The organism is Bacillus sp. FSL M7-1020 (assembly GCF_038050415.1).
GTDB lineage: Bacteria > Bacillota > Bacilli > Bacillales > Bacillaceae_G > Bacillus_A > Bacillus_A toyonensis.
Window position 1 is genome coordinate 1 of record NZ_JBBOTW010000001.1, and the last position, 57,671, is coordinate 57,671.

Consider the following 57,671-nt stretch of genomic DNA (forward strand, 5'->3'; position numbering starts at 1 on the left):
TGGGCTATAGCCAAGCGGTAAGGCAACGGACTTTGACTCCGTCATGCGCTGGTTCGAATCCAGCTAGCCCAGCCATTTACGAGCCATTAGCTCAGTTGGTAGAGCATCTGACTTTTAATCAGAGGGTCGAAGGTTCGAATCCTTCATGGCTCACCATTTTCGCGGAAGTAGTTCAGTGGTAGAATACAACCTTGCCAAGGTTGGGGTCGCGGGTTCGAATCCCGTCTTCCGCTTTATTACTACGGGGCCTTAGCTCAGCTGGGAGAGCGCCTGCCTTGCACGCAGGAGGTCAGCGGTTCGATCCCGCTAGGCTCCATATAAATAGAGAAAGTGTACATCATATGATGTACGCTTTTTTTGTGTTTAAAAAGACAACTTTCATATTTGTCGTTTAAAATGAAGAAAACGTAAAAATAAAGGATGGGGGATAATTGTGAAAGTTGTCATTGCATCTGATTCATACAAAGAAAGTCTAAAGGCTATAGAAGTATGTGAAGCTATTGAAAGAGGTTTTGGAGCAATTTTTCCTAAAGCAGAGTATGTAAAAATACCAATTGGAGATGGTGGGGAAGGAACTGTTGATTCACTTGTTGATGCCACAGGAGGAAGCGTTGTATCACTTTATGTGACAGGACCGCTTAGAGAAGGCGTACAAGCTTTTTATGGCATTTCTACAGATAAAAAGACAGCGTTTATTGAAATGGCATCGGCATCTGGACTACAACACGTACCGGTTGAAAAGCGAAATCCATTCATTACAACGTCAAAAGGGACAGGAGAGCTTATATTACATGCGCTAGACCAAGGAGTTAAGTATATTATTTTGGGGCTTGGAGGAAGCGCTACAAATGATGGTGGAGCAGGTATGTTATCGGCTTTAGGAGTAAGGTTTATAGATGAAAAGGGTGAAGCGATAGATCCATCTGGAGGAACATTACATTCGATTGTCACGATTGATTTTTCACGAATGGATTCACGCCTAAAGGAGATAACGATAGAAGCGGCGTGTGATGTAAATAATCCATTAGTCGGAATGAGAGGGGCATCTTTCGTGTTTGGTGCTCAAAAGGGTGGGGATGTAGAGATGCTGAAAAGGCTAGATGAGAATTTAAAGCATTATGCGACTATTCTTAAACGATATGTATCTTTGGATGTATCTGAAATACCTGGTGCAGGAGCGGCAGGAGGTATGGGAGCAGCTGTTATTGCAGTGTTAAAGGGGAGCTTACGAAAGGGTATTGAAATTGTATTGGATCATACAAATTTTGATAAGCATATAGAAGATGCGGATTTAATTATAACTGGTGAAGGTAGAATAGATGAACAAACAGCATATGGAAAGGCTCCTGTTGGTGTCGCGGGGCGAGCGAAACGTCTTCATATTCCTGTGATTGCTATAGGAGGATCGGTATCTCCAAATTATCCAGTTGTTTACGAAAAGGGAATCGATGCAGTATTTAGTATTACGCCTTTTCCAATGGCACTAGACGAGGCATATAAGATGGCAAAAGAGAATATTGAAATGACAGCAAGAAATATTGCAGCAGTATGGAAAATTGCATCGAAAAAACACTTCTAAATGTAGAAGTGTTTTTTATTATTATCTAATAATAATGATAGCAGTTGTTTCATTAAGTTAACTTTATACATAAAATGGTCTTAAGATTTGGATTTCAACATAAATATAAGTGAATAAATTGTATATCCATACAGAAAAATGTCGAGTTGAGTCAGAGTATATAAAAGATTTAAAATATTTAGTGAAGGCATAAAAGGGGGATACTATCTATGAAAAAAGAAATCTCAGTTATTGGAGTTCCAATGGATTTAGGACAGATGCGTCGTGGAGTTGATATGGGCCCGAGCGCGATCCGTTATGCAGGGGTAATTGAAAGAATTGAAGAAATTGGATATAACGTTAAAGATATGGGAGATATATGTATAGAGAGAGAAAAAGAAGTTGATGAAAATACAAAATTAAGAAACCTTACACAAGTTGCGACTGTATGTAATGAATTGGCAAGTAAGGTGGATCATATTATAGAAGAAGGTCGTTTTCCACTTGTATTAGGTGGTGACCATAGTATCGCAATTGGTACACTAGCTGGTGTGGCAAAACATTATAAAAATTTAGGTGTTATTTGGTATGATGCACATGGAGATTTAAATACGGAGGAAACTTCACCATCTGGTAATATTCATGGAATGTCACTTGCAGCAAGTTTAGGCTATGGACATCCCACGCTTGTAGACTTATACGGGGCATATCCAAAGGTGAAAAAAGAGAACGTTGTAATTATCGGTGCACGTGCATTGGATGAAGGAGAAAAAGACTTTATTCGCAATGAAGGTATTAAAGTATTCTCAATGCATGAAATTGATCGTATGGGTATGACGGCTGTTATGGAAGAAACAATTGCTTATTTATCTCATACTGATGGTGTACATCTATCATTAGATTTAGATGGTCTTGATCCTCATGATGCACCGGGAGTTGGAACGCCTGTAATTGGTGGTCTATCGTATCGTGAAAGTCATTTAGCGATGGAAATGTTAGCGGAAGCTGATATTGTTACATCTGCTGAGTTTGTTGAAGTAAATACGATTTTAGATGAGAGAAATAGAACGGCAACAACCGCGGTTGCTTTAATGGGTTCTTTATTCGGTGAAAAACTAAAATAAATGTAAGAAAAGCAACTGAGAAGTTGCTTTTTTTATTTGAAAATAGACGTATAATAATGATTTATATTATACTGTACGATAAGATTGTTTGACATCTTACCAATTTGATCTAAAGGGGGTTGTTTGTAATTGTCGTTTGTTTCATGTATGGTATAATTAACTAGTTGTTGGAAATACATACAGAGAGAGCATAAAACAATATTTCAATATATGGATAGAATTGCTCGTAAGTAGGAGGAAGGGTTAGCATGCCTTTTGAAGATACGACCATTTTGAAATATCTTAGTACGGTATTAGATATTGCCGTTGTATGGTTTATTATATATAAGCTAATTCTTATAATCCGAGGGACAAAAGCTGTTCAACTTTTAAAGGGGATTACAGTTATTATTGTCGTTCGGATGATTAGTATTTTCCTTGAATTGCATACGCTTTATTGGCTAACGGAACAAGTATTAACGTGGGGATTTTTAGCTGTTATTATTATCTTCCAGCCAGAATTGCGAAGAGCACTTGAGCAGCTAGGACGCGGAAGTTTATTTTCGCGTGTTGGAACTCAGGAGGATGATGAACCTGAAATTGTTGCAACATCGATAGCAAAAGCAACGGAATATATGGGAAAACGTAGAATTGGTGCATTAATTACGTTGTCAAAAGAGACCGGAATGGGTGATTATGTGGAAACGGGTATTCCGTTAAATGCAAATGTATCATCGGAGTTACTCATTAATATTTTCATTCCAAATACGCCTCTTCACGACGGAGCCGTAATTATGCAAGGAAGTACAATTAAAGCAGCGGCTTGTTATCTTCCATTATCAGAAAGCCCCTTTATTTCTAAAGAGTTAGGAACAAGGCATCGTGCTGCAATGGGAGTTAGTGAAGTCACTGATAGTATTACAGTAGTTGTATCTGAAGAAACAGGCCAAATTTCTTTAACGAAAAATGGTAAGTTGCATCGTGATTTGAAGACAGAACAACTGAAGGATATGTTATTAGCAGAATTTAGTGGGAACGAAAAAACGACTTCTTCGTCTTTATGGAATTGGAGGAGAAAGCGTCATGGATAAGTTAATGGAGAATCATTGGTTTTTAAAAGGAATCTCATTACTATTGGCGTGTATGCTTTTTATGTCCGCAACTTTAACTGAAAAGAATACGACATCGGGTATATTACCTTTCGCAAATGATACGAAAGAAACATTAACTAATCATGCTATTAACCTTAAGTATGATGAAGATAAATATATTGTAAGTGGTATTCCGGCAGAGGGCGTTAAGGTGAAGTTAGAAGGCCCAAAAGCAGCAGTTGCTACAGCAAAAGCAAAAAAACAATTTGATATAACGGTTGATTTGCGAGATAGCCCAAAAGGGACTTATGAAGTTTCTTTGAAAACGAACGGGCTTCCAGATGATGTGAAGGGAACAGTTCAGCCATCAACAATTAAAGTTACTCTTCATGAAAAAGCGAGAAAATATGTTCATGTAGACTTAAAGTTATCAAATGAGGATCAGATGCCAGCGGGTGCTACTCTCGAAAAATCAAACATTAAACCTGATACTGTTGAGGTAGTTGGGACGAAAGAAGAAATCGAAAGTATTTCATCTGCTAAGGCGTATATTGATTTAAAAGGTGTTAATAAAACTGTTACAAAAACAGCTGAAGTTACATTATACAATAAAGAAGGAAAACGTTTAAATGTAAGAACAAGTCCATCTAAAATTAGTGTAACGTTGAATGTGGCGACGCAAGCTACGGCCAATAATACGGAAAAAACTGTTCCTGTAACGTATACGAAAAAGGGGAGTTTACCAGAAGGATTGGCCGTTACAAATATTAGCGTTGAACCGAGAGAAGTAACGATAGCGGGTCCAAAAGATATTTTGGATAATATACAATCGATAGAGGGGGTCGAAGTAGATCTTAGTCAATTGACTGAGTCTACAACATTCGATACCTCTGTTTTATTGCCAAAGGGTGTAACGAGTTCTAAACCAAATCAAGTGAAGGTTTCCGTAGGGGTACAAAAAGTAAAACAAACAAAAACTAGAACAATTGAAGGTGTCTCGATTCAAAAAAATGGAGTTTCTAAAGATGTCACTGCTCAGCTACTTTCGCCACAGGATGGAAAGATAAGCGTTGATATTTCAGGAGAAGCAAGTATAGTAGATAAAATAACAGCTGCTCAAATAACAGCGGTAATTAATTTGCAAAATGTATCGCCAGGGACGAAGGATGTTTCGATTCAAGTGAGCGGTCCTGGTAATATTTCAATAGAGCCAAAACAAAAAAGTGCTAAAGTTACTATTGTGAAGAAAGAAAAGCCAGATCAAGAAGTACAGGGTAATGGTGAACAACCAGATTCAAATAATAATCAAGATAATCAAACTGAAAAACCAAAAGATCCTGAAACTAATCCAGAAAAAGACCAGGACAAAGAAAAAGACAAAGATAAAGATAAAGAACTTAGTCAAGAACCAACGGTAGATAATCAAAAAGAGCAAGAAAAAGGAGCGAATCATAATGGGTAAATATTTTGGTACAGATGGAGTACGTGGAGTTGCGAATGAGGAATTAACACCTGAATTAGCTTTCAAAATTGGACGTTTTGGTGGTTATGTATTAACAAAAGATACAGATCGTCCAAAAGTAATTATCGGTCGTGATACACGTGTATCTGGTCATATGTTAGAAGGAGCTTTAGTAGCAGGTCTATTATCAACTGGAGCAGAAGTAATGCGCCTTGGTGTTATTTCTACACCGGGTGTTGCTTATTTAACAAAGGCGTTAGGTGCACAAGCGGGTGTGATGATTTCTGCATCTCATAATCCGGTACAAGATAACGGAATTAAATTCTTCGGTTCAGACGGTTTTAAATTAACAGATGAGCAAGAAGCAGAAATCGAAGCTTTATTAGACAAAGAAGTTGATGAATTGCCACGTCCAACAGGTACTAACCTTGGACAAGTGAGCGATTACTTTGAAGGTGGACAAAAGTATTTACAATACATTAAACAAACTGTAGAAGAAGATTTCTCTGGTTTACATATCGCTTTAGATTGTGCACATGGTGCAACGTCTTCTTTAGCGCCGTACTTATTTGCGGATTTAGAAGCTGATATTTCAACAATGGGAACTTCACCGAATGGTATGAATATTAATGCTGGAGTAGGTTCTACGCATCCTGAAGGCCTAGCAGAATTAGTGAAAGAAAAAGGTGCTGATATCGGTCTTGCTTTTGATGGTGATGGTGACCGTTTAATCGCTGTAGATGAAAAAGGAAACATCGTTGATGGCGATCAAATTATGTTTATTTGTGCGAAGTACATGAAAGAAACTGGCCAACTAAAGCACAATACAGTTGTTTCAACTGTTATGAGTAACTTAGGTTTCTACAAAGCACTTGAAGCAAACAATATTACAAGTGACAAAACTGCAGTTGGTGATCGCTACGTAATGGAAGAAATGAAACGCGGTGGTTACAACTTAGGCGGAGAACAATCAGGTCACATTATCTTACTTGATTACATTACAACTGGTGATGGAATGTTAAGTGCACTTCAACTTGTAAACATCATGAAAATGACGAAAAAGCCATTATCTGAGCTTGCAGGAGAAATGACGAAATTCCCACAATTACTAGTAAATGTTCGTGTAACAGATAAAAAATTAGCATTAGAAAATGAAAAAATTAAAGAAATTATTCGTGTTGTAGAAGAAGAAATGAACGGTGATGGCCGCATTCTTGTGCGTCCATCTGGAACAGAACCGCTTATTCGTGTAATGGCAGAAGCACCGACACAAGAAGTTTGTAATGCATATGTACATCGTATTGTAGAAGTTGTTAAAGCTGAAGTTGGCGCTTAATAATTTGTTGAATTTATTTTAAAAGGAGCACAAGAAGTGCTCCTTTTTCATATGTTTTAAAGACGATGAAAAAAATTTCATTGACGGTTTATAATGTTTGTTATAAGATTGTCTTGTTCTTTTTCTCAAAGTAAATGTTGTAAATTATAAAAGCGCCAGAACTACAAGTAGTGTAGTTGACGAGGTGGAGTTTTATCGAGATTTCGGCGGATGACTCCCGGTTGTTCATCATAACCGCAAGCTTTTACTTAAATCATTAAGGTGACTTAATGGACAAAGGTGAAAGTGTGATGAGAGAAAAGGAACGGATGAAAACTAGCTGTATAAGTATATACGGACTTAAACCCAATCGAGAGGAAGGTGAAAGCCGTTACAAGCTTACAGGGCTAGCAATATGTAATCCGTTTTTTAGTATAAATAAAAATGGTATCGGACTATGTCGTTACATGTTCGCAAAGCAGTGTAAGCATTTGTAACGGCGACTAAACATGTGTGGAATCGTAGGATTTATTGGAGAACAAGATGCAAAGGAAATTTTATTAAAAGGTTTAGAAAAACTAGAATATCGTGGATATGATTCAGCAGGTATTGCAGTACAAGCAGAGAACGGTGTTGTTGTGTACAAAGAAAAAGGCCGTATTGCAAAACTTCGCGAAATCGTAGATGAGAACGTAGCAGCAAGCGTAGGTATCGGACATACACGCTGGGCTACACACGGTGTTCCAAGTAAGGTAAACGCGCATCCGCATCAAAGTACATCAAAGCGCTTTACACTAGTTCATAACGGTGTAATTGAAAACTATGAATTAGTGAAAAAGGAATATTTACAAGATGTAACGTTCGTAAGTGAAACAGATACAGAAATTATCGTACAGCTTATGGAACAACAAGTGAGCACAGGATTAAGTGTAGAAGAAGCGTTCCGTAATACGCTATCTCTTTTACATGGCTCTTATGCAATCGGATTACTTGATGCTGAAAATCCAAACATGATTTATGTTGCTAAAAACAAAAGCCCGCTATTAGTAGGTGTTGGTGACAACTTTAATGTTGTGGCGAGCGACGCTATGGCGATGTTACAAGTTACAGATCAATTTATTGAGTTAATGGATAAAGAAATCGTAATCGTAACGAAAGAAAGCATTACAATTAAAAACTTACAAGGTGAAACGATTGAACGTGCACCGTTTACAGCGGAATTAGATGCAAGTGACATTGAAAAGGGAACATATCCTCATTTCATGCTTAAAGAAATTGATGAGCAACCACTTGTAATCCGTAATATTATTCAAAAGTATCAAGATGAAAATGGCGAAATTGAATTAGATCAAGATATCCGCAACGCGATTTTAGATAGCGATCGTATTTACATCATTGCATGTGGAACGAGTTATCATGCAGGTCTTGTTGGAAAACAATTTATCGAGAAGTTTGCAAAAACACCAGTTGAAGTACACGTAGCAAGTGAATTCTCTTACAACATGCCATTATTAACAGAAAGACCATTCTTCATTTACATTTCACAAAGTGGTGAAACAGCTGATAGCCGTGCAGTACTTGTGCAAACAAATGAAATGGGTCATAAAGCATTAACAATTACAAACGTACCTGGTTCTACGCTTTCTCGTGAAGCTGACTATACACTTCCACTATACGCTGGACCAGAAATTGCGGTTGCATCAACGAAAGCTTACACAGCACAACTTGCAGTACTTTCAATCTTAGCGGCTGACATTGCTAAAGCAAAAGGTGAAGTTCTTGATTTCGACTTAACACACGAACTAGGAATTGTAGCAAATGCAATGATAGAACTTTGTGATCAAAAAGAAGAAATGGACGCATTAGCAAAACAATTTTTAGCAACAACGCGTAACTGTTTCTTCATCGGACGTAGCGTAGACTTCTACGTAGGATTAGAAGGTGCGTTAAAACTAAAAGAAATCTCTTACATCCAAGCAGAAGGATTTGCTGGAGGAGAATTAAAACACGGTACAATCGCTTTAATCGAAAATGGTACACCAGTTATCGCACTTGCTACACAAGAGCACGTAAACCTTGGAATTCGTGGTAACGTGAAAGAAGTAGTAGCACGCGGAGCTAACCCATGTATCATCTCAATGAAAGGCTTAGAAATGGAAGGAGACAGCTTCGTATTACCAGCTGTACACGAAGCACTAGCACCGCTAGTAGCAGTTATTCCATTACAACTTATCTCATACTACGCAGCACTTCACCGCGAGTGTGACGTTGATAAGCCACGTAACTTAGCTAAATCTGTTACGGTTGAGTAGAAGGTTGGTAGATTTGAAATAAATTTGTGAAGCCTCACCCCTTTGGATATTTTTATCTAAAGGGGTGTTTTTGTGTCCAAAAGAAAGAGAACATTTAAAATCGATAAGTGGATTAAAGAGGAGCGAGGAACTAGCAGTGGGAATGGACAGAAGCCCTACTGATTAAAGGTTCACTTTATCGGATTTGGAACGAAATCACTTTTGTTTATCTGAATTTTCTAGTAATATTTTAAGTATTCATGAACAGTTTTCTTTATTACTACAAGAAAAGACGATTGTTATTGCTGAAGAGCTTGGAATGAAACACCTAGCTGATCCAATTGAACGGGAATCTTGGGAGTATAGATGCATTAATTGACTAGACATGACGAGGGGTGTTTATTAATGAAAGTGAAAGAAAAAACATATTTAAGTATAGAAGAGATTATTTCATTACCGGCCTTATCAAGTACAAATATAAGTGATGATGGCAAAAATGTAGCGTTTGTTAAAAAGACAGCTAACTGGAAAGACAATACATATAGAAACCATGTATGGATATATGAAAAGGAAAAGGGGAAGAGTTACCCATTAACAATTGGAGATATAGATAGTACACATCCATTATGGTCTCCAGATTCTAAGGGTATCGCATATCTTAGCCCTGTTGGAGATGGGAAAAATCAGATCTTTTTTAAGTCACTAGACGGCTATAGTGAGGTTCAAATTACTGATGAGAAAGAAGGAGTCAGTAATTTCAAATGGGAGCCTACTGGTAAAGGTTTTTATTATATTGCACAGTCAAAAGAATGTGAGGAGATAAAGAAACGTAAGGAACGATATGGAGATTTCCATCATGTAGGTAAGGAACATCAGAATAATTGTTTATACTACATTGAAATAGAAAAAGTGAAACAAAATGATAAACAGGAACGGAAGGTTAGCGGTGTTTATCAACTAACGGACGGTAAGGATTTTTATATACATAACTTTGATATTTCAAATAATGGGAAAAAGGTTGTATGTATGGCTACACCAAGCCTAAACGATTATATGAATGGTGATATATATATATTAGATGTTGAAGCTGGGGAACTACAAAAGATGAATATAGATACGTTGTTAGGAGCGAGCATCTGCTTTTCTCCTGAGGGCGATAAAATATGTTACTCAGCAAGCATAAGAGAGAAGGATTACTATAGAAATCATATACAAGATAATACATTAGAGATATATGATATGAATACTGGAGAGGTAATTCAGCCTCTAACAAATTTTGATAGTACGGTTACGCCATTACAGTGGACAGCTAAAGGAATTTTAATTAGATGGCAGGATAAAACGAATTATCGTATTGGATTACTAGCTGAAGATGGCACTGTGGAAGCATTAAGCGACAAGGTAGATGGCTTTATAATGGATGCCTCTATAACAAAGGATGGAAATCATATAACCTATAATAAGGCTATAACAAATGAAACCTTTGAAATCTATTTGGATGATAAAAGAATAACGGATGAAAATAGCTTTTTCGAAGACAAGCTTAAAAGTAATAGGGAAATCATCTCATGGAAAAGTAGAGATGGCCTTGAAATTGAGGGTGTGTTATCAACCCCAGCAGAGTTTGACTCAAATAAAAAATATCCTTTATTAGTAGTAATTCATGGTGGTCCGGCTTGGGCATCCTTTCCGATATTTTCAGACAGCTTCAATGAGAAATATCCGATTGAACAGTTTATCGAAAAAGGCTTTATCGTTTTAGAGCCAAACTACAGAGGAAGTTCAGGTTATGGTAATGAATTCTTAAAAGCAAACTACAGAAAACAGGGAATCGCTGACTATGATGATGTTATATCAGGGGTGGATAAACTAGTTGATCAAGGGATTGTAGATAAAGATACAGTAGGAGTTATGGGATGGAGTAACGGAGGATATATATCAGCTTTCTGTTCTACATTTAGTAGTAGATTTAAAGCTATTTCAGTTGGGGGCGGAATTACGAACTGGAGTACCCATTATGTAAATACAGATATCCCTTACTTTATTAGAATGTATTTAGGAAATACTCCATGGAATGATCCGGGGATCTATACGAAGACATCACCAATGACATATATTAAATCAGCTTGTACGCCTACCTTAATTCAACATGGGGAAAAGGATGCAAGAATTCCAACTACAAATGCATATGAGCTATATGAAGGATTAAGAGATATGGAAGTTGATACAGAATTAATTATATTTAAAGGAATGGCATATAGTTCTGATCAGCCAGGAATGAGAGTAGCTATTATGAAGCAGAACTTGATGTGGTTTTCACATTATATTCTTGGAGAAAGTATGGAGGGCTTTCGTACTATATAATGGATATTCGTACAGGGATTTTTCGTTGTACAATCGGGTCATATTGTTGAAAAAGAGATACAACAAATTATATAATTTGTTGTAAACTGCATGCAAACCATTATGATTATAAGGAAATGTAATTCGGAGGACTAATATGACAGAAAATAAAAATGTGTTACCAGTAGAACAGCGTGAAGAATTATTCAAAGTATTGAAAGCTCGTTTTGAGAAGAATATGAATCGTCATGAAGGTCTTGAATGGGCTAAAGTTGAAGCGAAGCTGGATGTTAATGCTGAGAAATTATGGTCACTTAATGAAATGGAAGTAACTGGCGGTGAGCCGGATGTTGTTGGTTATGATAAAGAGAAGGACGAGTATACTTTCTATGATTGTTCAAAGGAGAGTCCTAAAGGCCGCAGAAGTCTTTGTTATGATCTTGAAGCGTTAGAGTCAAGAAAAAAACATAAACCAGAAAATAATGTCATTGATGTGGCAACTGCTATGGGCATTGAATTATTAACTGAAGAACAATATCGAGATTTGCAACAAATTGGGGATTTCGATATGAAATCATCAAGCTGGGTACAAACGCCTTCAGATATTCGCGAACTCGGTGGCGCTCTATTTTGCGATTATCGCTTTGGACACGTTTTTGTGTACCACAATGGAGCAGATTCCTATTATGCTGCTAGAGGGTTTCGCGGTTCGTTAAGAGTTTAAATTTGGAGTAAGTAAGAAAAGAGCCTATACTTAGGCTCTTTTCTTACTTATATTTTAAAAGTAAACTGTTACTACGCAGTTTTACTTAATTTATATGTTTCGTGGTTGTTTTTCCGGAAAAGTTTAGGGAAAACATAACCGTCTAATCCAATACGTCCAGCATTATGACCTGCAATTAAAATGAACATAGTTAAAACAAGCATGTTTGGGTTTACACTAACAGTTCCACTTAATAAGAATGAAAGATTCATTATGATTCCAAAGAATGCAGCAGTTTTTGTTAATCCACCTAAAATTAAACCTAAACCTACTAAGATTTCCCCCCATTGTACGAAAAAGCTAAATAAGTCTGCGTGCGGAAGAACAAAGTTTTGAAGGAAATCCGCCCACCAGCCTTGTACTGCGGGGTGATCGCCTGATGCTTGGGCGATGGCGCCTTTGAGGAAACCGCTGGCATCAAAAGATTGTCCTAAAACTTTCCCTATTCCAGCAGTAATCCAAGAATATCCTATGTAAAGACGTAAAAGTAATAATATGAAAGTAGCACGTTTATCAGTTCTTAAAAAATTGATAACCATTGAAATCCCTCCAATATTGTATTTACATGTTTATTATATATCCATTGTGAATAAATTCACAATGGAGGAAATGTGAACGAATATATGTTGTGAGTAATTGTTTTATTTTTTGTAACATTTCATCTTTTTTGATAGACTAATAATAGAGATATATCAAAAGGAGGCAAAGACTAGATATGTGGATGAACTTGTAATGATTAGCAATTGGATAGATTATTTTTCTCTCATAAGTGAGGGTTTATTTAGCTATCTGTAAATCATTCAAGGACTGCATATTTGGCGTAGTCATTCCTTCGGTAAGGATAGGCCTATTATGTATCTATCTTTTTTGTGGGGAAATTTATATCTCTCATATAAAATATGCGTCCTTTAAAATTGGAGGAGTATATGATGAATCAATTAAAAAATAAAGTAGCAGTTGTTACAGGTGTAAGTCGTCTAGACGGTATAGGAGCAGCTATTTGCACAGAGTTAGCAGAGGCTGGATACGATATATTTTTTACGTATTGGACAGCTTACGATAAAGAGATGCCTTGGGGCGTTGAGCAAAATGAACAAATACAATTAAAAGAAGAGCTAATACAAAAAGGTGTTAAAGTATCGAGCATGGAGTTAGATTTAACTCAAAATGATGCACCGAAAGAGCTTATAAATAGGGTTACTGAACAACTAGGCTACCCTCATATATTAATTAATAATGCAGCATATTCTACGAATAATGATTTCTCTAATTTGTCTGCTGAAGAGCTGGATAAGCATTACATGGTAAATGTTCGTGCGACTACATTGTTAAGTAGTCAATTTGCCCGAGGATTTGATAAGAAATTTGGTGGTAGAATTGTGAATATGACTTCGGGGCAATTTCAAGGGCCTATGGCAGGAGAACTGGCGTATGCAACAACGAAAGGAGCTATTGATGCTCTTACCAGTACGTTGTCAGCAGAAGTAGCCCATTTAGGAATAACAGTGAATGCAATTAACCCAGGTCCAACTAGTACAGGATGGATGACTGAAGAGATAAAGCAAGGATTAAAGCCGATGTTTCCTCTGGGCAGAATTGGTGAGCCAAAGGATGCAGCTAGACTCATAAAGTTTTTAGTAAGTGAAGAAGCAGAGTGGATTACGGGACAAGTGATTCATTCGGAAGGTGGATTTAAAAGGTAAAAAGAAGGCATCTCCTTTCGGTGAGATGCCTTCTTTCTAATCTTTCTTCAATCTTCGTGCAACACCATTCCCTAAAGATTGTAATCCTTGAACGAGGATAATTAAAATAAAGACGGTTGCATACATTACTTCAGGTTCATAGCGTAAATGTCCGAAGCGATATGCCAAGTCCCCTAGCCCGCCAGCCCCTACAAGACCAGCCATCGCTGTTGCACCAATTAAGCCGATTGTTGCGATCGTTAATCCGAGCACAAGAGATGGGCGTGCTTCTTTAACCATGACGTGCCAAATGATTTTTATAGTAGAGACTCCCATTGCTTGGTAAGCTTCAATAACACCACGATCCACTTCTAGTAAAGCTGTCTCCATTAAGCGTGCAATATAAGGAGCTGTGAAGACGACAAGTGGTACGATAACACCTTGCACGCCAATGGATGTTCCCATTAGGAACTTCGTAAAAGGTAAAATGAAGAATAATAGAATGATAAATGGAAGAGAGCGAATGACATTAATAACTGTATTAAGAATAGGATAGATAAGTTTATTTTCTCGCTGTCCACCGGGTCTCGTCAAAACAAGTGTAACGCCGAGCGGTAATGCGATAAGGATAGAGATAAGTAATGAAATAGATGTCATTTGAAATGTTTGAATTGTTGCTTCCCATATGACTTCACCCCATTCATCCAAAAAGGACTTGTTTTCCATAGTCTGTTTTCCCTCCCTCTACGATGATACCTCTCTCTTGTAAGAATGCTAAAGCACGGTTTACTTCATTTTTTTCACCTTGCATATGAACGACAAGTTTCCCATATGCCTCATGTTTTAGCTGCGTAATATTACCGGATAAAATATTTGGATATACTTGGAAATGTTTTGTGGCGAAAGCTAGTGCTGGTTCTCCTGAAGAACTTCCTATAAAAGAAAGTGTTACAATTTCACCAGTAGTTTGTAGTTCTTTTTGTACTTCTTCTGGAATTTTAGCTGCAAATGCGCTATTTACAAACTTCTTCGTTGTTACATTTTGTGGATTTGTAAAAATGTCTTTCGCAGTCCCACTTTCGACTACAGATCCATGCTCCATAACGGCAACCTGGTCACAAATACGCTGGATGACATTCATTTCATGTGTAATGAGTAAAATCGTGATGCCAATTTCTTCATTAATTTTTAGTAATAAATCAAGAATAGAATCAGTTGTTTCTGGATCTAATGCGCTCGTTGCTTCATCACTTAATAAAACCTCTGGTTCATGTGATAGTGAACGAGCGATGGCAACACGTTGTTTCTGGCCGCCAGAAAGTTCGCTTGGATAAGCATCTTTACGGTTAAAAAGATCCACGATGCGTAAATATTTTTCTACTCTTTTTTCAATTTCCGCTTTTGGAATGCCAGCAAGGCGTAACGGCAATGCGATATTTTCATAAACGGTAACAGTTTTAAGTAAATTGAATCCTTGAAAAATCATTCCGATTTTTTGCCTCGCTTTTGCTAGTTCTTTTGTTGATAAAGTGGTTAAGTTTTGGTTGTTTACGATGATGTTTCCTGTCGTTGGTTTTTCTAATAAATTTACACAGCGAATTAATGTGCTTTTACCAGCGCCGCTATACCCAATGATTCCAAATACCTCGCCTTTTTCTACTTTAAGGGAAGTAGACTTAAGAGCCTCAACAGTCCCTTTTTTTGTTGTAAATACTTTGGAGACGTTTTTTAATTCAATCATTATCGTCAGCTCCTACCAAGATGGTAAAACTGAACCATCAAATTTTTTCTCGATAAATTCTTTTACTTCTTTAGATTGATAAGCTTTCTTTAATTTACTTACAACAGCATCATCTTTATTTTCAGTACGAACAACGACCCAGTTCACGTATGGTGAATCTTTTCCTTCGCGGAAAATGGAATCTTTCGCTGGATTTAGTTTTGCACCTAATGCAAAGTTTGTGTTAATTGCAGCTGCTTTCACTTCACTTAATTGCGTTGGTAATTGAGAAGCTTCTAATTCAACAATCTTTAAATTTTTCGGGTTTTCAATTACATCCTTTGCAGTCGCTTTTTCTGTAGCCTTTGGATCAACTTTTAAAACCCCTGCTTTTTCAAATAATTTTAAAGCTCGAAGTTCATTCGTTGGGTCATTTGGTACAGCGATTGCATCGCCCTCTTTTAATTCTTTTACATCTTTTAAGCTTTTAGAATATACGCCCATTGGGAATGTTACTGTTGAAAATACTTCAGTTAATTTCATATTGCGTTCGGCTTTAAATACATCTAAATATGATTTCGTTTGATAGCTATTTACATCAAGACTTTTTTCATCTAACGAAACGTTTGGTGCTACGTAATCATTAAATATTTTTATATCAATGTCGAGACCGTCTTTTGCCGCAACTTCTTTAATCTTCTCAAAAATTTGTTCATGTGGTCCACCTGTTACACCGACAGTAATCTTTTTCTCGTCTAATATTTTTACATCTTTATCTGAATTTGCGCCACATGCGCCTAATAATAGTACTGCTCCGCTTACAATGCTCAATAATACTTTCTTCATCTATAATTCCCCCTTAATATACGTTCCAAAATAAAAAGCACCTCTCAAAATAAGAGAGGTGCCGAATAGACGAAATAGGTTCCTCTCTTATCTTCCAAAACGAAAACTCGTTTTGCAGGAATTAGCACCTTAGCTTATACGTTATAAGCTCGGTTGCCGGGCATCATCGGGCCAGTCCCTCCGCCACTCTTGATAAGAGTATGTATATGTAGTTTTTAAATATGGTACTAATAGTAAATCTAACAAAAGGAATTGTCAACTTTATTTTCTGAATATATTTTATTTTAAGGTAATCGAAACGTTTCCTTTCTTATGGCCCATTTCTACATACGTATGGGCTTCTGCAACTTCTTCTAATCGGTAAGTTCTATCAATAACAGGTTTTAGCTTTTCTGTTTCAACTAGTTGTTTTAGTAGGTTCATATCTTCTTTACTGACCTTTGCCATCATTCCGTTAACAGATACATATTTTCCATTAGGCATTAATGCGTCTGTACAAAGAGACTTTTTATATTTTCCAACTGCATCAAATATAATATCGTAGTTCTCGCCCTGTTTAGTAAAATCTTCTTTCATATAATCAATTACTTTATCAGTCCCTAAAGATTGCACTAGTTCAAAATTTGAATTACTACAAACAGCTGTAACGGTCGCGCCGAAATATTTAGCAAGTTGTACAGCAGCTGTTCCTACTGATCCAGAGGCGCCGTATATGAGCACTTGTTGCCCTTTTTTTATACGGCCCTTCCTCAGAAAATGCAATGCTGAAGTTCCGCCAAAAGGAATAACGGCAGCTTCTTCATATGTCACATTGGTAGGTTTTAATGCTATTAATCCACTTTCATGCACGCATGTGTATTCGGCATAACCACCAAGGTTTAGTTCTGTTAATGCAAAAACTGGGTCTCCTTTTTTAAATTGAGTTACATCTGTTCCAATTTCTTCGATTTCACCGGATAACTCTACGCCGAGTATAGGTTTTCTCGGTTTTCTAAAACCTAATATGATCCGCATAGGAACCCAAAATAAGAGGGGACTATTAAAGCCACGTATTCTACAATCTCCAGTCGATACACTTGTTGCGCGAATTTTAACTAATACTTCGTTCTTTTTAGGTTTAGGTTTTTCTACATTTTGAAGCTGGAGAACGTTTGGTGGTCCATATTGTGTACAAATAATCGCCTTCATAATAACCTCCTGAAATGAGTTGTTATTATTTACATCATATTTAAGATCTTCATTAAACATGTCTCTATATAGAGAATATAGATTAAAAATTATATAGATTTCATAGGAAAAGAGGTGATATTATTTTGGGAAAGGGGGCGACATTATGAAAAAAATTATTTTTGTTTCAAGTTTAGTACTTGCAATCAGTCTAGGGGTAGGGTGTAGTAATGAGAAAACAGCAAAGACGGATGAGCCGAAAAAAGAATCAGTTCAAAAAGAAAAGGAATTAGCAGCGAAGGATGTTTTCAAGAAAACGAACGAAGCTTTTAAAAATGAAGAGCATGTAACGATGACATATGGTGTAGGCGTAAAAGCTGAGGGAACAGAGATGGACATATTAAAGGCTAAGATGCAATTAGAGCCAAAGACAAAGAATTCTCGTTCTGAAATGAATATTTCCGGTACAGATGTTGTAGTGTATACTGTGGATGGTAAAGTTGCTGGTGAGGTAAAAAACCCTAATACAGGAGAAGTTATAACCGTACCAGAGGAGCAATTAAACGCTGGTGGAATGAAAGCGACTCAAGATATTATAGATAAGTTAGAAGTACCGGAAGTAGTTTTAGATAAAATGAAGATGGAGAAAAGCGGAGATAAATATAAACTGAAATTTACATTAAAAGGGCAAGAAACAGAAAGTATGTTAACTAGCATGGATGAAACGCAGAAGAAAATGTTACAAGCACAAAATGCGAAGATAGAAGAAGTGGATGCAGAATATATCATTACAAAAGATTTTAAATATGAATCAGCAAAGATAGACATGATTATGAGTAGTAATGGCAAGGATAAAGCACACATTATTACGAACGCAAAATATACGTCGTACGAAAAGTTTGACCCAATAAAATTGCCAGCAGCAAAGTAACAGTTTTGATGAGGGGGACCTAAAATAAGGACCCTCTTTTTTGTATACTTTCTTCATAGGAAAATAGGTACAATATGAAGAGGAAAAGATGTAGAAGAGGAGAGTGTCATTTGAAAAAAAGAAAGATGATGGTGGTCATTGTAGCTTATACAGTGTTGCTTGCAACATCTGTAAATACATATAAAGAGCAACTAATTCATCCCATTATGAGCGATGTAGGAAAGTTACTTCCAACGAAAATTAAACGTGTTGAACATGCTGAGGATGAAAGTTCATTAAAACAGGTCGTGCAAGATGCAAATGTTTCTAGAGAGAAGATTTCTATTGCAGGTATGCAACATAGCCAAGGCGGACAGACGTACTATCCGAACGGTACGATGCTTGATATGAAAGAGTATAATAAAATATTAGCATTCGATCCAGAGAAGAAGCGGATTACAGTTCAAAGTGGTGTCACGTGGAATGATATCCAGAAGAAAATTAATCCATACGGTCTTGCAGTTCAAGTGATGCAATCTCAAAACATTTTTACTGTTGGTGGTTCATTAAGTGTAAATGTACATGGGCGTGATATTCGTCATGAAGCATTGATTGATACAGTAGAGTCATTTAGATTGTTAATGGCAGATGGCACGGTACGTAATATAAGTAGAGAAGAAAATGCAGAGTTATTTCCATATGTCATCGGTGGTTACGGGTTATTTGGTGTCATTTTAGATGTGACATTAAAGCTAACTGATGATGAATTATATGAAATGCATACGAGAATGATAGACTATAAAGAATACACGTCTTACTTCAAAGAGAAAGTGAAAAAAGAAGAAAATGTTCGTATGCACTTAGCACGTATTTCTGTTGCTCCAAACTCATTTTTAAAAGAGATGTATGTGACGGATTATGCATTGGCACAAAATCAAAATATGAGAGAAGAGTACAGTGAATTAAAAGAAGAAAATATTATAGCTGCACCGAAATTTTTGCTTGGATTATCACGTTATAGTGATTGGGGAAAGAATACATTTTGGGATATACAAAGAAGTTATTTTGAACGTACAGATGGACAGTTTGAGACGCGGAATAATGTTATGAGATCAGATAGTGCTTTTATGGAATATGAAAATCCGAACCTTACAGAAGTGCTACAAGAATACTTTGTGCCTATAGATTCCTTCACGGAATATATAGATGATTTACGTGCCGTATTAAGTGAAGAAGAACTGAACTTGCTCAATATTACGATTCGTTACGTGGAAAAGAATGAAAATGCAGTTTTATCCTATGCAAAAGATGATATGTTTGCACTGGTGCTTTTAATTAACCAAGGACGCTCCGAGAGTGAGGTGAAGAAAACAGAGGATGTCATTCGGAAGATGATTGATGTTACTTTAAAACATAACGGTAGTTATTATTTACCGTATTATTCTTATCCAACGAAAGAACAGCTAAAGAAAGCATATCCTCGTATAGAAGAATTTCTTCAGAAGAAGAAGGAAGTGGATCCAGAAGAGAGATTTGTGAATTTATTTTATAGGGAGTATACGAAATGACATATAGAAGATTTGTAGCCTCACAAAGCATCATTATGATGGCAGGAAGTATGGTATTTCCTTTTTACATTCTATTGCTTCGGAATGTTGGAAATAGCTTCTCACAGTTTGGGTGGGCTTATGGCTTATTTGCATTAACTTCAGCACTTGTATATCCGTTAGTAGGGAAGGCGTCTGATAGAGTAGGTGATCAAAAATTATTAATAATATACGCTTGGTCCATGGCGATATTAATGCTTTGTTTTCCAATTGCAACGGAAGTCTGGCATGTGTATATTCTTCAAGTTGTAATGGGAGTTTTAGGTGCTGTGCAGCGTAATACTGAGAAAACGTCGTTAGCACGAAAGGTTGTGCAGGAAAAGGCTGGTTATGAGATTGGAAAATACCATGTGTGGACATCAATTGGAGGCGCAGTAGCGATTATTGTAACGGGGTATTTAGTAGATTTCTTTACGATTGGTACGATTTTTTATATTGCATCTATCTTATATGTAGTAAGTGGAGTTGTATTAAGTAGTAAAAAAATATAACCATTCCTATTTTTACCTAAATACCCTTTGTTTGTTATACTAAAAGGGAAGACAAAAGAAAAGGGGACATTGCCTTTGATGAAATTTTTAGTTTTAGTTATTCTCACTTTGTTTTTGATTCCATGGACAAGAAGCGGTAGTAAACTTCGAGCAGTGGATAAGAAGGGGGATGAGAAGGTTGTAAAGGGTAAGAAATCATCCATTTTAGTTATTCCTGTTTTATTTTGGATAGGTATTGCAATCTATGAATATTTTTGGCTAATTGATGATCGAGCAGATTCGATTCTTACTCATTATTCTGTTGCAGTAGCAATTTTAATTGGGCTTGTTTTATTTTCACAAGATCAGATAGGGAAATTAGAAGGTACATTAAAAGGTCTTCTAATGTTTGTTTTACTTGCAAGTTACGGCTATTTTGGTTATTTGCACGATATAGTAATCACGCAAAAGAAATATGATTCTGTTGTTAAGGTAGAGAAAGATATTTCAGAGCCATTTACTGAAAATGATCAGCCGTTTACAGTGCCGCCAAAGACAGCGGAGAATAAGATGAAAAAAGTATTTGGGGATATTCCGAAAGTAGCTTATTTTGAGCTAGGAGAATTAACGCCACAAATGGTAAACGGTGAGGCTTTATATGTAGCGCCGATTGAAGTTTCAGGATTTTTTAAAGCACGTAAAGCTGAAACAATTCCAGGGTACGTAACGATGTCAGGTACGAACCCTGATGCCGAAGCGAAACTGCATCTCGGTTATAAGATGAAATACGTGCCAAGCATGTTTTTCGGGAATAATTTAGAGCGTGTCGTACGAAAATCCGAACCAAATTTAATCTTTAAAGGGAAACCTAAATTTGAAGTTGATGATAAAGGGAAACCGTATTATACAATGACATATGGTGAATTTATTTCAGGGAGATCTGGATTTGAGGTAGAGGGTGTTGTTGTAGTAGATGCACAAACAGGTGAAGTGAAAAGATATGATAAAGGAAAGGCACCTAAATTTGTTGATGGTGTATTGAATCATGAGACCGCATCTACATTAAATACGTATTTCGGTAAATATATTCACGGATTTTGGAATACAAAATTCTCGCAAACTGATATGAAGATTCCGACTGAGTGGGGGACGAAAGAAGGAGTGACACCAATCTTCGGTAAGGATGGAACGCTATATTACTTTACTGATTTCACCTCTCCAAAAGAAGGAGTAGATTCTGCGTTAGGTTATTCACTTATTGATGCACGTACAGGTAAGTTGTATTACTATAACGGAAAAGAAGTAAAGGGAATTATGGATGGTTCAGCTGCTTCAGAAGTGGTGGATAATTCCTTTAAAAGAGAGAAATGGCATGGAACGATGCCGGTTATTTATAACGTGTACGGTAAACCTTCTTGGATTGTACCTGTTATTGATGACGGGGGATTAGTACGTGCCCATACTGTCATCTATGCTTCTAATGCAAAAATATTTGCAACAGGTTCGACGCAAAAAGAAGCTCTTGAAAATTATAAAAATGCGCTAAGCGGGAGTGGAGATTCATTTAGACCAACTTCGAGTGGAAAAGAAGCGCAAAAAGAAGGTATTGTACAGCGAGTATATAAAGAAAAATCAGGTGAAAATACAATTGTGTATGTACTGTTAGAAAATGAACAAAAAGTATTTATGATACCTGCGAAAAAATTCCCATATGCTATGTTTACAGAAGTGGGAGATCCAATTCAAATCACATACTTAGATACAGGAGAGGCGATGTCTTCCGTATCTAAATTTACAAATAGCAACTTGAAAAAGTAAAGCGATAGAATTTCTATCGCTTTTTTTTACATTATGAAAGAGGAAAATGCGCTATACTTGACGTATGTTTATGTTGTAACTATAATTGTTACGATTCAATATGAATACGAAAGGGTGAATGGAAAAAGTGAATGAAGTTAATCACGAAATATATAAACCTGTAAAGATGAACAGGTTATGGATGATTCTTGTATTAGGAACACTTACGGCGATTGGGCCGTTATCTATTGATATGTATTTGCCTTCGTTACCGAAATTAACGGATGATTTACAAACGGGTGCATCCCTTGCGCAGCTTACGTTGACAGCATGTTTACTTGGGCTTTCAGTAGGACAATTATTTGTCGGTTCAATTAGTGATATTTACGGAAGGCGCAAACCTCTTATTATTGCTCTTATTATTTATGTTGCTTCTTCATTACTTTGTGCTGTAGCACCGTCTATTTGGACTTTAGTGCTTTTACGTTTCTTACAAGGCGCTTCGGGCTCTGCTGGTATCGTTATATCCCGTGCAATGGTAAGAGATATGTACTCAGGTTCTGAAATGACGAAGTTTTTCTCACTACTTATGTTAGTAAACGGAGCAGCACCTATTTTGGCCCCGATTATCGGGGGGCAATTATTACAGTTTACAACGTGGCGTGGTGTTTTTATCGTTCTTGGAGCAATTAGTGTATTTATGTTAATCTCGGCTACTTTCGTATTACGTGAAACATTACCTCCTGAAGAAAGAGAGACAGGTGGTTTGTCAGGAACATTGGCGACATACGGAAAGCTTCTGAAAGATCGCTTGTTTATGGGATATGCATTGTCACAAGGATTAGTAACAGCGGCAATGTTTGCCTACATTTCGGGATCACCATTTGTGTTGCAAAATATATACGGGGCATCACCACAGCAGTTTAGTTTATTCTTTGCGATTAACGGTATCGGTATTATTATTGCCAGCCAAGTTACTGGTCGTTTAGCAGGAAAAGTGAATGAGAAAACATTATTTGTTTCCGGTATTATTATCGCCGCTGTTGGTGGCTTATCTCTACTACTTACAATCGTATTAGGAATAGGTCTCATTGGTGTTTTATGCTCGTTATTCCTTGTTGTATCAAGTGTTGGGGTTGTATCGACAACCGGCTTCTCGTTAGCAATGAGAAATCAAAAACAAGCGGCAGGAACAGCATCAGCTTTACTAGGCTTATTACAGTTTATTTCAGGGGCACTTGTTGCACCATTAGTAGGTATTGGTGGAAGTAATACGGCATTGCCGATGGGTATTGTGATAGCTCTTTGTGAAATTGGTGCTGTATTATGTTATCTATTTATGGCTAGAAGAAGTGAAAAGCATTTTGAACTGCAACAAAGACAAAATTTAGAAGCTTAAATTATAAAAAAGAGTTGATTCAAATATTTTTGAATCGGCTCTTTTTTCATTTCTTTGAAATAACTCATACAGCTTTGTAAGGTGATGCAAAAGTTATTTGCATAAAGTGACGATACTGTGACAAAAATGTTGGTATATATATTAAGGTATCCTCTTAAGTGTAAAAAGTAGGGCGTTCTCGGTATAATAACAAGTGGAGATAAAAGAAACTATAGATAGAAGTAGATGTAGATAAAAGGAGAAAAAGAGATGAAGAAGGTTTTGGGTATTGCTGTAATGGGAAGTATGATTCTTCTAGCGGGATGTAATGGAAATAAAGATACGAAAGAACCGAAAGAGAAGGTAGAGCAATCTACAGAACAAACAGAAGAAATGAAAGAATACAGCGCAGTACATGAAAAATATGATATAAAAATGAATAAAGAAATCAATAAAGCACTGCAGTTATTTGAAGTGGCAAAGGAAAAGGGCGGTAAGGAAATAACGAATGCTGCATATAAAGAAGATGTGCAAAAAGTAACAACGAGCATGTTAGAAGATATTGATAATATACGTAAAGAAATTCATGTTCCGAAGTCGAAAGAGCAAGAACATGAGGTATATGTTGGTTTCTTGAATGAATCGGAACAAGCGATGAAAAAATTACAGAAGTTAGCTAAAGAAGAAGATTCATCATTAATTCGTGATATAGAAATTAATTTTGCAACAGCATCGACATACTATAAACGTTTTCAAACAGAAACGAAGAAATAACCTTGCACATGCAAGGTTATTTTTTCTTCTTACCATCACCATCTTCATCTTCGTATACTAACACTTTCTGCTCTTCGTGAAATTCGGAAATAGTTTGTCCGGTAATATTATCGAAGGGTGTGTAAAAAGAAGTAATGCTTTTCTTTTTAATGAAAAGTTTATAAAATCCAATGATAACAAGTATAACAATTGTTAATGGCAGTCCTATAGTCGCTAGAAGTAAGGAATCCATCATATAGCTCCTTTAATATCATTTCTTTATATTATAAACAAAAAACTGCGATTTAGATAAATGGCCCCATTAAAAACTGATTTTTCTAAATATATCCAATTTGATTGACTTTTCATTTTTTCAGAATTATAATTCGAAATATACAATTTGAACCAAATAATAATATAGCAATTTACTTATCCAGAGAGGTAGAGGGACTGGCCCTATGACACCTCAGCAGCGGGTTCTGTAATAGGAACACCGTGCTAATTCCAGCAAGCAAGTCTTGAAAGATAAGTGATGGGCCTTTGTTTATTAAGCCTTGATCTTATTTTTTAAGATCAAGGCTTTTTGTATTCTAAAAAGAGAAAAGGGAGTAATGGAAAAAGTATGTTCATAAAACTAAGTAAATATATATGTTTAGGGGGTTATTGAAGTGTATGTAATTAAAAAATTATCAGTTATGGTGTTCACGCTATGGGTTATTACGACAGTGACATTTCTAATTATGCATATCATTCCGGGAGATCCATTTTCATCAGATGCAAAAATCTTTCCTGAAGAAGTGATTCAAAACATGAGAGCGAAGTATCACCTTGATGAACCGTTGTGGAATCAATATGTTGCTTATTTAGACGGTGTAGTTCATTTTGATTTTGGTGAATCTGTTCAATCAACCGGGCAAGGTGTATCAGAAATTATAACAACTGGCTTTGGTCCATCAGCAATTATTGGTCTACAAGCACTTGTTATCTCATTGTTAGTCGGAATTGCTGCAGGTACATTTGCTGCTCTATATCATGGGAAAGTAATTGACTATAGTGTGAGTTTGCTCGCAATTCTCGGTATTTCTATTCCAAGTTTTATTTTAGCACCACTATTTATACAAGTATTCGCTATTCAATTTGAGCTTTTACCAGTAGCGTCTTGGGGAACATTCGAACATACTGTATTACCATCTTTCGCATTGGCGTTAGGTCCAATTGCGGTTATTACAAGGTTTGTTCGTTCTAATATGATCGAAGTATTGCAGAGTGATTATATTAAGCTAGCAAGAGCGAAAGGCATACCAATTAAGAAGATTATTATAAGACATGCTCTTCGAAATGCGATTGTTCCAGTACTTACATTTGTTGGACCATTAATGGCTGGACTTTTAACAGGGACTTTCGTTATTGAAAAAATCTTTTCAATTCCTGGCCTAGGAAAATATTTTGTAGATAGTATTTTTAACCGAGACTATCCGGTGATTATGGGAACAACAATTTTCTATAGTGCATTATTAATTACTTGTATTTTCATTACAGATATTATTCACCGCATTGTTGATCCGCGTATTCGTTCTATTACATAAGGAGGGGGGATATTTAAATGGGAGCTTATGAAATTAATGAACAGTTATTAACGAAAGAAGAGAAAAAAGAATTAACGATAAATAAAAATCAGCAAACGATTAGCAGAAAGAAAGAAGTGTTTCGTAAGTTTATATCGAATCCAATCGCAGTTTTAGGAACAGTGACGTTATTGCTAATTATTGTTTTCTCGCTTATTGGCGAAAGTTTAACGCCATTTACTGCGAGTGAACAAGTAAAAGAGGCAACAAATTTACCGCCGAGTAGTGAACATTGGTTTGGAACAGATGATCTAGGGAGAGATATTTGGGCACGTACTTGGGCTGGTGGGAAGATTTCACTAACAGTTGGATTAGTAGCAGCTGCCCTCGATATAGGGCTTGGTGTACTAATTGGTGGATTTAGTGGATATGTGAGAGGGCGTAATTGCCTTGGAACGTTAATTGATGAGTGGATTATAAGAGGAATTGAAGTATTATACGGCATCCCATATTTATTAATTGTTATTTTACTATTAATTGTTATGAAACCAGGTCTTTTCACCATTATTATCGCCCTTGCATTAACGGGATGGATTGGAATGGCTCGTCTCATTCGAGCACAAGTATTGTCTTTAAAACAACGAGAGTTTGTTATTGCAGCAGAGCGATTAGGTACATCACATATAAAAATTATATATGGGCATTTAATTCCGAATTTAACAGGGATTATTATCGTCAATTTATCATTTACAATTCCAGCAGCTATTTTTTCAGAATCATTTTTAAGCTTTATAGGACTTGGGGTACAATCACCAGCGGCAAGTTGGGGGACGATGACGAATGATGCACTCGGGACATTATTGAGCGGAGAATGGTGGCAGCTATTTTTCCCGGCAATCATGATTGCACTCATTATGTTCGCATTTAATGCAATTGGTGATGGTTTGCAAGATGCAATTGATCCAAAAATCGTAAAACGGAATCGAAAGGAGAAAAAACATGGGACAGCTCTTATCTTTAGAAAACGTAACGTTAGCCGTTGAAAAAGAGAATAGTAAGCAAGCAATTGTGAAACATGTTTCCTTTTCTATTAACGAAGGTGAAATAGTTGCACTTGTAGGAGAAAGTGGTTCAGGAAAAAGTGTTACAGCACAATCCATTATCGGCTTGAATCAAGAATCAATTCATATCGATGATGGAAATGTATCTTTCCAATCAAAGGAATTAACGAGTTTACAAGAATTAGAATGGAATCAAATTCGCGGAAAAGATATTTCCTTTATATTTCAAGATCCGCTTTCATCTTTAAACCCAACGATGAAGGTAGGCAAACAAATTACAGAAGTAATTTTGCAACATGGGAAAAAATCGAAAAGAGAAGCAAAGGGAATTGCGATTAACTTGCTAAATGATTTAGGGATACATGAAGCAGAGAAACGCTTTGAGCAATACCCACATCAATTAAGTGGGGGGATGAGGCAACGTATTTGCTTAGCAATTGCATTTGCTTGTCATCCAAAGCTTGTAATTGCAGACGAGCCGACAACAGCGTTAGATGTAACGATTCAGAAACAAATTATGGGGCTATTAAAAGAAAGGAAAGAAAAACAAAATACGAGTATTTTATTAATTACACATGATTTGGCACTTGTGCGTGAAGTAGCTGATCGAGTAGTTGTTATGTACGGGGGACGTGTCGTTGAAAAAGGAACGATACAGGAGGTAATAGGTTCTCCTAAACATCCATATACGAAAAGCTTATTACAAGCAATTCCGAATATGGATGATTCCGAAAAGGTATTACGTGCTATAGAAGGAACGACACCTTCCATTGAAACATTAAATAGCTTTGGTTGTCCTTTTGTAAATCGTTGCCCAGTAGCGATAAAAGAATGTATTCATCGTTTCCCAGAGAGAACAACATATTCTAAGGCGCATAGTTCACATTGTTGGCAGCATGTTCTAGAGCATAATAAAGCGAAATCAAAAGAGAAGGTGAATGCCTCATGACGACAGATTTAATTACTGTAAAGCAAGTAACGAAAATATATGGAAGTAAAAGTAAAGAAATCACAGCGTTAAAAGACATATCACTTTCTATCCCGAAAGGAACAACACTTGGCATTATTGGTGAAAGTGGTTCAGGAAAAACAACACTTGGAAAGCTCATAGCGGGGATTGAGAGTCCAACGTCTGGTGAAATTAATTATAACGGTCAAGTTGTTCACACGCTGAAGTCAGCTCATAAGCGAGATTTTTTACAGAAAGTACAGTTCATTTTTCAAGATTCTACAGCTGCATTAAATCCGCGCTGGAAAGTACGCGATAGCGTAACGGAAGGTTATATTTCATTCGGTTTAGGTGATAAAGGGCTGAAGGATAAAGTAGCAGGTGATGCGCTAGAGCGTGTTGGATTAGATAGAAGATATATTGATCGATATCCGCATGAATTTAGCGGAGGACAACGTCAACGTATCGCTATTGCAAGAGCGTTATTGTGTGAGCCAGAAGCATTGATTCTTGATGAACCAATTTCAGCATTAGACGTTTCATTGCAAATTCAAATTGTACATCTGCTGCAAAAAATCCAAAAAGAACAAGGTTATACATATTTATTCATCGCTCACGATTTACCGATGGTTCACTATTTATGTGAAAAAGTAGCTGTCTTATACAAAGGAGAACTTGTTGAATTTGGAAATACGGACGAAGTATTCCGTAATCCACAACATTCTTATACAAAAACATTATTAGCATCAACACCAAAAATTTCAGGTTAAAGGAGAATGTAGGATGAAGAAGTTTTTACTGTTTGTCATTATGACTGTTTTAGCAATTACTTCTGTTGCTTGCGGTAAGAAAGAAACGCAAAAGGCGAGTGCTGGTAAGGGAGAAGGAGATCGATTAGTAACGAATATTGGTAGCGATCCATATACACTTGATTCCGCTATTGCGACAGATAGTACTTCAGGTTATGTAATTGGACATTTATTCTCAAGCTTATATACACAAGATAGTGATGGGAAATATCAAAATGAATTAGCGGAGAAAGAAGACGTAAGTGCTGATGGAACTGAGTATACAATTCATTTAAAGAAAGATATTAAATGGTCAGATGGTTCTCCTATTACAGCAAATGATTTTGAATTTGCATGGAAGCGATTATTAAATCCGAAAACGGGTTCTATGAATGCGACAGAAATGTATTTTATTAAAGGGGCAGAGGCATACAATACTGGAAAAGGTGAAGAGGGACAAGTTGGTATTCAAGTCGTTGATCCTCAAACATTAAAGGTAACTCTTGAACATCCAGTTGCTTCTATTAAACAAAAATTAGCAAGCTCACTATTTATTCCATTATCTAAAAAGTCAATTGATGATAATAATAAATTAAAAACAGATCCAAAAGAGTTAATTACGAATGGGCCATTCACGTTAAAAGAGTGGAAGCATAACCAGGCAATTACAGTACAAAAAAATAAAGAATTCTACGATAAAAAGGTAACTCTAAAAGAAATTGAGTTTCGTATTATTCCAGACTCTAAAACAGCGTATCAATTATTTAAATCAAAAGAATTAGATTTACTAAGTGGTTTACCACAAGAGATGATTGAAAAAGAAAAAGGAAATAAAGAATATAAGCGTGTTGCAGGATTCTCATCTTATATTTACTCGTTTAACGTAGAAAAAGAGCCGTTTACAAATGCGAAGGTACGTAAAGCATTTTCATTAGCGGTTGATCGCAAATTTATCGTTGAAAAATTGTATAAAAATAATGCGCAAGAAGCATATGCATTCGTTCCAGAAGGAGCAAAAACACAAAGTGGCCGTGATTTCCGTAAAGAAAAAGGTGATTACGTTAAATTTGATCCAGCAGAAGCGAAAAAATTATTAGAAGAAGGTATGAAAGAACAAGGATGGTCTACATTACCTGAAGTAACATTAAAATTCACTACAGATACACAACATAAAAAAGTAGCAGAAGCAATGCAAGAAATGTTTAAGAAAAATCTTGGAGTAGATATTAAATTAGAAAATAAAGAGTGGAAGAGTTACATCGACACATACAAGCAAAGTGATTTCCAATTAGCTTATATGGGATGGGGCGGCTCTTTATTAGATCCAATTACTAAACTAGATTTATATGCAGGTGATGGTCCGAATAACTATGCAAAATGGCATAATAAAGAATTTGACGCTTTAATAAAAGAAGCAAAAGTTGAACAAAACGAGGATAAGCGTTTTGAATTATTGCATAAAGCGGAAGATATTATGTTTACAGATTCACCATTAATCCCAATTATTTTCCCAAGTTCCTCATATTTACAAAAACCATCAGTATCCGGTGTCCAATTCATTATCGGTTCTAGTCCAGAACTAAGGTACGCAAAAATTAAAAAATAAAGAAGTAGGCAACCGCCTACTTCTTTATTTTATTTCTCTTTTATATTCTTTTTTCGTTCCATCAGAGAAGACAACTTCTAAATCGAATTTTTGATAGTCTTTATCAAGTTTGAACACGTTCACTACTTGATCGATTACTTCTTGGTCAGCAGTATCTTTATCAAATTTTAATTCTTGTAGAAGTGGGCTTAATTTTGTGATAGCCTCGTCTCCTGTTAATTTTACATCTGCTTTATGATCTTCAATTTTTGCTTCCATTTTCTTATCAGCTGCTACATTTTTATAGTCTGCTTCGTAGTCTTTCTTTGTATCTTGGTAGTCTGCCTTTAAATCGAATTCATTGAAGTTTAGTTTTAAATCTGCAGGAGCCTCATTTTTTGCTTCTTCAGTCGTCTTTTTATTAGAAGTTGTGTCTTCTTTTGCAGGAGCTTTACATCCTGTTAATGCAGGTACTAGCATAAGAGCTAATAAAACTGATAGTAGAATTCTCATTATAAATTCCTCCTTATGTAAATTCGTTCTATACAAGTTTTTCCCAAAAACATGTAATTATGTATGTGTTGAAAATAAATTATTATCCTGCAGTCATAAGGGCTAATCCGCAATTTAAATCAAAAACGATTTGTATGTATATGGTAAATTGAAGTTGTGAGGGAGGGACTAAAATGCATGAAGAATATAAAGAGATAATAAAAAAATCAATTGAATATATAGAGAATCACTTACATGAGGAGCTTACAACAGAAAGAGTGGCATCTCACAGTGCAGTATCGATGTACCATTTTCATCGCATCTTTCAAAGATATGTTGGGATGAGTGTAACGGATTATGTTCGTAAGAGAAGATTAACTCATGCTGCACAAGATTTGGTATCGACTGAAAGAGCAGTTATTAATATTGCAGTGCAATACGGTTTTTCCTCACAAGAGGCATTTACTAGAGCTTTTAAAAGAATGTTTCAATTACCACCAAAAAAATATCGAAAGTATTTCCAGTCATTTTATATAGAAAGAGAGGGGATTTCAATGGAAAAAGGTATACCGAAAGGATGGGTATTAAGTGGAAGTCATCCCGCTGAATATGAGATGGGTTTAGATTACGAAATTGCCCATCAAGGAAAAGTATCTGCATATATAAAAGCAAAAGAGAACGTTACGCACGGAGGATTTTCAACATTAATGCAAATGTTTCGAGCGGATAACTATGTAGGTAAGAGATTACGTTTAACAGCATTTATTAAGAGTGAGAATGTAAAAGATTGGGCAGGATTGTGGATGCGAGTAGATGGAAAAAATACGGAGCCGATTGCTATGGATAACATGCAAAATCGTCCAATTAAAAATACGAATAACTGGCAATCGTACTCGGTTGTACTAGATATAAAAGAAGAAGCACTTGGTATTGCATTTGGTGTTTTATTATCAGGAGAAGGTTGTGTCTGGCTAGATAGTATTCGATTTGATGAGGTGGATGGAAAAATTCCTGTAACGGATTTGGCAGAAAGTTTTTATGAAACTCTTCTAGAAGAGCCAATGAACCTGCAATTTGAAGAAATGGAAAAAGAATGAGGTAAGGAGAAAATGTATGCTCCAATATGTAAAACTAATAAGTATTAGTTTAGTAGCGTCATCTTGTATTATGGGAATTAACTATTTAATTAGCTATCTTTGGTCAGGGCATATACCTTCTTTGACGTGGAAAACATATTTGATATTTGCATTTATATTTATTATGAGTTTTAGTTCAATACAAAAAGATGGGAAAGAGGATTGTTGACAATAGTCTTCTTCGCATTTCTTTAACACAAATGTTTATTCCTGTATGTGGGATTATTTCCCGCAACATGCGTAGCGAATGGCTATTACAAAATAATATTTGCCGGAGTTAATTTAGAGAAAATATTATCTCATTATTATTTATTAGACTAGTTACACAATTAGTAGCGGGGCTCACTATAGGTATAAAAGAAATGATAAAGGGAAGAGACCTTGTAATTAATGAAGTACACAGTAAAAAGGTATCCTTCAATTGGATACCTTTTTATTAGTACTTATTATTTTGCAACTTCTGCCCACTTGTAGTTAAATTCACCGCCGAAGTCAGTTGTTACAAGTCCTTTAATGAAAGAGCGTTGTAAGTAAGAGCGACCTTGTTGGTACAAAGGAGCGACAGCGCCATCTTGTAATAAGATTTTTTCAGCTTGTTTCATTGCTTCCCAGCGTGCTTTTTCATCGCCAGCTAAATCTGTTTTCACTTTATGAATTAGCTCGTCGTACTCTTTGTTAGAGTATTTATCAAAGTTATAAGCACTATCTGTTGTGAATAAATCTAAGAATGTAATAGGATCAGCGAAGTCAGGACCCCAGCCATCAATTCCGATTTCATAATCACCACTTAATAGTAATTTCAACTGTTGTTTACGTGGTTGTGGCTTTAAATTCACTGTTAATCCATCTAGATTCTTTTCCAGTTCACCTTTTAAATATTCGCCAGTCTTTTTAGCTAAAGCATTATCACTTGTTAATAGTTCAAGTGTTATTTTGTCAGTACTAAGTTCTTGCTTCGCTTTTTTCCAGTTTTCTTTCGCTGATTTCACATCATCTTTGACTAGGTTTCCGTTTTCTTTGCGGAAGTCAGTGCCCTCTGGGCTCTTTGCAAATTTCGCAGGAACCATTCCTTCAGCTGGAACAGCACCGTTATTTAAAATTGTTTCTACGTATGCTTTTTTATTCATTGCGCCGTTAATAGCAAGGCGTGCATGTTGATTTTTTAATACTTCATTTTTTTGATTGAGTCGTAAAAATTGAATGCCGACTTCAGCACGTTCTTTGAAGTTTGGATCGCCCTTATATTTATCAACAAACTCCGCAGTTAAAGCAACACGGTCAATTTGTCCTGAATCATATAAGTTAACTTCTGTAGACTTATCTTTAACGACATTGAAGTTGATTTCTTCTAATTTTACTGTTTTAGCATCCCAATAGTTAGGATTCTTCTTTAATTGGAAGCCTTGTTCGTGCTTCCAGTTATCTAATGTGAAAGCACCGTTGTAGATTAAATGATTTGTTTCTAAACCGTATTTATCACCTTGCGATTTTAAGTAATCTTCATTAATTGGTAAGAATGTTGCAAATGTCGTTAAGCTTAAGAAGTAGGGAACAGGACGGTCTAGTTGTACTTCTAAAGTTTTGTCATCAAGGGCTTTGACACCTAATTGATCAAGTGGTAATTGTTTTTGATTTATTTGTTTTGCATTCTTTATATCGAAGAATAAGAATGCGTATTCGGCAGCTGTTTCAGGATTTACAGCACGTTGCCAAGCGAAGGCGAAGTCTTTTGCTGTAACAGGAGTACCGTTTGACCATTTCGAATCACGAAGATGGAATGTATATTTTGTTTTATCAGGACTAACGTCAACCGACTCAGCGACACCAGGAATTGGTTTATTATCTTCGCCCATTGCATATAAACCTTCAAAAACATTGCGCATTACGTTCATGGATTCCCCATCCGTTGCTTTTGCAACATCCATTGTTGGAATTTCTGAAGCAAATGATAAGTTAATTGCTTGTTTATCAGGTGCTTTATCGTTTGCTTTTGCTCCGCTTGCATTATTTTTATTTCCCCCACAAGCAGTTAGTAGTAGACTTGCCCCTAAAACAGATGCAACAACAGGTACAACTTTTTTCTTCATTGTTCGTTCCTCCCTAAATGTGTTGTTCATAACGTCATAATGTCCATGTCTTGAAGTAGCTATAGAAAGAGATAAAACCTAGTATAAATATTTGTTTATAGGTAATCATGTGTTCTATATGTATATACATGTTGAACTATAATGTATCGTTATATGTTTCAACATAGTAGACATTATATTTTGATGGTTAAATATTTCGTTTCTTTGATTATTTAGAATATTAACACCAGAAAGAACTATATGTCAATAATAAAAACAAAGCGTTAATTTCTTGGAATAATATATTAAAAAAGTAGATTCACTCATATTAAGGAATCTACTTTTAATATATTTTGTCAAAAAAACAATGGGAGTTGGTGGAAATACGTTGTTTAAAGTTTCACTTTATTTTTCAATTTTTGCCCATTTGAAGTTTAATTGACCTGCAAAGTCTACTTGTACAATGCCTTTCACATAAGATTTCTCTAAATAAGATTCGCCTTTTTGGTAAAGAGGAGCAATAACAGAGTCTTTAAATAATATTTTCTCTGATGCTAGTAATGCATCAAAGCGGGCTTTTTCATCACCAGCTAAAGTAGTTTTCACCTTTTCAATTGCTTCGTCGAACTCTTTATTAGAGTAATGATCTAAGTTGTAAGGGTTATTCGTTGTAAACAATTCAAGGAATGTAATTGGATCAGCAAAGTCAGGGCTCCAACCATCAATTCCGATTTCGTAGTCACCTTTTAATAAGAGTGAAACTTGTTGTTTACGTGGTTGCGGTTTTATATTTACTGTTAAGCCCTCTAAATTCTTTTCTAATTGACCTTTTAGAAACTCACCAGTCTTCTTCTCAAGGTCACCGTCACTTGTTAATAATTCTAATGTTATCTTTTCAGAACCTAGTTCTTTTTTTGCCTTTTTCCATAATTCTTGTGCAGATTTCGTATCAACTTTTGTTAAATCGCCGTTTGTAGCACGGAAGTCTTTTCCATCAGGACCTTTTGCAAAGTTTTTTGGCACAAGACCAAAGGTTGGTGTAGAGCCATCATTTAATAACGTATTGACAAAGGACTTTCGATCAATCGTTTGATCAATTGCTTGGCGTGCAGAAACGTTTTGAAGTACTTTGTTTTGTTGATTCATACGTAAAAATTGTACCCCTACGTTCGGACGTTCTTTAAAATTAGCATCCTTTTTATATTTATCAACGAAGTCAGATGTTAGTTTTATACGGTCTAATTGTTTAGATTCGAATAAATTTACTTCTGTTGATTTTTCTTTTACGATGTTGAAATTGATTTCTTCGATTTTGACAGTATCTTTATCCCAGTAGGTAGGGTTTTTCTTAAATTTAAAGCTTTGTTCATGCTTCCAATCACTTAGTGTAAAAGCTCCGTTATACAAAATTGTATTATCTTCTAAAGCGTACTTATCACCTTGTGTTTTAAAGAATTCCTCGCTAATTGGTAGAAATGTTGGGAACGCCGTTAAGCTAATAAAGTACGGAACAGGACGCTCTAATTCTACCTCAAACGTATGGTCATCAACTGCTTTTACACCAAGTTGATCGGCTGGAAGCTCTTTGTTGTTAATTTGTTTTGCGTTTTTAATATCAAAGAATAAAAATGCATATTCAGAGGCTGTTGCTGGATCAACAGCTCTTTGCCAGGCGAAGACGAAATCTTTCGCTGTAACAGGAGTACCGTTTGACCATTTTGAATCTCGCAGGTGGAATGTGTACTTCGTTTTATCGCCACTTACTTCATGGGATTTTGCAACGCCAGGGACAGGTTTGTTACCTTCACCAAGATTATACAAACCTTCAAATACGTTTCTCATTACTTGACCGGAATCAGTATCTGTAGCACGAGCTGTATCCATTGTTCGTATTTCAGAAGGTGAAGATAAGTTTAAAACCTGTTTACTAGATGCCTCGTCTTTTGCATTTGCTCCGCTAGCTTCGTTTTTATAACTACCGCAACCAGTTAATAAAATACTTACTCCTACAACTGATGCGATACCGGGTAAAAACTTCTTTTTCATTTGATTTTCCTCCTAAATAATTAAGTTTGGATGATGATGAGGGAAATGAAAAATAAAAAAATCCCTCTTTTCTGATTGAGAAAGAGGGATTTTCACATACAAGTTATGTACCCGTATATAAACGAAGTCCCTCATTCTATCTTTCAAGCATAAAGCTTGCAGGAAGTGGCACAGTATTCAAAATGAACCTGCTGCCGAGGTTTCAAAGGGCCAGTCCCTCCACCTCTCTTGATACAATGAGTAAACGAATGAATTTTATTAATTTTTGTGTTTCTTTGATAATTCAAAATCTTACACCTTGGATAATGAAGTGTCAATCAAATGAAACATAGTTTAAATTTTCAGTTTTTTTAAAGTGAAAAAAACCACTGCACATGGCAGTGGTTTTTCTGCTAGAAGTTAAAGTTATCTGGATCTGGACCGACGCGATGATTTTCATTCAAAGCTTGAATTGCTTTCATATCATCCGAGCTTAATTCAAAATCAAAGATGTTTGCATTTTCAATAATGCGGTGCTCTTTAATTGATTTAGGAATCGTTACAACTTCATTTTGTAAATCCCAGCGTAAAATAACTTGTGCAGTTGATTTACTATATTTTGTCGCAATTTCTTGTAATGTTGGATGATCCAGTAGTTGCCCTTGCATTAATGGTGACCAAGCCTCGAGCTGGATGTTATGTTCTTTACAGAAAGCATGTAATTCTTCTTGTGCTAAACGAGGGTGGTATTCCACTTGGTTGACCATTGGCTTAATTTCAGCAATTTCAAATACGTCTTGTAAGTGGTGAATGTGGAAATTACTCACACCGATAGCACGAACACGACCATCTTTATAAAGCTTTTCTAACGCTTTCCATGATTCAGTATATTTCTCTTTTACAGGCCAATGTACTAAATATAAATCTAAATATTCTAGGCCTAATTTCTCTAATGTAGTTTCAAATGCTTGAATTGTTGTTTCATAACCTTGATCGCTATTCCATACTTTTGAAGTGATAAATAGCTCTTCACGAGGAATATCAGATTCGCGAATTGCTTGACCAACGCCTTCTTCATTTTGATAGATTGCTGCAGTATCGATGCTGCGGTATCCGTTTTTAATAGCTGCTTTTACAGAATCAATTACTTCTGATCCGTCCTCTACTTTAAACACACCTAAACCGAACCAAGGCATTTTTACACCATTATGTAATGTTGTATAGTCTTTTAAACTTGTTAAATTCATATTATTTCCCCCTAGCTTTTTTATTTGTTGCTTCAACTGCTTGTTGAATGACTTCTGAAAAATTATTTTCATATAGAACTTTTAAGCCTTCAGCAGTTGAACCTCCTGGTGTTGTTACTTGTTCTCGGAGCATAGCTGGATCTTCGTTTTGTTGGAGCATAGCGGCAGAACCAGCAATCATTTGAATGACAAGGTGGTTTGCCGTTTTCTCATCAATTCCATAGTTTTTCGTCGCTTCAATTAAACCTTCAGCAAAGTGATAGAGAAAAGCAGGTGCACTACCAGTAATGGCGGTAAGTTGATGAACTTCCTCTTCAGTACAAAACTGTGAGGTACCAATACCTTTTAAAAGGAGTTGTAGCGTTTCTTGATGCGTTTCACCTACGGAATGTCCCGTCGTATATAAGGAGATGGACTTTCCGATTTCGGCAGCTGTATTTGGCATAATCCAGGCAACAGGTGTCCCTTGAGGAAGCCGTTTTTCTAAATAAGATGGTCCAATTCCGGCAGCAACGGTCACAACGAATTGCTCAGTTAGAAGAGGAGATAACTCCTGTAATAACTGTTCATGTGCAGCTGGTGGCATTGCTAAAACAATCGTATCAACGGATGTAATATGCTGCTTCCAGTCTGTAGTGATGGACACATTATATCGCCCTTGTAATTGTTCTAGTTTTTCTATGTTGCTTCGGTTGGAAACGATAATTTCTTCGATATATTCTTTACTCGTTTTAAGTAACCCGGAGAAGATAGCTTCTGCCATACGACCGGCACCAATAAATAAAATTCGATGTTTAGTAAGCATATCCTTTATTCCCTTCTAGTAGAGATATGTTATAAAAAACGATACCATTTTTAAGAGAATTTTGTAAAAAGAAAAGACTTACCGTATATGGAATAGATAATGAGGGGGTTTTTGAATAAGGGAATTCATGATAAAAATAAGAGGAGTTCCTTATACTGGTGATATGGAATTTATTACACATCTGGGGAGAGATAAATATGGTTAGAAGTCCACTTTTTTTACTCATTTCTAGTATTATTTGCGTATTGGTTGGATTTTACATTCAATCGAGTTATATTGAAATTTTCGCATCGGTTATGGGGATTGTTAATGTTTGGTTATTAGCAAGAGAAAAAGTATCCAACTTTTTATTTGGTATGATTACTGTTACATTATTTCTGTATATTTTCATTATACAAGATTTATATGCAATGGCAGTATTAGCAGTCTTTCAATTTATATTTAATGTATATGGTTGGTATTATTGGATTGCACGTAGTGGGGAAGAAGAGGTAAAAGCAACTGTCCGTTTAGGTTTAAAGGGGTGGACCTTTTATATAATTTTTATTTTAGTTGCTTGGGTTGGTTGGGGCTATTATCAAGTCCGTCATTTAGAATCAACAAGTCCATATTTAGACGCTTTAAATGCTGTATTAGGATTAGTAGCTCAATTTATGCTAAGTCGAAAAATCTTAGAGAACTGGCATTTATGGATTTTGTATAACGTAGTTAGCATTGTAATTTATATTTCCACTGGTTTATATGTCATGCTAATACTAGCTGTTATTAATCTCTTTATATGTGTAGCTGGTTTGCTAGAGTGGAAGAAGAACTATAAAGGACAAGTGCGTGTAAATAATTATATTTAGAAAATAATTAAAATCGAAAAAACCCCTGGGACACATATGCCTCAGGGGTTTTTAATAGAATATAAGTTTATGCTTTTGTTAGACCAAGTAATACAGCGCCGCCGATAATTAAAACACTACCTAGTGCAATAAAGATCAATTGACGTTTTGTTTTCTTTTCACCTAAGAAGACAATCGCACCGAATGTTGAGATAACGATTCCAGTTTGAGATAATGGGAAGCTTGTCGCTACTCCGACACGTGGTAATGAAAGAAGTAAGAATAAGTTTCCTGTTCCCCAAAGTAAACCAGATAAAGCATTACGAATTGCATATTTGTTAAATGGCTTATGTTTAGATGTCAGTACAACCGCACCGACAAACATACCAACTGCTTGTGGTAAAATAGCAGACCAACCATCAATGTTATACCAACGAATAATAATTACATATACAAGATAGCCGAAAGTAGAAACAATTAAAGTAAGAAGTCCTTTTTTCAATTGTCCTGGTGGCTGTGCATTTTCTTTATCATCTAATGATGTGAATACAACGCCAACTACGATTAATAGGATTGCAATCGTTCCCATAATGATCGTTGTTGTAGTAGTCCACTCGCGGAAAGCGATAACTCCAAAGATAGAAGTTGCAACAAGTTGCATACCAGTAGAAATCGTTACAGTAGTAGAAACACCTAACTTTTCAACTGTTTTTAATTGGTTTACTTGTCCTAAAGCCCAGAATACACCTGAAATAAAACCAACAATCAAGATTGTCATTGTTAAAGCTGGTTGAGTAAATACATACATAACTGTTGCGAAGAATAGAGCACCGATTGTCATACCTACCGTTTGGCTATATGCACCACCGCCCATTTTTACGCTTACTAATAAGATGTTTCCCCATGCAATTGCAGGAAGAAGCGCTAATAAAATGTCCATTACAAGACTCCCTTCGGTTTGCTATACCAATATAATTACATATCGTTCTAACGATCGGTAATGCCCCACTAATAGAGTAGAAGATTACCGATCGCTAAAACAGGATGAAGAATTCACGATATAAATGCGTTTTCATTTCTTCATTTTTTCAAACACCTCCATATAATAACAGGAAATTGCCTATTTTAGAAAGTAAATTCAAATAGAATGTATATTTAAATAAAAGGTAAAATTCAGTCACTTTATATAGTATTTTTTATTTCCTAAGAAATAAAAAAGCAGCTTTTGTCGAAAGCTGCTTTAAGAATTAGTAATTCTTTTATTAATGAGCTGAATACATAGGAGAAATATGAGTGACATACTGATAGTGATAATTACAAGTGTCCAAGCGAGTTGCATATTACTTGCATCAATGGCCATATAAATTGCTGTTGGGATTGTCTGTGTTTTGCCAGGAATATTCCCAGCAAACATGAGTGTAGCACCAAATTCTCCTAGTGCACGAACAAAGCTTAAGATCATACCGCTTAGTAATGCAGGAAATGCAAGCGGTAGTGTAACGTGTAGAAAAACTTGATATTCACTGGCGCCGAGATCGCGAGCGCCCTCTTCAATTTGTACATTTGCGATCGAAAATCCTGTTTTTGCTGATTGATACATGAGCGGAAATGCGACAACTGTAGAAGCAATGATAGCAGCAGTAGATGTGAACATAATGGACTGCTGAAATACCGATTCTATCCACTTTCCAATGGGGCTGTTATTTCCAAAAATAATAATGAGAAAAAAGCCGATTACAGTTGGCGGAAGTACCATTGGTAATAAGAAAATAGTTTCTAGTATTACTTTATATCTCCATGAGGAGCGTGCTAGTGACCGACCGATAATCGTTCCTAAAATTGTGACGATAATGGTGGCGTATGCAGCTACTCGTAAAGATAAAAAGACAGGTGACAAAATATCATCAAAGCTCATGGCAATTATGATAGGACTGTAAATCCATATTTCTTAAAGATAGATTGTGCATCTTTTGACTGCAAATATTCATAAAATGAAGTCGCCTCTTTCTTATGCTTCGATTCTTTTATAACGCCTAAAGGATAGTGGATTGGTTCATGAGAAGTAGCTGCTGCCGTCTCGCCAATTTTTACTTTGTCTGAAATGAGAGCATCTGTTTTGTATACAATACCAGCATCGACATTACCTGTTTCTACATATGTTAACACTTGGCGAACATCTTTTGTAAATACGATTTTATTTTGAATGTCATTCCAAAGATTTTCATGTGTGAGAGAAGCTTTTGCATATTTCCCAGCGGGTACAGATTCAGGTGTACCAAGTGCGATTTTTTTGATTTTCTCATCTTTTAAATCTTGAATTTTTGTAAGAGAGCTATCTTTTGGGACGACTAGAACTAGTTCATTTCCAAGAAGGTTTTTTCCTTCTTTTTCATTAATGAATCCTTTTTTAACAAGTGTTTGGAATTTATCTTCTGCTGCAGAGAAGAATAAATCAGCAGGCGCACCTTGTTCGATTTGTTGTTGAAGTGCACCGGAAGCACCGAAGTTAAAAGAAAGTTTAATATTAGGCTTTTTCTCTTTATATTGTTTTTCAATTTCTTTTAATGCATCTTGTAAGCTAGCAGCAGCTGATATAGTCAGTTCGACTGTTTTTCTCTCTTTAGCAACTGACTTCTCCTTCTTTTCCACGCTTGTACAAGCAGCACTAAATATAAGAAGGAAAGAAAGTATAAGTGCCCCAATAGATCGTAATGTGAATTTGTTCATAAAAAAATCCCCTTTCGTTTTGACATAACTAATTATAACTAAATATAACTAATTATAACTAGTTATAATTGAATATAATTTGAACAATATGGTTGTTTTTAAAAAATAGGAGAAATATTCTTTTCTTTGTTACAATGAAGGAAGAAAGTGAGGAATCGTCTATGGATCATCATTCCTACACAACGGAAGAAGTAGCGAAGCGATTAAAAGTATCAAAACTAACTGTATACGACTTAATTAAAAAAGGAGAACTTCCTTCTTATAGAGTTGGTAGACAGATGCGCATTGATACAGCGGATTTAGAACAATATATAAAGCAAATGAAAACAGGAAAGATACAAGTTACTTCTGTAAAGAATGACGATAGTAGTATCTTGAATACATGCATCATTAGCGGGCAAGAACTAACGTTAGATATGTTGGCAAAACGTATAGAAAATCGATTGCTAAATTCTAATGTATTAAGAGCGTATCAAGGTAGTTTAACAAGTTTAGTGAAGATGTACCAAGGAGAAGGAAGTGTAGTTAGTTTACACTTATTTGATGGTGAAACGGGTACTTATAATGTTCCTTACGTAAAACGTATTTTAGTTGGACAACCGTGTATTATAATCAATTTATTGGCAAGAAATGTGGGGTTTTATGTTCAAAAAGGAAACCCAAAGAAAATAAAGACATGGGCTGACATATTCGGGTCCTCTATAAAATTTGTAAATCGAGAAAAAGGCTCTGGTATTAGGGTGCTAGTGGATGAACAATTACGAATTCAAAAATTAAATAAAGAACATATTAGTGGATATGAATGGGAAGAATCGAGTCATCTTGGTGTTGCCACGCAAGTTGCGAACGGAAAAGCTGATGTTGGGGTAGGATCGGAAAAGGTTTCGCAAATTGTAAATGTAGACTTTATTCCGATAATGAAAGAACAGTATGATTTAGTAATTTTGAAGAATAAAGACAATGAAGAACTTATTGAAGTTATGAAAGACATTCTGCAATCGGAAGAATTTCATAATGAGTTAAAAGCGATTGGCGGATACGATATTATGAAAACAGGCCAAATTATATATGAAACAAACTAAAAAGCTGCTTGTCTATAAGACGAGCAGCTTTTTCTATATATAAAGGGGTTTGGGGAAACGAATTGTTAAACAAGACTTTGAGCAAGTGTGTAAATGAAAGCTGTAAGAAGAGTCGCTCCACTTGCAAGTCCGATAAAGTCTGATTTGTTGAAAGTAATGTTGTTCATTATAATCTCTCCTTATTTGTTTAATGTAGTTGCAACTGCTTTTGCATCGACAAGTGCGGATAGCACCATGCCCATTGTGTTAAAAAAATTGTTTGATTTCATTTTGTTCATCATGCGTATCCGCTCCTTTTCGAATTGTTGTTGCCCTGCTTTATGTCTTAATTATAGGGAAAATGATGAACTACAACTATCGAATTATCTTACGGGAGACTTACACTTTTGTAAGAAAAAAAGACATTCGTGTAAGAATGTCTTTTAAAGCATATTGATGTGATGGTGCTCTTCAATTGTTTTTAAAAAGCTACGCATTGAATTGGTCATGTAGCTATCTTTGCGGCGTATGAAAACAGTTGAAATACTACCGTATTTCTCGGGAATCGGATGACAGTGTACTTTACCTGCTGTAGAAAGATGTTGTACCGCGGACTGGGGCACGAGTGTAATCCCAAGACCGAGTGCTACACTATTTAATATTGTTTCTAATATGTTAAATTCCATAATTCTTTTTGGTAGCAAACCTTCATCTTTAAGCCATCGTTCTAGTTTGGTACGGTATCCACACCCTTGATTAAAAACGAGTAAGGGCGTCGTAGTAAATTCTTCTATATGAAAAGCTTTATTTTGTGTCACGAGCATTAATTTTTCTGTACTAACATCGTATTGTTCAATTAGTGGATGCTTAATAGGACCTGATATAAAGGCGCCATCTAATTGATGGTCAAGGACTTCTCTAATAAGTTCTTCGGTTAGACCAGCTTGTAATGATAAATCAACGTTTGGATAGCTTTTATAGTAAGAAGACAAAATGGTAGGCAATGTACTTACTGTTTCGACTGTACCGATTTTTAATATACCAGATGGTGTTTCACTATCTAGAAACACTTGTTTTAGCTCTTCAACATCTTGCAAAATTTTATTAACATAAACGAGCATTTTTCTTCCTTCAGCTGTTAAAGTCATGCCTCGTTTATGACGGTAAAAGAGCGGTGTTTTTAGCTCGTTTTCTAATTGTTTAATACGTGCGGTTACATTTGATTGTACATAATTTAATTCCTTTGCTGCGCCGCTTACACTACCGCGATCGGCAACGCTTTGGAAGATTTGTAAGTCTCGTAATTCCATTGTATGCTCCCCCTTGATGTTAACTATCATTATAAATGATAGTTAACATCATTTTGAATCGTTTTACGTGATATGTTTTTTCTTTTACAATTCTCTTTGTGCAAATAGAAAGAAGCGGGGGATTATGGTGAGAAGAGGTCAAATAGTAATAGGAGCTTTGGCATGTTTAATTGCAAGTATGTCATGGGGAGCGATGTTTCCGGTTGCTGATCATGCGCTAGAATACATAGATCCATTTTATTTTTCACTTATTCGTTATGGAGCAGTGGCGATAGTACTGATTATATTATTGTTAATGAAAGAAGGGAAACAGGCATTTCGTTTAGAAGGAAGGGGAAAGTTACTCGTCTTTTTTGGAACGATGGCGTTTACTGTATATAATGTACTCATATTTTTAGGTCAAATGTTAATGGGAAAATCAGGTGTAATGGTAGCCTCCATTATGGAAGCACTCATGCCGATGATTTCCATTTGTATTTTATGGGGATATAAGCATATAAAACCGAAAAAATATATGATAACGAGCATGATTATCGCTTTTGTAGGAGCTGTGTTTGTTATTACGAAAGGTGATATGAGTTTCTTTTTAACATTGAAAGATAACATGTTTTCACTAGCGTTTATATTTATTGGTGTTGTAGGTTGGGTTATTTATACGATGGGTGGTCAAACGTGTAGCGATTGGTCAACATTACGCTATTCTACATTGACGTGTGTATTTGGTACGACTGTCACAGGAATTATAACTGTAATGATTACGGTGCTTGGGTATGTTCCAGTCCCAAGTATGGGAACGATTTCTATCGTGAAGTATGATTTGTTATTTATGATGACATTACCAGGAATCATAGCGCTACTCGCTTGGAATTACGGTGTGAAAATCTTATCATCGATTAACGGCATTTTATTTATTAATTTTGTACCCGTTACGACTTTGATTATTATGATGATACAAGGGTATCAAATAACAATGTTTGATATTGTAGGAACTTTACTTGTTATTGCAGCACTTATTCGCAATAACGTTTGTCAGAGAAAAGAAGAAAATATAAATAAGCAAGTTTTACAAGAAGAGCAATTACGCCAAGCGGTTTAATAGGCAATTGGAGGATTTAACATGTTAGAAAGTTTATTGTTTTTCTTCGCCGTCGGAGTTGCGTGCGAGCTTGCAGCAATTAATCGAAATGGTCGTAAGAAGGTAAAACAACAAGCTGAACTGATACAGCTTTTAAAAGAGTTAAAAGAAAGAAAAATTTAAAAAGACGACCGGGCATAGACGGTCGTCTTTTTCTATATATAAAGGGGAAAGGGGACACAAAGTTTATATAAGCGTAGCAGCGTAAATAAAAGCAGTAAGAAGAAGAGAGCCGCTAGCTAGTCCTAAAAAATCTAATTTGTTAAAAGTGATGTTGTTCATTATAATCTCTCCTTACTTGTTTGTAGAAGCAACAGATTTTGCATCGATAAGAGCGGACAATACCATGCCCATTGTATTCGTAAATTTGTTGTTCTTCATTTTGTTCATCATATTAATCCGCTCCTTTTCGAATAGTTGTTGCCCTGTTTCTGACTTAATTGTATAAGATATTGGGAAGAGTCACTATCGAATTAGCTTACAGGAAAATTACACTTTTGTAAGAAAAACGAATGAAGGTGTAATGATGAGAAGATTTGACATATGTTCATGGAATTCATTAAGTTAAAAGGAGAGGTGAGTGTATGGCTAATATTAAAGATATCGCAAAGATGGCCGGAGTTTCAGTTACGACCGTTTCGAGGGTGCTAAATGATCACCCATATGTAAGTGAAGAAAAAAGGAAAGCGGTTATTGAGATAGTTGAGAAGTTGAATTACTCACAAAACGCAAACGCTGTTCATTTATCCAAAGGGAAGACGAATATTGTTGGTGTAATTTTACCTTACATTAATCATCCGTGTTTTGATGCGATGGTAGGTGGAATGATGGAGGTGGCGTTAGCTCATAATTACAGGGTGTTACTTTGCCAAACGAATTACAATAAAAAAGAAGAAATGAAAAGTTTACATATGCTAAAAACAAAACAATTGGACGGCCTTATTATTTGCTCGCGTGCGAATGATTGGGAAACGATAGAACCGTATGCTTCTTACGGCACAATAATTGCTTGTGAAGATAATGATATTTCAAATATCTCAAGTGTATATACAAATCATTCGGCAGCCTTTCAGTTAGGAATGAATTATCTTATTGAAAAAGGTTATAAAAAAATTGGTTATTGTACGGGAAGGAAGTTAGGGCCAAGTAGTCAAAAACGTTTTGATGTTTATAAACATCAATTACAATCCATAGATGAAGAGGTTAATGAAGAGTGGATTTTTACAGAATGTTTTACATTAGAAGATGGTGTGAGAGCGGCTCATAAGTTAAAGGAGATGCAGGTCCTCCCAGAAGCGTTAATAGTAGCAGGAGATGAAGTTGCGATTGGGATTATGACAGAAGTTGAAAAGTTAGGTATTCAAGTTCCTGAGGATTTGGCGATTATTGGTTTTGATAATCAACCTATTTCACAAGTGTTACAGTTGACAACGATTGATCAAAATTTAAAGGAGATAGGCAAAAACGCTTTTGAAATGTTTTATAGGCAAGTGAGCAACGAGAGTTATAAACAAGAAAAGGTGGAGATTCCGTATGAACTTGTGGAACGCTCTACAGTTTAGTCTTAATCCGTTATGTGTATAATCGCATAACGGATTATTTTTTGAAATGTCTTTGACAGGAAACGCGTTTCATACTTTATAAAAGAGTTAAACCGGTCTGTAATAATCCATGGATTCTTTTCAAGTGTTAAAACAATGAATAGAATTTGGAGGAATATGCATGAATGAACTTTTATCGAGTATGAAAAAATATGTAGAGGATGACGAAAAGATTTTAGCTGTTGTGGTAGGGATATTTGAGAAGGATGATTTTACCGTAGCTTACCGGCATGGGATTTTCGCTGCTACTACTAGACGTCTCCTTTTTTACGGGAAATTTTCGGGCTACCCTGCAATATTTGAAGAGTATCCGTATTTGCATATAGATGACATAGATCTCTGTCCATATTTTGAATTTACTTGTAATCATGAAAGGGTTAGAGCTAGGTATATTCAGAAAGGGAATGTGGAGCGATTTGTTCGTGCAGTTAGAGAAAATATGAATAATTAATCAACCCTTTGTTTAAACATAATATCTCGATCTTTAAGAGGTAAAATGCGGAATAAAAACCACTTCTAAACCTCTAGGAGATAGTGATACAATGTCAAATGGGGGAGGGTATGAATTATGGTTAATCAACGTATAAAGGAAATAACACTAATTACAATTGGTTCATTATTATTCGCAATTGGTATTAATTACTTTGCAATTCCAAACCGTTTATCGGAAGGTGGAATTATTGGTTTAACGGTTGTTACGTACTACTTATTTGATTGGTCACCAGGGATTGTGAACTTTGCTATAAATGCAGTTTTACTAGCTATTGGTTATAAGTTTTTTGATAAAAAAACGATGGTTTATACGATTTTAGGGATTGTAGAAACATCCTTGTTTTTATATGTTACAGAACATATTGAGTATCATGTAAATAGTGATACGCTATTAGCAGCTTTATTTGCTGGTTTGTTTGTAGGTATCGGATTAGGCTGTATGTTCAAAGCTGGAGGTACATCAGGAGGATCGGCAATTTTAGCACAGTTAGCAAATCAATATTTAGGGTGGAGCGTTGGTAAAGGCGTACTTATTATTGATATCGTTGTAATTGCTGGTTCTGTATTTATAATAGGACAAGAAAAAGCGATGTACACACTTGTTGCAGTATTCATCGGTGCGAAAGTGATTGATTTCATTGTAGAAGGAATGGATACAAAAACGGCTGTTACAATCATTTCAAATCAACCAGATTTAATACGTGAGGCTATTACCAAAAACATGACACGCGGTGTCACTGTATTAGAAGGACGCGGCGGATATACTGGAAAAAATAAAGAAGTTTTATATGTTGTTATTAATAAACAAGAGCTTGTTAAGTTAAAGCAAGTTATTAGCCGAGTAGATGAAGATGCTTTCGTTGTTATTCATGATGTGCGTGATGTGCTTGGTGGGGGCTTTAAAGCGAGCTAAAAGGTGAACGAGTAAAATCGTTCACCTTTTTTTATTCTTACAAAAATGTAAGTGTAATGTAATGAGATTCAATAGTAGATTTTATTGCTTCTTCTTAAAATGGATGTATATATATCCTGCAGAGGAGGAATGTTTATTGTGAAGAAAAAAATGATCACTACTATAATAGCGATGCTAGTGATAGTAGTAATGTTACTGCCTACGAAACTTGGACCAGTTATTGATAAATATAATCCGCTTTATAAGACGAAAGAATACTATACGGTTGTGAATACAATTGGTCAGCATGTTGGTGATGAGTGGTATGAATATGAATTTATTGCATTTGACGAACGTGGAAGAGAACAAAAAATAAAGAAGACTGTTAAGCATATGTTAAAGAGAGATGAAGCATTAAAAGTGTACGCAAAAGGACGATACGGCGAGTCAATTGAAGAAATTGAAGCTGTAAATATTCCTATTAATGCGAAGAGTAAACTTTTAGCGATGAGATAGCGAAATATACCCCTGCCTATTTTTTGTCGAAAATCAAAATACTAGGTAGGGGTATTTCGAGGTTCGTAAAAAAGCCTTAGTCCATATGGGCTAAGGCTTTTTTTATTATATAAAGGGGAAGGGGGTACATTGTAGTAGCATGAGTGAAAGGTATAAGAAGAGTAGCTACTAGCAATGTAATTTGGTTATGTGAGCGTTCTTCTTATTTGGCTTACTTTCTAACTGTATTGTACGAAATATAGATATGGAAAACTATCGAATTACATTACGCATAGCTTACAAACATGTAAGCCTTCTGTAATGTAATTCGATAGTTAAAAGATAGTAAATTTAATATAGTATAAATAGAAAGTCTAATGTATTACTTTCTGTTTGTAATGTAAGGAAGAATGAAAAACCAACTACTTTTTAATAACCCTCATCTGTATGTAGATGGGGCTCTTTTTATAAACCTTACAACATTGTAAGGTTTACGTAAGTTAATTCGATAGTAAATTTGTCATATTTTTTGCATAATAGATACAAATAGATGAAAATAGTTAGGGATTTAGTAAGAAGGGAGAAAAATGGGATGCGTAAAGAAGAAGTAGTGAGGTTTCCAATTAAAGATTTCTGTAGCTACTTTACTGTTGCTGTAGTATGTATTGGATTATTTGATATCATAACAAACTTAATTGTTAAATAATATAGATGATAAAACAAGAAGGGAGTTCCTTTCTTGTTTTTTTTTATGGAGGAATAAAGATGAAGTGGATTGATAGCCATATACATGTTGATCAATATAAGGATGAAGAGAAAAGTAGATTACTTAAAGATTTGGAAAATAGTAAAGAGGTAAAGGGGCTTATTGCGGTATCTATGAATTATCAATCATGTAAGGAAACTTTATCTTTAGGAAAGAAATTCCCTTTCATACACCCAGCAATAGGATTTCATCCGGAGCAACCGATTCATAAAGAAGAATGTGAGCGCATATTCAAATTAATTGAAGCTCATGCTGAGGAAATCATTGCGATTGGTGAAGTGGGCTTGCCGTATTATTTAACGAAAGAAGATGAAGGGGTTACTATAGATTCATACGTGGCGATATTGAGACGATTTATAGAACTAGCTAGTGAATATGATTTGCCCATTGTATTACACGCAGTTTATGAAGATGCCGATATTGTATGTGATTTACTTGAAGAATATAAAATTTCACGTGCACACTTCCATTGGTTTAAAGGAAATGAAGCGACAATGGGACGGATGGTGAGGAATGGTTATTATATTTCTATCACACCAGATGTTTTACATAAGGAGAAAATTAGAAAGATCGTTTCGTATTATCCACTGGAATATATGATGGTAGAAACGGATGGACCGTGGGAATTTCAAGAGAATACTATAACACACCCTTGTATGATTAAAGATGTATTAGAAGAAGTTAGTGTAATAAAAAAAATTCCAGTAGAGAAAGTTGCAGAACAAATATATAAGAATACAGTTCGCTTTTATCGATTGACTGAATCCTAAAAAACACCAAGCAGCTCGCTTAGTGTTTTTTATTAGGATTCTAATTTTTTCGCACGTCTTAATAATAATAGAAAGACAATGATAACGAACCCAAGTATAAGGAAGAATCCATATTGTTTTATATAATCAATTACGTCATTTGCACTAGTTGATTTTTCAACGTGGATACCGTCTTTATTAGTAGTAATATGAATATCTTTCATTTTTACTTCATTCGTTTCTTTTTGTAAATCAATCCACTCTATGTTTGGAATACTCTCTAGATCTTTTAATACTTCTTTTAATGGTTTCACACCTAAGTAAGGATGATAGAATGCACCAATAATTCCATCGGATAATTTAGCAACAGATAAAGCACGCTCTTTCATTTGGGCAATAGCTCGTGGTTTATCTTCTTCAATAAATCCAACTGTTTCAGGCATTAATTTCATTCCATGTAGAAATGATGGTGTACTTCTATACGCTGGAGAGTGCATGGATTTCCAAGTTGTATCACTTAACTGCAGTTGACCTACATAAGTTGAAAAGTACTTTGATAAGATTTCATAACCTTTTTGAGACATTGTGTAATGAGGTGCTTCAAATGCGACAGGATATAGTTTAGCATCTACAAGTTCTTGGATACCTTTTTCAATATGATCTGTCGTATATTTTTCTTCAAATGCTTCACCTTTTTTTACATATTGGTTATATGCCTCTATATTTGGGAAATTATCTTTTGTTTTTGGCTTTTCATGCTTCGGTTGACGAATGGGTTGATCAGTTTTTACGTCCCAAAATTCAAACCCTTCACCAGTTTCACTGTCATAAAATTGGTGAGTATAACCATGCATAATAATTGCTGCACCATCATCTTGCATAGAGCGTAAAAGATCGACTAGTTCGGGTTTATCTTTTAAATGTAGTGTTTCACCTGTATCTGGATCTGTATATACAGGAATAACAGTTATCATGTAAGGAATCTTTTTCTTCTTTAATAAGTCGGCAATATCCTGTAATTGATTTATATCTGCAGCTGGGTGAACATCCTCGAGGCGTAAATAGGCTAATTTTTTATTAGTTTCAGGTTTTTGTTGAAAATAAGAAAATAAGCTTTCGCCAATATAATAAGATATCCAATCAAAGAGGTTGGAAGTTGCAACGTAATACGAATTGTTTTGCTGTACAATTAATGGATAAGTATTATTGTCTCTTAAGGCATGGGCAAGAATTGTTCCATTTGTATCAAGTTGTTTAATTGATCTCTCTTCCTCTAATGTATTCTTTAGCTTACGTGTTGGATATTCAATTTTATCAGAGTTTATATCTTCGTTTTTAAGTGTGATGAACGAAAAACGATTAGATAACTGTTCTATGTTTTGACCTAAAACTAGTAGTGGTCCGGGGAAGCTTTCTAGAAATTCTTTTGCTTCAGTAGAAAGTTCTTCTTGTTTTTCACCCATGTAAATAACGTGTGTATACGAAGATTTATCAGTTACTTCAGATAACTGTTTTATATTTTTAATTGTTATATCATTAGTGAAATGTCCTACTTGTGTATTAAGTATTTGGATATCACTTGTAATTTGATCATCATTTGAACTGTATAAAATAAGGACTTTCGACTTTTCGGTTTTTTGTGCGGAAATAGGGACAGGAATTAATAGTAGTAAACTGAATAAGAGTAATAGCCATTTTTTCATATTATTATTCTCCTAGTTTATATTTAGAATTCAATTTACAATTATATACAAAAAATAAGTTATAGTCTATGAAAGTTACATTTTTGCACGTATTTACCAAATGTTTTTTCACAAAATAGGCCTAAAGCATGATGATAATATGTATAGTTATTTGCTATGATAAAAGAGTAAGAGAATGATAGAACATAGGTAATTGTAAAGGGAAGGCTGAAAGGGGACAAATTTCAGCGGAGAAAGAGGTAGAGGTAGTGAAGAAATTCTTTGTAGGATTTTTAGTCGTTCTTGGGGTGTATTTATATTTCCAAGGAAAGTCTGAAGGAATGGATAAGCTAGTGAAAGAGACAAGCTATGTTGATTCAGAAGAAGCAAAACAGATGAAACAAATTATTATAGAGGAAGCAAAGAAAGTAAATCTTCCAGAATGGATACCTCTTACAATTGCCGAACATGAAAGTCGATTGAATCCAAGAAGTATTGGAGACAACGGAACTTCATTCGGATTGTTTCAATTGCACCGTGGTGGTGGACTTGCGCCAGATCATTTAACTGATGAAGAGTTGAAAGACCCACGTACAAATGCACAAATTGCAATGCCGCATTTGGTGAAGGGATATAAGCGCGGGGTGCAAAGAGGCTTGACTGATTTTGCATTATTGAAATATGTAGCGAATACATCAGGATGGCCAGGGAATTTAGGGCCAGAGTGGACGGATAACAATATGAAGTATAACGTTGGATTAGAGAACGTATACTATCGAAATAAAGGTGTACTAAAAGAGTAGGTTTTCGATACCTACTCTATTTTTTTATGGATATTTTTGTCTTCCTGCCTTGTGAAGTACTGCGCTAGTTGTATGTTCACTTCTTCTAGTTTTGTAGAAACTTGTGGTATTTTATATCCTACATACAACGGTGAAACGACAAACCTAGGAACAACTTTACAAATAATTTTTCCGTTTAAGTGATAGAAGAATAAGTTATAACTGCTACACCCTTTATGGAAATCTGTCAGTATGTATCGTACAGTTTGCTGAATGTAATTTGCCATTTCATCTATACATGCAATATCATCAATGATTATATTGAATTCAGTAAAACCGATAATAGGAAGCTCTGAAATATTGAGTTCAATACGTTCATTTTTTTGAACAATTATCCCTTGGAAATTTTCCTCTTCAATATTCTCGAGATAGTCTACATGTTTCATTCCGATAATTTGCATGTGTGCATGATGCAAACTTCCGCCTGAAAATGGACCATGATTTTTGTATAAAATTACAGATGAAAAGTCTTCGTTTTCCTGTAACTTTAACCAATGTTGAATAGAGAAATGAATTAGTTTTCGCATATGCTCTTCTGTATATGTTGCGATATGATCTTCACAATTATCCGTTTCGATTAACACGGTTTGAAATGTATCTTTTAATGTAGGGAATTTATTTTTCAACCAAATAATTGAGCCCTCAGTTTCTAAAATATCCGTTAAATTTTCTCTATCGCAAAATGGACATGCAGCGCTTCTGTTCCGAATGCTTTCTGGTTTTTGTTTACCGATATCGTTTAAAAAATATAGTTGTTGTGTATCCATTTGTATATACCCCTTTAAAATATGTGTAAAAATCCCGCTTAATACATTCGGGGAAAGGAGGAGGAAATCCTTTAAAGTGAATAGGGAAAAATAAAAGACAAGATATCCTCATTACGATAGGGTATCTTGTCTTTTATTTTTTCTTTAATAATGTGTATGGATAATATAGAGTATTTTCACTATGTTTCGTTTTTCTATTTTTTATTGTGTATAAGGCGATTGCTGTACTTGTGATTATAATAATGGCTTTCTTCATATTCATATACCCCTTTTTATTGTTGGTTTAATTCTTGGCTAACTGCCTTTGCATCGACTAAAGCATGTAAGATCATTTTCACCATGTTCATCATATTTCTTCACTCCTTTTTATAGTTCCTTTAGTTCTTTTACAACTGCTTGTCCGTTCACTAATACCTCAAAGATTGCTTTTACGATTTCTTTCATCATGATTGTTTCCTCCTTTTGTTTGTCTCTCTTGTTTACATCTTTATTGTATAGGGAGGCATCTTTTCGTACTATCGCTTTCCATTACGTGAACATAACAGTTTTGTAAGATTTGATGTCACTTATTGAAATGTTTAGTCTATCTTCATTATTTTCAGAAAAATGACTATTCAAACATAAAATAGGGAAGTATAATAAAGAAGTAAGTATTAAATTCCGTACGAAAGGGGTGAATGAGATGAAACGTTCTTTAGCTGCGCGTGCCAAATTTTTAGATTTTATCTATTTTTGTCGTGCGATTTTTCATGATGTAATTGTTAACGGGATACGTCTGCCCTTTTTTAACAATTGCATAGTAGCTATTGAACGATAGAAATCTCTTCACCCATTTTTAATAAACGTGTGAAAAGGGAGCTATTTGGCTTCCTTTTTCTATGTCGAAAATCATGGGGAATGTTTCTTTCCCATGGTTTTTTTATATTGAAAGGAGTACGGAAAATGACAATTTGTAGTGTAAATAATGTAACGAAATCTTTTGGTGGAAACATCATATTTGAAAATATATCGCTTGAAATAAAGAATGGTGAACGTGTTGGTTTAGTTGGCCGTAACGGTAGTGGGAAGACAACAATCTTTGGTCTTCTAACAGGAATGGAGAATGTGGATGCAGGAGCCGTTCATATGAAGAAAGGTACACGTATTGGTCATGTCGCACAAATTCCAAAGTTTGATGAGGGCATGACTGTATACGATGTATTGGGTTCCGCCTTTAAAGTAGAAAAGGAATTAGAAAAAGAAATGCGTGTTTTAGAAAAAAATATGACGGAGGAACGGGAAGCGTCTGCTTTGCAAAAACTGATGGAGAGGTACGGTGTAATTCAAGAAAAATTTACGTTTCTTGGTGGTTATGAAATAGAGGCAAATATTATGAAGGTAGCAAATGGTCTACAAGTGACGGAACTATTCCTCCGATCATTTCTAGAATTAAGTGGAGGAGAACAGACGAAGGTAAGCCTTGCGTATATGCTATTGCAGAAACCAGATTTACTTCTATTAGATGAACCGACAAATCATTTGGATTTATTTGCAGTCGAATGGTTAGAGCAATTTTTAAAAGAATACACCGGAACGGTTATGGTTATTTCACATGATCGCTATTTCCTTGATGAAGTTGTAACGAAAGTTTTTGATTTAGAAGATGGAGAAATTCACGTGTATCATACGAATTATTCTCAGTTTGTTGAGGAGAAGGAAGAAAGGTTGCTTCATGAGTTTCAGGCTTATCAAGAACAGCAAAAGAAAATAAAGAAAATGAAAGAAGCAATTAAGCGTCTACGTGAATGGGCAAATCAAGCGAATCCGCCGAATGAAGGACTGCATAAGAGAGCGAGAAATATGGAACGTGCGTTAGAACGTATGGAGAAGTTAAAGAGACCGATTTTAGAACGAAAACAGATGGGACTTCAGTTTGAAGGGCAAGAGAGAAGCGGGAAAGATGTTGTTGTAATGAAAGAAGTGAGTAAAGGTTTTTCTGACAAACCTTTATTTGAACAAGCGAATTTACATGTTCGTTTTCAGGAGCGTGCGGCTATCGTTGGTCGTAATGGCACAGGGAAGACTACGCTACTAAAATTACTATTAGAAGAAATAGAGCCAGATGCTGGTGAAATTCGGATGGGTAGTAGTGTCAAAATTGGTTATTTATCGCAGCATGCGTACGGAAATATGAAGAGTAATGTATTGGAAGCTTTCAGAGAGTATGTAGCTGTAACAGAGGGAGAAGCAAGACATATATTAGCTAAGTTTTTATTTTATGGTCCAGCTGTGTTTAAGAATGTAACGCAACTGAGCGGTGGAGAAAAAATGAGGCTAAGACTGGCGCAACTTATGTATCAAGACATCAATTTTTTAATTTTAGATGAGCCGACAAACCATCTTGATATTGAATCAAGGGAAGTTTTAGAGGAAGCTCTTGAGCAATATAATGGAACGATTTTAGCTGTTTCACATGATCGTTATTTTTTAAATAAGTTATTTGAAAAGACGTATTGGATTGATGAACGCAAATTATTTGAGTTTGCAGGGAACTATGCATGGGCTCGTCAAAAGTGGGAGGAAAGGATTGAGAAGCAAGTAATAAGGCAGAAACCTCAAGGGAGAAAAAGTATTGAAACAGTCCCTGTAAAAAAGAAAGAAGCTAGGAATATTGAGGGGATTGAAACCGAGTTAATGCGTGTAGAAGAAGATATATATGCACTTGAATGTAAAATGGAACATGTAGCTGATGTTGAAATGCTTGAACAATTGTATGAAGAAAAAACGAAAAAAGAGTTGTTACGAGCGGAGTTATATAATGAGTTAGATAATATTGTGGGGTAAAGAGTAGAAAGCTAATTCCTTTCAGTTTTGCTGAAGGGATTAGCTTTCTTTTTTTATAACTATATTTTACTGTAAGAGATAAATGAAAAAGTGTGTTTCACGTGAAACAGTAACTTGGGTAAATCTTTGTTACGCATCTTGTATAGGTTGTGAAACATATGCAATGATGAGGCAAAATATATATGTTATTAGTAGATTTTCGATAGGATTAATTACGAAAGTAAAGGCTAATTATTTCCCGAGACATAAGTATGTATGATGGAAATCTGAGATTGAAAATAAAAAAGAAAGCAGAGTCACAGCTTTACGCGCTGAACTCTGCTTTCTTTTTGTGTGGTATCTTCTTTTGTTGAAATGATAATAGCGATCCCGAGCATAATAAAAAAAGCTAAAAAGAGGACGAATTTTGGGAAGAAAGGGAATAGTAATAGCGCCCCGACTATCATAATTGTTAATAATACGTAGTGCAGGACATATTGGAATAGGTTGTCCATGTTTTCGCCCCCTTTTTGGTAATTGATTATTAGTATTCTATGTTTCATGCTGAAGGAATAGAAGTAGTTTTTATGTTTTTTAATATAAAATGTGGATGCATAAACTAAAAAACATTAGAAACGATACATATTGAAAACGAAAAGGGACTTATAAAAAAAGCTATAGTAGGGGTTGAGTGAAGATAACTACAACGATATGTAGTTTCCTAAATTAAATAGACAATATTTTTGAAAAAAACCATAAAAATATTTATTTAGAAAGAATTGACAAAATATATTGAAAGTTATAAGCTATTAACCATAAAGTCTACCGGAAAAGTCGGAATAAGATTGTTACCCCTCAAAAACATCTATTTTTTACGATTAAAACCGACTTTTCCGATTGGCTATAAATGTTGCTGTGGGAGGCATACATAAGGCAAGCAGTTCATAAGGTGTAATTATTAAAAAAAAGTTAGGGTGGGGACAATGAAGAAAAAGACGAAAAAATGGGCTGGTGTATTTTCGGTATTAATGAGTAGTTCGCTTGTGCTATCTGCTTGTGGGGGACAGGAAGATAAGGCTTCTACAGAACCGGTTAAACAACAAGATTTAAAAAATATAAAAATTGAAAAGATCGCTGCGACAGATAAAACGAAAGTACCAGATAAAGCGAAGAATAGAAAAGATACGCTAGTAGTTGGTATTAGTAAACCTGGTGGCGTATTTTTACCATATTTCCAACAAAATGGTTGGGATGGAAACGTGACTTCAGTGATTTTTGCATCTCTTGTATCAACGGATAAACAAGGGAAACCAATTCCGGAATTAGCGGAGAAGTGGGACGTTTCTTCTGATCAGTTAACATATACATTCCATTTACGTAAAGACTTAAAATTTAGCGATGGATCGCCATTAACAGCATATGATGTAGCGTTCACATTGACGCTTTTACATGATAAGGCATATGAAGGTGAAATAGATATCTCTCAATATGCGGTTAAAGGTGGTAAAGAATATAAAGAAGGAAAGGCAACTTCTATTGAAGGTATTC

At 35.5% G+C, this 57,671-nt stretch carries 58 protein-coding genes, 4 tRNA genes, 1 pseudogene and 3 riboswitches (1 of these 66 running past the window's edge); of the genes and pseudogenes, 42 read left to right on the plus strand and 21 right to left on the minus strand.

What is annotated here, in order from left to right:
- The 14 genes from MHB70_RS00005 to MHB70_RS00070 all read left to right on the plus strand — a co-directional run bounded on the left by MHB70_RS00005 (position 1) and on the right by MHB70_RS00070 (position 11,887).
- Positions 1–75 (plus strand) — tRNA-Gln (locus MHB70_RS00005).
- 5 nt (positions 76–80) lie between these two features.
- Positions 81–156, plus strand: a tRNA-Lys gene (locus MHB70_RS00010).
- A 5-nt stretch (positions 157–161) separates the two neighbouring features.
- Positions 162–233, plus strand: a tRNA-Gly gene (locus MHB70_RS00015).
- 10 nt (positions 234–243) lie between these two features.
- Positions 244–316: transfer RNA gene (locus MHB70_RS00020), tRNA-Ala, on the plus strand.
- A gap of 117 nt (positions 317–433) precedes the next feature.
- Positions 434–1,579 (plus strand): glycerate kinase, encoded by a 1,146-nt coding sequence (locus tag MHB70_RS00025; RefSeq protein ID WP_061529973.1) that lies wholly within the window; start codon positions 434–436, stop codon positions 1,577–1,579.
- A gap of 209 nt (positions 1,580–1,788) precedes the next feature.
- Positions 1,789–2,682: an arginase gene (rocF, locus tag MHB70_RS00030; RefSeq protein ID WP_000711579.1), complete on the plus strand. Its 894-nt coding sequence runs from the start codon at positions 1,789–1,791 to the stop codon at positions 2,680–2,682.
- A gap of 248 nt (positions 2,683–2,930) precedes the next feature.
- A complete protein-coding gene (cdaA, locus tag MHB70_RS00035) occupies positions 2,931–3,752 on the plus strand; it encodes a diadenylate cyclase CdaA (RefSeq protein ID WP_001115710.1) in 822 nt (273 codons plus the stop codon).
- A complete protein-coding gene (locus MHB70_RS00040; protein WP_000359586.1) occupies positions 3,745–5,214 on the plus strand; it encodes a CdaR family protein in 1,470 nt (489 codons plus the stop codon). The genes cdaA and MHB70_RS00040 overlap by 8 nt, the downstream gene beginning before the upstream one ends.
- Positions 5,207–6,550, plus strand: a complete 1,344-nt coding sequence (gene glmM, locus MHB70_RS00045) for a phosphoglucosamine mutase (protein ID WP_000521472.1) — start codon at positions 5,207–5,209, stop codon at positions 6,548–6,550. The genes MHB70_RS00040 and glmM overlap by 8 nt, the downstream gene beginning before the upstream one ends.
- Positions 6,551–6,840: 290 nt before the next feature.
- On the plus strand, positions 6,841–7,026 hold the full coding sequence (locus MHB70_RS00050; RefSeq protein ID WP_033657406.1) for a hypothetical protein: 186 nt from the start codon (positions 6,841–6,843) through the stop codon (positions 7,024–7,026).
- Between the two features lie 12 nt (positions 7,027–7,038).
- Positions 7,039–8,841 carry a glutamine--fructose-6-phosphate transaminase (isomerizing) gene (gene glmS / locus MHB70_RS00055; protein ID WP_000334150.1) on the plus strand — a complete coding sequence of 601 codons (1,803 nt, stop codon included), beginning with the start codon at positions 7,039–7,041 and terminating at the stop codon, positions 8,839–8,841.
- 184 nt (positions 8,842–9,025) lie between these two features.
- Positions 9,026–9,199, plus strand: a complete 174-nt coding sequence (locus tag MHB70_RS00060) for a hypothetical protein (RefSeq protein WP_002037801.1) — start codon at positions 9,026–9,028, stop codon at positions 9,197–9,199.
- A 26-nt stretch (positions 9,200–9,225) separates the two neighbouring features.
- Positions 9,226–11,184: a S9 family peptidase gene (locus MHB70_RS00065; protein WP_000864980.1), complete on the plus strand. Its 1,959-nt coding sequence runs from the start codon at positions 9,226–9,228 to the stop codon at positions 11,182–11,184.
- 136 nt (positions 11,185–11,320) lie between these two features.
- A complete protein-coding gene (locus MHB70_RS00070; protein ID WP_000138392.1) occupies positions 11,321–11,887 on the plus strand; it encodes a DUF4256 domain-containing protein in 567 nt (188 codons plus the stop codon).
- Positions 11,888–11,958: 71 nt separating this feature from the next.
- Here the strand turns inward: MHB70_RS00070 and MHB70_RS00075 are convergent, their stop codons facing one another.
- Positions 11,959–12,465 (minus strand): DoxX family membrane protein, encoded by a 507-nt coding sequence (locus MHB70_RS00075; RefSeq protein ID WP_000236354.1) that lies wholly within the window; start codon positions 12,463–12,465, stop codon positions 11,959–11,961.
- Between the two features lie 387 nt (positions 12,466–12,852).
- Here MHB70_RS00075 and MHB70_RS00080 point away from each other — a divergent pair, with 387 nt between their 5' ends.
- Entirely contained in the window at positions 12,853–13,629 is a 777-nt protein-coding gene (locus MHB70_RS00080) for an SDR family oxidoreductase (protein WP_002105638.1), read from the plus strand.
- Positions 13,630–13,665: 36 nt separating this feature from the next.
- Here the strand turns inward: MHB70_RS00080 and MHB70_RS00085 are convergent, their stop codons facing one another.
- The 4 genes from MHB70_RS00085 to MHB70_RS00100 form a co-directional block, all read right to left on the minus strand.
- Entirely contained in the window at positions 13,666–14,334 is a 669-nt protein-coding gene (locus tag MHB70_RS00085) for a methionine ABC transporter permease (RefSeq protein ID WP_000428866.1), read from the minus strand.
- Positions 14,309–15,349, minus strand: a complete 1,041-nt coding sequence (locus MHB70_RS00090) for a methionine ABC transporter ATP-binding protein (protein WP_061529972.1) — start codon at positions 15,347–15,349, stop codon at positions 14,309–14,311. The genes MHB70_RS00085 and MHB70_RS00090 overlap by 26 nt, the downstream gene beginning before the upstream one ends.
- 12 nt (positions 15,350–15,361) lie before the next feature.
- Positions 15,362–16,174, minus strand: coding sequence for a MetQ/NlpA family ABC transporter substrate-binding protein (locus MHB70_RS00095; protein ID WP_000756963.1), 813 nt, complete (start codon positions 16,172–16,174; stop codon positions 15,362–15,364).
- A gap of 84 nt (positions 16,175–16,258) precedes the next feature.
- A riboswitch (SAM riboswitch) is annotated at positions 16,259–16,373 on the minus strand.
- A gap of 80 nt (positions 16,374–16,453) precedes the next feature.
- Positions 16,454–17,362, minus strand: coding sequence for an NAD(P)-dependent alcohol dehydrogenase (locus MHB70_RS00100; protein WP_000643901.1), 909 nt, complete (start codon positions 17,360–17,362; stop codon positions 16,454–16,456).
- 145 nt (positions 17,363–17,507) lie between these two features.
- Between MHB70_RS00100 and MHB70_RS00105 the strand changes: the two genes are divergently transcribed.
- The 6 genes from MHB70_RS00105 to MHB70_RS00130 all read left to right on the plus strand — a co-directional run bounded on the left by MHB70_RS00105 (position 17,508) and on the right by MHB70_RS00130 (position 24,277).
- Positions 17,508–18,272 carry a DUF6612 family protein gene (locus MHB70_RS00105; RefSeq protein WP_000720091.1) on the plus strand — a complete coding sequence of 255 codons (765 nt, stop codon included), beginning with the start codon at positions 17,508–17,510 and terminating at the stop codon, positions 18,270–18,272.
- 110 nt (positions 18,273–18,382) lie between these two features.
- On the plus strand, positions 18,383–19,819 hold the full coding sequence (locus tag MHB70_RS00110) for an FAD-binding oxidoreductase (protein ID WP_000746388.1): 1,437 nt from the start codon (positions 18,383–18,385) through the stop codon (positions 19,817–19,819).
- Positions 19,816–20,349, plus strand: a complete 534-nt coding sequence (locus MHB70_RS00115; protein WP_000222357.1) for an MFS transporter — start codon at positions 19,816–19,818, stop codon at positions 20,347–20,349. The genes MHB70_RS00110 and MHB70_RS00115 overlap by 4 nt, the downstream gene beginning before the upstream one ends.
- A gap of 78 nt (positions 20,350–20,427) precedes the next feature.
- Complete coding sequence (locus tag MHB70_RS00120) at positions 20,428–22,146, plus strand: DUF3981 domain-containing protein (RefSeq protein ID WP_000670921.1); 1,719 nt, start codon at positions 20,428–20,430, stop codon at positions 22,144–22,146.
- Between the two features lie 118 nt (positions 22,147–22,264).
- The gene (locus MHB70_RS00125; protein WP_000416911.1) at positions 22,265–23,524 is read left to right on the plus strand and encodes a multidrug effflux MFS transporter; all 1,260 of its coding nucleotides are present in this window, start codon (positions 22,265–22,267) and stop codon (positions 23,522–23,524) included.
- Positions 23,525–23,773: 249 nt separating this feature from the next.
- Entirely contained in the window at positions 23,774–24,277 is a 504-nt protein-coding gene (locus MHB70_RS00130; protein WP_000756534.1) for a hypothetical protein, read from the plus strand.
- Positions 24,278–24,293: 16 nt separating this feature from the next.
- Here MHB70_RS00130 and MHB70_RS00135 read toward each other — a convergent pair whose 3' ends face one another.
- On the minus strand, positions 24,294–24,509 hold the full coding sequence (locus tag MHB70_RS00135) for a DUF3951 domain-containing protein (protein ID WP_000377754.1): 216 nt from the start codon (positions 24,507–24,509) through the stop codon (positions 24,294–24,296).
- 173 nt (positions 24,510–24,682) lie between these two features.
- Positions 24,683–24,788: riboswitch (SAM riboswitch) on the plus strand.
- Positions 24,789–24,924: 136 nt separating this feature from the next.
- Between MHB70_RS00135 and MHB70_RS00140 the strand changes: the two genes are divergently transcribed.
- Genes MHB70_RS00140 through MHB70_RS00160 form a run of 5 tightly spaced genes read left to right on the plus strand, consistent with a single transcriptional unit; the run spans position 24,925 to position 30,225 of the window.
- Positions 24,925–25,842: an ABC transporter permease gene (locus MHB70_RS00140; protein WP_000289322.1), complete on the plus strand. Its 918-nt coding sequence runs from the start codon at positions 24,925–24,927 to the stop codon at positions 25,840–25,842.
- A gap of 17 nt (positions 25,843–25,859) precedes the next feature.
- On the plus strand, positions 25,860–26,864 hold the full coding sequence (locus tag MHB70_RS00145) for an ABC transporter permease (RefSeq protein WP_000501534.1): 1,005 nt from the start codon (positions 25,860–25,862) through the stop codon (positions 26,862–26,864).
- Positions 26,821–27,831 carry an ABC transporter ATP-binding protein gene (locus tag MHB70_RS00150; RefSeq protein ID WP_000531247.1) on the plus strand — a complete coding sequence of 337 codons (1,011 nt, stop codon included), beginning with the start codon at positions 26,821–26,823 and terminating at the stop codon, positions 27,829–27,831. The genes MHB70_RS00145 and MHB70_RS00150 overlap by 44 nt, the downstream gene beginning before the upstream one ends.
- Positions 27,828–28,601, plus strand: coding sequence for an ABC transporter ATP-binding protein (locus MHB70_RS00155; RefSeq protein WP_000205656.1), 774 nt, complete (start codon positions 27,828–27,830; stop codon positions 28,599–28,601). Before MHB70_RS00150 ends, MHB70_RS00155 begins: the two co-directional genes overlap by 4 nt.
- Before the next feature lie 13 nt (positions 28,602–28,614).
- A complete protein-coding gene (locus tag MHB70_RS00160; RefSeq protein WP_000714105.1) occupies positions 28,615–30,225 on the plus strand; it encodes a peptide ABC transporter substrate-binding protein in 1,611 nt (536 codons plus the stop codon).
- 24 nt (positions 30,226–30,249) lie between these two features.
- Here MHB70_RS00160 and MHB70_RS00165 read toward each other — a convergent pair whose 3' ends face one another.
- Positions 30,250–30,717, minus strand: coding sequence for a YusW family protein (locus MHB70_RS00165; protein ID WP_001221551.1), 468 nt, complete (start codon positions 30,715–30,717; stop codon positions 30,250–30,252).
- Between the two features lie 173 nt (positions 30,718–30,890).
- Between MHB70_RS00165 and MHB70_RS00170 the strand changes: the two genes are divergently transcribed.
- The 3 genes and pseudogenes from MHB70_RS00170 (at position 30,891) to MHB70_RS00180 (ending at position 32,272) form a co-directional block, all read left to right on the plus strand.
- Positions 30,891–31,793, plus strand: coding sequence for a helix-turn-helix transcriptional regulator (locus MHB70_RS00170; protein WP_000544207.1), 903 nt, complete (start codon positions 30,891–30,893; stop codon positions 31,791–31,793).
- Positions 31,794–31,809: 16 nt separating this feature from the next.
- Positions 31,810–32,001 (plus strand): hypothetical protein, encoded by a 192-nt coding sequence (locus MHB70_RS00175; protein ID WP_000942528.1) that lies wholly within the window; start codon positions 31,810–31,812, stop codon positions 31,999–32,001.
- Positions 31,995–32,272: pseudogene (locus MHB70_RS00180) on the plus strand (hypothetical protein). Before MHB70_RS00175 ends, MHB70_RS00180 begins: the two are co-directional and overlap by 7 nt.
- A 6-nt stretch (positions 32,273–32,278) precedes the next feature.
- Here MHB70_RS00180 and MHB70_RS00185 read toward each other — a convergent pair.
- From MHB70_RS00185 to proC, 4 genes are all read right to left on the minus strand, one after another.
- The gene (locus MHB70_RS00185) at positions 32,279–33,919 is read right to left on the minus strand and encodes a peptide ABC transporter substrate-binding protein (protein WP_061529971.1); all 1,641 of its coding nucleotides are present in this window, start codon (positions 33,917–33,919) and stop codon (positions 32,279–32,281) included.
- A 384-nt stretch (positions 33,920–34,303) separates the two neighbouring features.
- Entirely contained in the window at positions 34,304–35,944 is a 1,641-nt protein-coding gene (locus MHB70_RS00190; RefSeq protein ID WP_000726293.1) for a peptide ABC transporter substrate-binding protein, read from the minus strand.
- Positions 35,945–36,077: 133 nt separating this feature from the next.
- A riboswitch (SAM riboswitch) is annotated at positions 36,078–36,182 on the minus strand.
- 154 nt (positions 36,183–36,336) lie between these two features.
- Positions 36,337–37,170, minus strand: a complete 834-nt coding sequence (locus MHB70_RS00195) for an aldo/keto reductase (protein ID WP_001054813.1) — start codon at positions 37,168–37,170, stop codon at positions 36,337–36,339.
- Position 37,171: 1 nt separating this feature from the next.
- Complete coding sequence (proC, locus tag MHB70_RS00200) at positions 37,172–37,975, minus strand: pyrroline-5-carboxylate reductase (RefSeq protein ID WP_000956243.1); 804 nt, start codon at positions 37,973–37,975, stop codon at positions 37,172–37,174.
- A 197-nt stretch (positions 37,976–38,172) separates the two neighbouring features.
- On the opposite strand from proC, the gene pnuC reads away from it, so the two are divergent.
- A complete protein-coding gene (gene pnuC, locus MHB70_RS00205) occupies positions 38,173–38,823 on the plus strand; it encodes a nicotinamide riboside transporter PnuC (RefSeq protein ID WP_000252476.1) in 651 nt (216 codons plus the stop codon).
- 67 nt (positions 38,824–38,890) lie between these two features.
- Here pnuC and MHB70_RS00210 read toward each other — a convergent pair whose 3' ends face one another.
- The 3 genes from MHB70_RS00210 to modA form a co-directional block, all read right to left on the minus strand.
- The gene (locus MHB70_RS00210; RefSeq protein WP_000353553.1) at positions 38,891–39,742 is read right to left on the minus strand and encodes a GRP family sugar transporter; all 852 of its coding nucleotides are present in this window, start codon (positions 39,740–39,742) and stop codon (positions 38,891–38,893) included.
- Positions 39,743–40,042: 300 nt separating this feature from the next.
- A complete protein-coding gene (gene modB, locus MHB70_RS00215) occupies positions 40,043–40,717 on the minus strand; it encodes a molybdate ABC transporter permease subunit (RefSeq protein ID WP_002037814.1) in 675 nt (224 codons plus the stop codon).
- A 5-nt stretch (positions 40,718–40,722) separates the two neighbouring features.
- Positions 40,723–41,529, minus strand: coding sequence for a molybdate ABC transporter substrate-binding protein (modA, locus tag MHB70_RS00220; RefSeq protein ID WP_001032238.1), 807 nt, complete (start codon positions 41,527–41,529; stop codon positions 40,723–40,725).
- A 134-nt stretch (positions 41,530–41,663) separates the two neighbouring features.
- Between modA and MHB70_RS00225 the strand changes: the two genes are divergently transcribed.
- A complete protein-coding gene (locus MHB70_RS00225) occupies positions 41,664–42,611 on the plus strand; it encodes a helix-turn-helix transcriptional regulator (RefSeq protein WP_000657122.1) in 948 nt (315 codons plus the stop codon).
- Between the two features lie 65 nt (positions 42,612–42,676).
- Here MHB70_RS00225 and MHB70_RS00230 read toward each other — a convergent pair whose 3' ends face one another.
- On the minus strand, positions 42,677–42,778 hold the full coding sequence (locus tag MHB70_RS00230) for a DUF3948 family protein (RefSeq protein WP_001060020.1): 102 nt from the start codon (positions 42,776–42,778) through the stop codon (positions 42,677–42,679).
- 255 nt (positions 42,779–43,033) lie between these two features.
- Positions 43,034–43,900, minus strand: coding sequence for a LysR family transcriptional regulator (locus MHB70_RS00235; protein WP_000423064.1), 867 nt, complete (start codon positions 43,898–43,900; stop codon positions 43,034–43,036).
- Positions 43,901–44,027: 127 nt separating this feature from the next.
- Between MHB70_RS00235 and MHB70_RS00240 the strand changes: the two genes are divergently transcribed.
- Complete coding sequence (locus MHB70_RS00240; protein WP_001252495.1) at positions 44,028–44,996, plus strand: DMT family transporter; 969 nt, start codon at positions 44,028–44,030, stop codon at positions 44,994–44,996.
- Between the two features lie 21 nt (positions 44,997–45,017).
- A complete protein-coding gene (locus MHB70_RS00245) occupies positions 45,018–45,158 on the plus strand; it encodes a YrzO family protein (RefSeq protein WP_000894071.1) in 141 nt (46 codons plus the stop codon).
- Between the two features lie 63 nt (positions 45,159–45,221).
- Here the strand turns inward: MHB70_RS00245 and MHB70_RS00250 are convergent, their stop codons facing one another.
- The gene (locus tag MHB70_RS00250; protein ID WP_001060006.1) at positions 45,222–45,317 is read right to left on the minus strand and encodes a DUF3948 family protein; all 96 of its coding nucleotides are present in this window, start codon (positions 45,315–45,317) and stop codon (positions 45,222–45,224) included.
- A 302-nt stretch (positions 45,318–45,619) separates the two neighbouring features.
- Here MHB70_RS00250 and MHB70_RS00255 point away from each other — a divergent pair, with 302 nt between their 5' ends.
- From MHB70_RS00255 to MHB70_RS00275, 5 genes are all read left to right on the plus strand, one after another.
- Positions 45,620–46,597 carry a LacI family DNA-binding transcriptional regulator gene (locus MHB70_RS00255; protein WP_001273894.1) on the plus strand — a complete coding sequence of 326 codons (978 nt, stop codon included), beginning with the start codon at positions 45,620–45,622 and terminating at the stop codon, positions 46,595–46,597.
- Between the two features lie 160 nt (positions 46,598–46,757).
- Positions 46,758–47,087 carry a PH domain-containing protein gene (locus MHB70_RS00260; protein ID WP_001004254.1) on the plus strand — a complete coding sequence of 110 codons (330 nt, stop codon included), beginning with the start codon at positions 46,758–46,760 and terminating at the stop codon, positions 47,085–47,087.
- A 117-nt stretch (positions 47,088–47,204) separates the two neighbouring features.
- Entirely contained in the window at positions 47,205–48,041 is an 837-nt protein-coding gene (locus MHB70_RS00265; RefSeq protein WP_000248049.1) for a YitT family protein, read from the plus strand.
- A 138-nt stretch (positions 48,042–48,179) separates the two neighbouring features.
- Positions 48,180–48,536, plus strand: coding sequence for a YxeA family protein (locus tag MHB70_RS00270; RefSeq protein WP_000728436.1), 357 nt, complete (start codon positions 48,180–48,182; stop codon positions 48,534–48,536).
- A gap of 744 nt (positions 48,537–49,280) precedes the next feature.
- The gene (locus MHB70_RS00275) at positions 49,281–50,051 is read left to right on the plus strand and encodes a TatD family hydrolase (protein WP_000871076.1); all 771 of its coding nucleotides are present in this window, start codon (positions 49,281–49,283) and stop codon (positions 50,049–50,051) included.
- A 32-nt stretch (positions 50,052–50,083) separates the two neighbouring features.
- On the opposite strand, the gene MHB70_RS00280 is transcribed toward MHB70_RS00275, so the two are convergent.
- A complete protein-coding gene (locus MHB70_RS00280) occupies positions 50,084–51,733 on the minus strand; it encodes a DUF2334 domain-containing protein (RefSeq protein ID WP_000759032.1) in 1,650 nt (549 codons plus the stop codon).
- Between the two features lie 248 nt (positions 51,734–51,981).
- Between MHB70_RS00280 and MHB70_RS00285 the strand changes: the two genes are divergently transcribed.
- Positions 51,982–52,515, plus strand: coding sequence for a transglycosylase SLT domain-containing protein (locus MHB70_RS00285; RefSeq protein WP_000713241.1), 534 nt, complete (start codon positions 51,982–51,984; stop codon positions 52,513–52,515).
- Between the two features lie 11 nt (positions 52,516–52,526).
- Here MHB70_RS00285 and MHB70_RS00290 read toward each other — a convergent pair whose 3' ends face one another.
- The gene (locus MHB70_RS00290; protein ID WP_002037820.1) at positions 52,527–53,321 is read right to left on the minus strand and encodes a DUF4931 domain-containing protein; all 795 of its coding nucleotides are present in this window, start codon (positions 53,319–53,321) and stop codon (positions 52,527–52,529) included.
- A 133-nt stretch (positions 53,322–53,454) separates the two neighbouring features.
- On the minus strand, positions 53,455–53,583 hold the full coding sequence (locus MHB70_RS00295; RefSeq protein WP_002037821.1) for a hypothetical protein: 129 nt from the start codon (positions 53,581–53,583) through the stop codon (positions 53,455–53,457).
- A 420-nt stretch (positions 53,584–54,003) separates the two neighbouring features.
- On the opposite strand from MHB70_RS00295, the gene MHB70_RS00300 reads away from it, so the two are divergent.
- Both MHB70_RS00300 and abc-f read left to right on the plus strand, forming a co-directional pair.
- The gene (locus MHB70_RS00300; protein WP_000830640.1) at positions 54,004–54,138 is read left to right on the plus strand and encodes an RAxF-45 family protein; all 135 of its coding nucleotides are present in this window, start codon (positions 54,004–54,006) and stop codon (positions 54,136–54,138) included.
- A gap of 125 nt (positions 54,139–54,263) precedes the next feature.
- On the plus strand, positions 54,264–56,144 hold the full coding sequence (gene abc-f, locus MHB70_RS00305) for a ribosomal protection-like ABC-F family protein (protein WP_000150880.1): 1,881 nt from the start codon (positions 54,264–54,266) through the stop codon (positions 56,142–56,144).
- Positions 56,145–56,440: 296 nt separating this feature from the next.
- On the opposite strand, the gene MHB70_RS00310 is transcribed toward abc-f, so the two are convergent.
- Positions 56,441–56,638 carry a hypothetical protein gene (locus MHB70_RS00310; protein ID WP_000369250.1) on the minus strand — a complete coding sequence of 66 codons (198 nt, stop codon included), beginning with the start codon at positions 56,636–56,638 and terminating at the stop codon, positions 56,441–56,443.
- A gap of 468 nt (positions 56,639–57,106) precedes the next feature.
- Here MHB70_RS00310 and MHB70_RS00315 point away from each other — a divergent pair, with 468 nt between their 5' ends.
- Positions 57,107–57,671 carry the start of an ABC transporter substrate-binding protein gene (locus tag MHB70_RS00315; protein ID WP_061530256.1) on the plus strand. It continues 1,163 nt past the right edge of the window, so only the first 565 of its 1,728 coding nucleotides appear in the window; the start codon lies at positions 57,107–57,109; its stop codon lies beyond the right edge, outside the window.

What these genes read in the sequence shown, in the direction of transcription:
- MHB70_RS00150 (WP_000531247.1), top strand. Translation starts at nt 26,821, where the DNA reads ATGGGACAGCTCTTATCTTTAGAAAACGTAACGTTAGCCGTTGAAAAA.
- MHB70_RS00250 (WP_001060006.1), bottom strand. Translation starts at nt 45,317, where the DNA reads ATGAACAACATCACTTTTAACAAATTAGATTTTTTAGGACTAGCTAGC.
- MHB70_RS00090 (WP_061529972.1), bottom strand. Translation starts at nt 15,349, where the DNA reads ATGATTGAATTAAAAAACGTCTCCAAAGTATTTACAACAAAAAAAGGG.
- MHB70_RS00115 (WP_000222357.1), top strand. Translation starts at nt 19,816, where the DNA reads ATGACATATAGAAGATTTGTAGCCTCACAAAGCATCATTATGATGGCA.
- MHB70_RS00040 (WP_000359586.1), top strand. Translation starts at nt 3,745, where the DNA reads ATGGATAAGTTAATGGAGAATCATTGGTTTTTAAAAGGAATCTCATTA.
- MHB70_RS00130 (WP_000756534.1), top strand. Translation starts at nt 23,774, where the DNA reads ATGAAGAAGGTTTTGGGTATTGCTGTAATGGGAAGTATGATTCTTCTA.
- MHB70_RS00225 (WP_000657122.1), top strand. Translation starts at nt 41,664, where the DNA reads ATGAAGGAAGAAAGTGAGGAATCGTCTATGGATCATCATTCCTACACA.
- modA (WP_001032238.1), bottom strand. Translation starts at nt 41,529, where the DNA reads ATGAACAAATTCACATTACGATCTATTGGGGCACTTATACTTTCTTTC.
- MHB70_RS00155 (WP_000205656.1), top strand. Translation starts at nt 27,828, where the DNA reads ATGACGACAGATTTAATTACTGTAAAGCAAGTAACGAAAATATATGGA.
- cdaA (WP_001115710.1), top strand. Translation starts at nt 2,931, where the DNA reads ATGCCTTTTGAAGATACGACCATTTTGAAATATCTTAGTACGGTATTA.
- MHB70_RS00145 (WP_000501534.1), top strand. Translation starts at nt 25,860, where the DNA reads ATGGGAGCTTATGAAATTAATGAACAGTTATTAACGAAAGAAGAGAAA.
- MHB70_RS00120 (WP_000670921.1), top strand. Translation starts at nt 20,428, where the DNA reads ATGAAATTTTTAGTTTTAGTTATTCTCACTTTGTTTTTGATTCCATGG.
- MHB70_RS00230 (WP_001060020.1), bottom strand. Translation starts at nt 42,778, where the DNA reads ATGAACAACATTACTTTCAACAAATCAGACTTTATCGGACTTGCAAGT.
- MHB70_RS00165 (WP_001221551.1), bottom strand. Translation starts at nt 30,717, where the DNA reads ATGAGAATTCTACTATCAGTTTTATTAGCTCTTATGCTAGTACCTGCA.
- MHB70_RS00070 (WP_000138392.1), top strand. Translation starts at nt 11,321, where the DNA reads ATGACAGAAAATAAAAATGTGTTACCAGTAGAACAGCGTGAAGAATTA.
- MHB70_RS00105 (WP_000720091.1), top strand. Translation starts at nt 17,508, where the DNA reads ATGAAAAAAATTATTTTTGTTTCAAGTTTAGTACTTGCAATCAGTCTA.
- pnuC (WP_000252476.1), top strand. Translation starts at nt 38,173, where the DNA reads ATGGTTAGAAGTCCACTTTTTTTACTCATTTCTAGTATTATTTGCGTA.
- MHB70_RS00175 (WP_000942528.1), top strand. Translation starts at nt 31,810, where the DNA reads ATGCTCCAATATGTAAAACTAATAAGTATTAGTTTAGTAGCGTCATCT.
- MHB70_RS00065 (WP_000864980.1), top strand. Translation starts at nt 9,226, where the DNA reads ATGAAAGTGAAAGAAAAAACATATTTAAGTATAGAAGAGATTATTTCA.
- MHB70_RS00085 (WP_000428866.1), bottom strand. Translation starts at nt 14,334, where the DNA reads ATGGAAAACAAGTCCTTTTTGGATGAATGGGGTGAAGTCATATGGGAA.
- glmM (WP_000521472.1), top strand. Translation starts at nt 5,207, where the DNA reads ATGGGTAAATATTTTGGTACAGATGGAGTACGTGGAGTTGCGAATGAG.
- MHB70_RS00170 (WP_000544207.1), top strand. Translation starts at nt 30,891, where the DNA reads ATGCATGAAGAATATAAAGAGATAATAAAAAAATCAATTGAATATATA.
- MHB70_RS00235 (WP_000423064.1), bottom strand. Translation starts at nt 43,900, where the DNA reads ATGGAATTACGAGACTTACAAATCTTCCAAAGCGTTGCCGATCGCGGT.
- MHB70_RS00195 (WP_001054813.1), bottom strand. Translation starts at nt 37,170, where the DNA reads ATGAATTTAACAAGTTTAAAAGACTATACAACATTACATAATGGTGTA.
- MHB70_RS00075 (WP_000236354.1), bottom strand. Translation starts at nt 12,465, where the DNA reads ATGGTTATCAATTTTTTAAGAACTGATAAACGTGCTACTTTCATATTA.
- MHB70_RS00245 (WP_000894071.1), top strand. Translation starts at nt 45,018, where the DNA reads ATGTTAGAAAGTTTATTGTTTTTCTTCGCCGTCGGAGTTGCGTGCGAG.
- MHB70_RS00190 (WP_000726293.1), bottom strand. Translation starts at nt 35,944, where the DNA reads ATGAAAAAGAAGTTTTTACCCGGTATCGCATCAGTTGTAGGAGTAAGT.
- glmS (WP_000334150.1), top strand. Translation starts at nt 7,039, where the DNA reads ATGTGTGGAATCGTAGGATTTATTGGAGAACAAGATGCAAAGGAAATT.
- MHB70_RS00310 (WP_000369250.1), bottom strand. Translation starts at nt 56,638, where the DNA reads ATGGACAACCTATTCCAATATGTCCTGCACTACGTATTATTAACAATT.
- MHB70_RS00135 (WP_000377754.1), bottom strand. Translation starts at nt 24,509, where the DNA reads ATGGATTCCTTACTTCTAGCGACTATAGGACTGCCATTAACAATTGTT.
- MHB70_RS00295 (WP_002037821.1), bottom strand. Translation starts at nt 53,583, where the DNA reads ATGAATATGAAGAAAGCCATTATTATAATCACAAGTACAGCAATCGCC.
- MHB70_RS00210 (WP_000353553.1), bottom strand. Translation starts at nt 39,742, where the DNA reads ATGGACATTTTATTAGCGCTTCTTCCTGCAATTGCATGGGGAAACATC.
- MHB70_RS00080 (WP_002105638.1), top strand. Translation starts at nt 12,853, where the DNA reads ATGATGAATCAATTAAAAAATAAAGTAGCAGTTGTTACAGGTGTAAGT.
- MHB70_RS00185 (WP_061529971.1), bottom strand. Translation starts at nt 33,919, where the DNA reads ATGAAGAAAAAAGTTGTACCTGTTGTTGCATCTGTTTTAGGGGCAAGT.
- MHB70_RS00260 (WP_001004254.1), top strand. Translation starts at nt 46,758, where the DNA reads ATGAATGAACTTTTATCGAGTATGAAAAAATATGTAGAGGATGACGAA.
- MHB70_RS00050 (WP_033657406.1), top strand. Translation starts at nt 6,841, where the DNA reads ATGAGAGAAAAGGAACGGATGAAAACTAGCTGTATAAGTATATACGGA.
- MHB70_RS00265 (WP_000248049.1), top strand. Translation starts at nt 47,205, where the DNA reads ATGGTTAATCAACGTATAAAGGAAATAACACTAATTACAATTGGTTCA.
- MHB70_RS00290 (WP_002037820.1), bottom strand. Translation starts at nt 53,321, where the DNA reads ATGGATACACAACAACTATATTTTTTAAACGATATCGGTAAACAAAAA.
- abc-f (WP_000150880.1), top strand. Translation starts at nt 54,264, where the DNA reads ATGACAATTTGTAGTGTAAATAATGTAACGAAATCTTTTGGTGGAAAC.
- proC (WP_000956243.1), bottom strand. Translation starts at nt 37,975, where the DNA reads ATGCTTACTAAACATCGAATTTTATTTATTGGTGCCGGTCGTATGGCA.
- MHB70_RS00125 (WP_000416911.1), top strand. Translation starts at nt 22,265, where the DNA reads ATGGAAAAAGTGAATGAAGTTAATCACGAAATATATAAACCTGTAAAG.
- modB (WP_002037814.1), bottom strand. Translation starts at nt 40,717, where the DNA reads ATGAGCTTTGATGATATTTTGTCACCTGTCTTTTTATCTTTACGAGTA.
- MHB70_RS00255 (WP_001273894.1), top strand. Translation starts at nt 45,620, where the DNA reads ATGGCTAATATTAAAGATATCGCAAAGATGGCCGGAGTTTCAGTTACG.
- rocF (WP_000711579.1), top strand. Translation starts at nt 1,789, where the DNA reads ATGAAAAAAGAAATCTCAGTTATTGGAGTTCCAATGGATTTAGGACAG.
- MHB70_RS00280 (WP_000759032.1), bottom strand. Translation starts at nt 51,733, where the DNA reads ATGAAAAAATGGCTATTACTCTTATTCAGTTTACTACTATTAATTCCT.
- MHB70_RS00160 (WP_000714105.1), top strand. Translation starts at nt 28,615, where the DNA reads ATGAAGAAGTTTTTACTGTTTGTCATTATGACTGTTTTAGCAATTACT.
- MHB70_RS00100 (WP_000643901.1), bottom strand. Translation starts at nt 17,362, where the DNA reads ATGAAGGCGATTATTTGTACACAATATGGACCACCAAACGTTCTCCAG.
- MHB70_RS00095 (WP_000756963.1), bottom strand. Translation starts at nt 16,174, where the DNA reads ATGAAGAAAGTATTATTGAGCATTGTAAGCGGAGCAGTACTATTATTA.
- MHB70_RS00300 (WP_000830640.1), top strand. Translation starts at nt 54,004, where the DNA reads ATGAAACGTTCTTTAGCTGCGCGTGCCAAATTTTTAGATTTTATCTAT.
- MHB70_RS00275 (WP_000871076.1), top strand. Translation starts at nt 49,281, where the DNA reads ATGAAGTGGATTGATAGCCATATACATGTTGATCAATATAAGGATGAA.